This window comes from Vibrio sp. 03-59-1, from assembly GCF_013114135.1.
Taxonomy (GTDB): domain Bacteria; phylum Pseudomonadota; class Gammaproteobacteria; order Enterobacterales; family Vibrionaceae; genus Vibrio; species Vibrio cortegadensis.
In genome coordinates, this window is sequence record NZ_VTYA01000011.1 from 115,344 (window position 1) to 168,994 (window position 53,651).

At 43.3% G+C, this 53,651-nt stretch carries 48 protein-coding genes and 1 tRNA gene (1 of these 49 only partly in view); 8 read left to right on the plus strand and 41 right to left on the minus strand.

Annotation, left to right across the window (positions count from 1 at the left end; translation table 11 throughout):
• From F0249_RS12785 to guaB, 3 genes are all read right to left on the minus strand, one after another.
• Window positions 1-967, minus strand: partial view of a chitinase gene (locus F0249_RS12785; RefSeq protein ID WP_171756921.1) — the 5' portion only. 764 nt of this gene lie to the left of the window's left edge; 967 of the gene's 1,731 nt are visible here — the first part of the coding sequence; it begins with the start codon at window positions 965-967; its stop codon lies beyond the left edge, outside the window.
• Window positions 968-1,195: 228 nt separating this feature from the next.
• Entirely contained in the window at window positions 1,196-2,749 is a 1,554-nt protein-coding gene (gene guaA, locus F0249_RS12790) for a glutamine-hydrolyzing GMP synthase (protein ID WP_113796563.1), read from the minus strand.
• A gap of 83 nt (window positions 2,750-2,832) precedes the next feature.
• Window positions 2,833-4,296, minus strand: a complete 1,464-nt coding sequence (guaB, locus tag F0249_RS12795) for an IMP dehydrogenase (protein WP_017053780.1) — start codon at window positions 4,294-4,296, stop codon at window positions 2,833-2,835.
• Window positions 4,297-4,509: 213 nt separating this feature from the next.
• On the opposite strand from guaB, the gene xseA reads away from it, so the two are divergent.
• The gene (gene xseA, locus F0249_RS12800) at window positions 4,510-5,868 is read left to right on the plus strand and encodes an exodeoxyribonuclease VII large subunit (protein WP_171756922.1); all 1,359 of its coding nucleotides are present in this window, start codon (window positions 4,510-4,512) and stop codon (window positions 5,866-5,868) included.
• A gap of 97 nt (window positions 5,869-5,965) precedes the next feature.
• On the opposite strand, the gene F0249_RS12805 is transcribed toward xseA, so the two are convergent.
• The 21 genes from F0249_RS12805 to trmJ form a co-directional block, all read right to left on the minus strand.
• Window positions 5,966-6,193 (minus strand): zinc ribbon domain-containing protein, encoded by a 228-nt coding sequence (locus F0249_RS12805; protein ID WP_017053778.1) that lies wholly within the window; start codon window positions 6,191-6,193, stop codon window positions 5,966-5,968.
• Window positions 6,194-6,197: 4 nt separating this feature from the next.
• Entirely contained in the window at window positions 6,198-7,205 is a 1,008-nt protein-coding gene (locus F0249_RS12810) for a sensor domain-containing diguanylate cyclase (protein WP_113796567.1), read from the minus strand.
• Window positions 7,206-7,489: 284 nt separating this feature from the next.
• Entirely contained in the window at window positions 7,490-8,365 is an 876-nt protein-coding gene (locus tag F0249_RS12815) for an alanyl-tRNA editing protein (RefSeq protein ID WP_171756923.1), read from the minus strand.
• A 126-nt stretch (window positions 8,366-8,491) separates the two neighbouring features.
• The gene (der, locus tag F0249_RS12820) at window positions 8,492-9,976 is read right to left on the minus strand and encodes a ribosome biogenesis GTPase Der (RefSeq protein ID WP_017053775.1); all 1,485 of its coding nucleotides are present in this window, start codon (window positions 9,974-9,976) and stop codon (window positions 8,492-8,494) included.
• A gap of 175 nt (window positions 9,977-10,151) precedes the next feature.
• Complete coding sequence (gene bamB / locus F0249_RS12825) at window positions 10,152-11,309, minus strand: outer membrane protein assembly factor BamB (RefSeq protein WP_171756924.1); 1,158 nt, start codon at window positions 11,307-11,309, stop codon at window positions 10,152-10,154.
• A 12-nt stretch (window positions 11,310-11,321) separates the two neighbouring features.
• Window positions 11,322-11,936 carry a YfgM family protein gene (locus F0249_RS12830; RefSeq protein WP_171756925.1) on the minus strand — a complete coding sequence of 205 codons (615 nt, stop codon included), beginning with the start codon at window positions 11,934-11,936 and terminating at the stop codon, window positions 11,322-11,324.
• Between the two features lie 107 nt (window positions 11,937-12,043).
• Window positions 12,044-13,312: a histidine--tRNA ligase gene (gene hisS, locus F0249_RS12835; RefSeq protein WP_017053772.1), complete on the minus strand. Its 1,269-nt coding sequence runs from the start codon at window positions 13,310-13,312 to the stop codon at window positions 12,044-12,046.
• A gap of 31 nt (window positions 13,313-13,343) precedes the next feature.
• A complete protein-coding gene (ispG, locus tag F0249_RS12840) occupies window positions 13,344-14,465 on the minus strand; it encodes a flavodoxin-dependent (E)-4-hydroxy-3-methylbut-2-enyl-diphosphate synthase (RefSeq protein ID WP_017053771.1) in 1,122 nt (373 codons plus the stop codon).
• An 8-nt stretch (window positions 14,466-14,473) separates the two neighbouring features.
• Entirely contained in the window at window positions 14,474-15,469 is a 996-nt protein-coding gene (gene rodZ, locus F0249_RS12845) for a cytoskeleton protein RodZ (protein WP_171756939.1), read from the minus strand.
• Between the two features lie 474 nt (window positions 15,470-15,943).
• Window positions 15,944-17,062: a bifunctional tRNA (adenosine(37)-C2)-methyltransferase TrmG/ribosomal RNA large subunit methyltransferase RlmN gene (locus tag F0249_RS12850; protein WP_017053769.1), complete on the minus strand. Its 1,119-nt coding sequence runs from the start codon at window positions 17,060-17,062 to the stop codon at window positions 15,944-15,946.
• A 233-nt stretch (window positions 17,063-17,295) separates the two neighbouring features.
• The gene (gene ndk, locus F0249_RS12855; protein WP_017053768.1) at window positions 17,296-17,721 is read right to left on the minus strand and encodes a nucleoside-diphosphate kinase; all 426 of its coding nucleotides are present in this window, start codon (window positions 17,719-17,721) and stop codon (window positions 17,296-17,298) included.
• A 60-nt stretch (window positions 17,722-17,781) separates the two neighbouring features.
• A complete protein-coding gene (pepB, locus tag F0249_RS12860) occupies window positions 17,782-19,077 on the minus strand; it encodes an aminopeptidase PepB (RefSeq protein WP_017053767.1) in 1,296 nt (431 codons plus the stop codon).
• Window positions 19,078-19,256: 179 nt separating this feature from the next.
• Window positions 19,257-19,457, minus strand: coding sequence for a Fe-S cluster assembly protein IscX (gene iscX, locus F0249_RS12865; protein WP_017053766.1), 201 nt, complete (start codon window positions 19,455-19,457; stop codon window positions 19,257-19,259).
• A gap of 39 nt (window positions 19,458-19,496) precedes the next feature.
• Window positions 19,497-19,835, minus strand: coding sequence for an ISC system 2Fe-2S type ferredoxin (gene fdx, locus F0249_RS12870; protein WP_017053765.1), 339 nt, complete (start codon window positions 19,833-19,835; stop codon window positions 19,497-19,499).
• Between the two features lie 49 nt (window positions 19,836-19,884).
• Window positions 19,885-21,753 (minus strand): Fe-S protein assembly chaperone HscA, encoded by a 1,869-nt coding sequence (gene hscA / locus F0249_RS12875; RefSeq protein WP_171756926.1) that lies wholly within the window; start codon window positions 21,751-21,753, stop codon window positions 19,885-19,887.
• A gap of 22 nt (window positions 21,754-21,775) precedes the next feature.
• Complete coding sequence (hscB, locus tag F0249_RS12880; RefSeq protein ID WP_017053763.1) at window positions 21,776-22,291, minus strand: co-chaperone HscB; 516 nt, start codon at window positions 22,289-22,291, stop codon at window positions 21,776-21,778.
• Between the two features lie 62 nt (window positions 22,292-22,353).
• Window positions 22,354-22,677, minus strand: coding sequence for an iron-sulfur cluster assembly protein IscA (iscA, locus tag F0249_RS12885; RefSeq protein ID WP_017053762.1), 324 nt, complete (start codon window positions 22,675-22,677; stop codon window positions 22,354-22,356).
• Between the two features lie 74 nt (window positions 22,678-22,751).
• On the minus strand, window positions 22,752-23,132 hold the full coding sequence (gene iscU / locus F0249_RS12890; protein ID WP_017053761.1) for a Fe-S cluster assembly scaffold IscU: 381 nt from the start codon (window positions 23,130-23,132) through the stop codon (window positions 22,752-22,754).
• Window positions 23,133-23,165: 33 nt separating this feature from the next.
• Window positions 23,166-24,380 (minus strand): IscS subfamily cysteine desulfurase, encoded by a 1,215-nt coding sequence (locus tag F0249_RS12895; protein ID WP_017053760.1) that lies wholly within the window; start codon window positions 24,378-24,380, stop codon window positions 23,166-23,168.
• A 27-nt stretch (window positions 24,381-24,407) separates the two neighbouring features.
• A complete protein-coding gene (gene iscR, locus F0249_RS12900; RefSeq protein WP_017053759.1) occupies window positions 24,408-24,914 on the minus strand; it encodes a Fe-S cluster assembly transcriptional regulator IscR in 507 nt (168 codons plus the stop codon).
• 114 nt (window positions 24,915-25,028) lie between these two features.
• Complete coding sequence (trmJ, locus tag F0249_RS12905; protein WP_113796577.1) at window positions 25,029-25,760, minus strand: tRNA (cytosine(32)/uridine(32)-2'-O)-methyltransferase TrmJ; 732 nt, start codon at window positions 25,758-25,760, stop codon at window positions 25,029-25,031.
• Window positions 25,761-26,003: 243 nt separating this feature from the next.
• On the opposite strand from trmJ, the gene suhB reads away from it, so the two are divergent.
• On the plus strand, window positions 26,004-26,807 hold the full coding sequence (gene suhB, locus F0249_RS12910; protein ID WP_113796579.1) for an inositol-1-monophosphatase: 804 nt from the start codon (window positions 26,004-26,006) through the stop codon (window positions 26,805-26,807).
• A 236-nt stretch (window positions 26,808-27,043) separates the two neighbouring features.
• On the opposite strand, the gene secF is transcribed toward suhB, so the two are convergent.
• The 6 genes from secF to F0249_RS12940 form a co-directional block, all read right to left on the minus strand.
• Window positions 27,044-27,991, minus strand: a complete 948-nt coding sequence (gene secF, locus F0249_RS12915; RefSeq protein ID WP_017053756.1) for a protein translocase subunit SecF — start codon at window positions 27,989-27,991, stop codon at window positions 27,044-27,046.
• 15 nt (window positions 27,992-28,006) lie between these two features.
• Window positions 28,007-29,863: a protein translocase subunit SecD gene (gene secD / locus F0249_RS12920; RefSeq protein ID WP_113796581.1), complete on the minus strand. Its 1,857-nt coding sequence runs from the start codon at window positions 29,861-29,863 to the stop codon at window positions 28,007-28,009.
• Window positions 29,864-29,882: 19 nt separating this feature from the next.
• Window positions 29,883-30,212: a preprotein translocase subunit YajC gene (gene yajC / locus F0249_RS12925; RefSeq protein ID WP_113796583.1), complete on the minus strand. Its 330-nt coding sequence runs from the start codon at window positions 30,210-30,212 to the stop codon at window positions 29,883-29,885.
• Window positions 30,213-30,336: 124 nt separating this feature from the next.
• Window positions 30,337-31,467, minus strand: a complete 1,131-nt coding sequence (tgt, locus tag F0249_RS12930) for a tRNA guanosine(34) transglycosylase Tgt (RefSeq protein ID WP_113796585.1) — start codon at window positions 31,465-31,467, stop codon at window positions 30,337-30,339.
• 183 nt (window positions 31,468-31,650) lie between these two features.
• A complete protein-coding gene (gene queA / locus F0249_RS12935; RefSeq protein ID WP_136995422.1) occupies window positions 31,651-32,703 on the minus strand; it encodes a tRNA preQ1(34) S-adenosylmethionine ribosyltransferase-isomerase QueA in 1,053 nt (350 codons plus the stop codon).
• 166 nt (window positions 32,704-32,869) lie between these two features.
• Window positions 32,870-34,057 (minus strand): trypsin-like serine protease, encoded by a 1,188-nt coding sequence (locus tag F0249_RS12940; protein WP_171756927.1) that lies wholly within the window; start codon window positions 34,055-34,057, stop codon window positions 32,870-32,872.
• 249 nt (window positions 34,058-34,306) lie between these two features.
• Here F0249_RS12940 and F0249_RS12945 point away from each other — a divergent pair, with 249 nt between their 5' ends.
• Entirely contained in the window at window positions 34,307-34,756 is a 450-nt protein-coding gene (locus F0249_RS12945; protein WP_171756928.1) for a CBS domain-containing protein, read from the plus strand.
• A 95-nt stretch (window positions 34,757-34,851) separates the two neighbouring features.
• On the opposite strand, the gene aceA is transcribed toward F0249_RS12945, so the two are convergent.
• From aceA to F0249_RS12960, 3 genes are all read right to left on the minus strand, one after another.
• The gene (gene aceA / locus F0249_RS12950; RefSeq protein WP_113796593.1) at window positions 34,852-36,162 is read right to left on the minus strand and encodes an isocitrate lyase; all 1,311 of its coding nucleotides are present in this window, start codon (window positions 36,160-36,162) and stop codon (window positions 34,852-34,854) included.
• A gap of 180 nt (window positions 36,163-36,342) precedes the next feature.
• Window positions 36,343-37,980 (minus strand): malate synthase A, encoded by a 1,638-nt coding sequence (gene aceB / locus F0249_RS12955; protein WP_171756929.1) that lies wholly within the window; start codon window positions 37,978-37,980, stop codon window positions 36,343-36,345.
• 569 nt (window positions 37,981-38,549) lie between these two features.
• Window positions 38,550-39,455 carry a hydrogen peroxide-inducible genes activator gene (locus F0249_RS12960; RefSeq protein WP_171756930.1) on the minus strand — a complete coding sequence of 302 codons (906 nt, stop codon included), beginning with the start codon at window positions 39,453-39,455 and terminating at the stop codon, window positions 38,550-38,552.
• A 185-nt stretch (window positions 39,456-39,640) separates the two neighbouring features.
• Between F0249_RS12960 and F0249_RS12965 the strand changes: the two genes are divergently transcribed.
• On the plus strand, window positions 39,641-40,249 hold the full coding sequence (locus tag F0249_RS12965; protein ID WP_017053745.1) for a peroxiredoxin C: 609 nt from the start codon (window positions 39,641-39,643) through the stop codon (window positions 40,247-40,249).
• Between the two features lie 294 nt (window positions 40,250-40,543).
• Entirely contained in the window at window positions 40,544-41,284 is a 741-nt protein-coding gene (locus tag F0249_RS12970; RefSeq protein WP_171756931.1) for a copper homeostasis protein CutC, read from the plus strand.
• Window positions 41,285-41,315: 31 nt separating this feature from the next.
• On the opposite strand, the gene phoU is transcribed toward F0249_RS12970, so the two are convergent.
• From phoU to phoB, 7 genes are all read right to left on the minus strand, one after another.
• Window positions 41,316-42,014 (minus strand): phosphate signaling complex protein PhoU, encoded by a 699-nt coding sequence (phoU, locus tag F0249_RS12975; protein WP_017053743.1) that lies wholly within the window; start codon window positions 42,012-42,014, stop codon window positions 41,316-41,318.
• Between the two features lie 43 nt (window positions 42,015-42,057).
• Window positions 42,058-42,876, minus strand: a complete 819-nt coding sequence (gene pstB, locus F0249_RS12980; RefSeq protein WP_017053742.1) for a phosphate ABC transporter ATP-binding protein PstB — start codon at window positions 42,874-42,876, stop codon at window positions 42,058-42,060.
• 2 nt (window positions 42,877-42,878) lie between these two features.
• On the minus strand, window positions 42,879-44,555 hold the full coding sequence (gene pstA, locus F0249_RS12985) for a phosphate ABC transporter permease PstA (RefSeq protein WP_171756932.1): 1,677 nt from the start codon (window positions 44,553-44,555) through the stop codon (window positions 42,879-42,881).
• 38 nt (window positions 44,556-44,593) lie between these two features.
• Window positions 44,594-46,813 (minus strand): ABC transporter permease subunit, encoded by a 2,220-nt coding sequence (locus F0249_RS12990; RefSeq protein WP_171756933.1) that lies wholly within the window; start codon window positions 46,811-46,813, stop codon window positions 44,594-44,596.
• Between the two features lie 128 nt (window positions 46,814-46,941).
• On the minus strand, window positions 46,942-47,937 hold the full coding sequence (locus tag F0249_RS12995) for a PstS family phosphate ABC transporter substrate-binding protein (protein ID WP_136995415.1): 996 nt from the start codon (window positions 47,935-47,937) through the stop codon (window positions 46,942-46,944).
• Entirely contained in the window at window positions 47,934-49,232 is a 1,299-nt protein-coding gene (phoR, locus tag F0249_RS13000; RefSeq protein ID WP_113796608.1) for a phosphate regulon sensor histidine kinase PhoR, read from the minus strand. Before phoR ends, F0249_RS12995 begins: the two co-directional genes overlap by 4 nt.
• A gap of 42 nt (window positions 49,233-49,274) precedes the next feature.
• Entirely contained in the window at window positions 49,275-49,964 is a 690-nt protein-coding gene (gene phoB, locus F0249_RS13005; protein WP_017053737.1) for a phosphate regulon transcriptional regulator PhoB, read from the minus strand.
• A gap of 191 nt (window positions 49,965-50,155) precedes the next feature.
• Here phoB and rdgC point away from each other — a divergent pair, with 191 nt between their 5' ends.
• The 3 genes from rdgC (at window position 50,156) to F0249_RS13020 (ending at window position 52,885) form a co-directional block, all read left to right on the plus strand.
• Entirely contained in the window at window positions 50,156-51,070 is a 915-nt protein-coding gene (rdgC, locus tag F0249_RS13010) for a recombination-associated protein RdgC (protein WP_113796614.1), read from the plus strand.
• 154 nt (window positions 51,071-51,224) lie between these two features.
• Window positions 51,225-52,628, plus strand: coding sequence for a tRNA 5-hydroxyuridine modification protein YegQ (gene yegQ / locus F0249_RS13015; RefSeq protein WP_171756934.1), 1,404 nt, complete (start codon window positions 51,225-51,227; stop codon window positions 52,626-52,628).
• 2 nt (window positions 52,629-52,630) lie between these two features.
• A complete protein-coding gene (locus tag F0249_RS13020) occupies window positions 52,631-52,885 on the plus strand; it encodes a YfhL family 4Fe-4S dicluster ferredoxin (RefSeq protein ID WP_084654890.1) in 255 nt (84 codons plus the stop codon).
• A 688-nt stretch (window positions 52,886-53,573) separates the two neighbouring features.
• Here the strand turns inward: F0249_RS13020 and F0249_RS13025 are convergent.
• Window positions 53,574-53,650: transfer RNA gene (locus F0249_RS13025), tRNA-Trp, on the minus strand.
• Between the last annotated feature and the right edge of the window lies 1 nt (window position 53,651).

Genomic DNA, 53,651 nt, shown 5'->3' on the forward strand with positions numbered 1-53,651 from the left:
AACGAATGCGGTTGACAGGCTGCCCTTTATCTTGATTTTGAGCACCACACTCAATACCACCATTGATCACGTTGATTGTGGTACCAAAACCGTAACCAATACCCGCTTCTGTTTCTCGGACTGAAGGTGACCACGTTCTATCGATAACGTGTAACATCGCGGGTTTTGGTGCTTGTGGCGTTAAGAAAAACCAAATGGCAGAAGCAAGATTCAACCACGAATCCGCAACGAGACCGGGATTATTCAATAGCACGGTTGCATCGCCATCAAACATCACTTCAGAAAATGCACCGTAGTTAAAATGATAAGAGAGTTGCTTAGCACCACGACCAAAATACCCTTGACCTGCCGCGCAAGGCCAACGAGCATTTTGCCAATCGTTCTGCCCACAACCCGTGGTATACCCTGCTTGCCCTTCCGACCAACCCATTTCACGAACATGCACTAATGCTTGTTGCCACTCTTCTAAACCTTGCGGATTGTCCCAAGTGTTCTCTTTAGCAATATGCCCTCCGGTCTCCTGCGCAAAGTGTGCAAAAGCCGTCACTATCGATTTTTTACAAATGGCGTCAGAGTCTCGCCCATCGGTATACTCACCACAAAATGCGGGAAACTTACCGATAGCGCGTAAAAAGCGTTGGTATGTGTATTCTGGCGCCGCCATCTGGGTGAGAAAATCCCATTCAGGTTGAGGGAAAACATGCTCAACGCGCTTTACGTTTTCAGGATTTGAGTTCAAACCGGGCTCGATCGCTTCAACCACCGTATTGGTGCGAGTTTGTAACGCTTTCGACCAGATAGCATACATTGGGTCTGCTGTTTTCTGCTGCTCTATGGCTTGTAACTCAGCACGTGAAACAACGTAGCCCGTTGGATTTTGTGGATCTGGCTGTATATTCATAGAAGCAAGTGCAGGCTGGCTAACCGCGACCCCAACCATGACGGCAAGATAGTTAAATTTGTTCATTTACCAATCCCTTAAGGTAATAAAATCCCACTAAGCTAAACAGCAAATAGCTTATACCTGTAGCTCTGATTTAGCCGTCATTAAGGAACTGCGAGTCGGTTAGTATTAATTACGTAAGCCTAACATCTGAGTCAGGTTGGATTGATAGGTAGGTTCAAAAAAAAAGTATAAAAAAACCAGCCCGAAAGCTGGTTAATATGATTGAATCTTATCGCTTACAATTGAGGATTATTCCCACTCAATTGTTGCTGGTGGCTTACCAGAAATATCGTAAACAACACGGGAAATGCCGTTAACTTCGTTGATAATACGGTTAGATACCTTACCTAGGAAGTCGTATGGTAGGTGTGCCCAGTGAGCAGTCATGAAGTCGATCGTTTCTACAGCACGTAGAGATACAACCCAATCGTACTTACGGCCATCGCCCATTACGCCAACTGAGCGTACAGGTAGGAATACCGTGAATGCTTGAGATACTTTGTGGTAAAGGTCAGCAGCGTGAAGCTCTTCAATGAAGATAGCATCAGCACGACGCAGTAAATCACAGTACTCTTTCTTAACTTCGCCAAGTACACGAACACCTAGACCTGGACCCGGGAATGGGTGGCGGTAAAGCATGTTGTATGGAAGACCAAGCTCTAGACCAATCTTACGTACTTCATCTTTAAATAGCTCACGTAGAGGCTCAACAAGGCCCATTTCCATATCATCAGGAAGGCCACCAACGTTGTGGTGAGATTTGATTACGTGTGCTTTGCCAGTCTTAGATGCAGCAGACTCGATTACATCTGGGTAGATGGTACCCTGAGCAAGCCATTTAGCATTCTTCAGTTTCTTAGACTCTTCATCGAAGATATCGACGAATACGTGACCGATGATCTTACGTTTAGCTTCAGGATCCGCTTCCCCTTCCAGAGCGTCAAGGAAACGGTCTTCAGCATCCACTTTGATGATATTTAGCCCGAATTGGTCACCAAACATCTCCATAACCTGCTCACCTTCGTTTAAACGAAGAAGGCCGTTATCTACAAATACACATGTTAGTTTGTCACCGATAGCACGGTGGGCAAGCATTGCAACAACAGATGAGTCAACACCACCAGAAAGACCAAGGATAACTTCATCGTCACCGACTTGCTCTTTAATACGTGCAACGGCATCTTCAATGATTGACGCTGAAGTCCACAGACCTTCACAACCACAAACGTTAAGAACGAAGTTCTCAAGCATTTTTAGGCCGTTCTTGGTGTGCGTTACTTCTGGGTGGAATTGAACACCGTAGTATTTTTTCTCTTCATTCGCCATTGCAGCGTATGGACAAGTTTCTGTTTCTGCAATTTTCACGAAATCAGAAGGAATCTCTGTCACTTTATCACCGTGACTCATCCAAACATCTTGAGTCGCTTCAAGATCTTTAAATAACGCAGATTCACCCGTCACTTGAACTGCAGCGTAACCAAACTCACGCTCAGTAGACGTTGATACTTTACCGCCAAGTTGCTCAGCCATAGTCTGCATGCCGTAACATACGCCAAAGACAGGAACACCTGAATCAAATACATATTGTGGAGCACGTGGCGAGTTTTCTTCCGTTACACTTTCAGGGCCGCCTGAAAGAATAATGCCATCTGGATTAAATTCGCGAATATCTGCTTCTTCTACGTCCCAGCTCCATAGCTCACAGTAAACACCAATTTCACGGATGCGACGAGCAACAAGTTGAGTGTACTGAGAACCGAAATCTAAAATAAGAATACGTTGATCATGGATGTTAGTTGTCATTTGGGGGAAATCTCAAAAATTAATTTATTGGATGGGGACAAGATTAATCATCCCCATAAGCTTCAAAATAATGTGGTTAGCTATTAACCCAAACGATAGTTTGGCGCTTCCTTGGTAATTTGAACATCGTGTACGTGAGACTCTTTCATGCCCGCACCAGAGATACGAACAAACTCAGCTTTAGTACGCATGTCTTCAACCGTTGCTGAACCTGTCAGGCCCATGCTTGAGCGTAGACCGCCCATCTGTTGGTGAACGATCTCTTTTAGACGGCCTTTGTATGCGATACGACCTTCAATACCTTCTGGAACAAGCTTGTCTGCAGCGTTATCAGATTGGAAGTAACGGTCAGAAGAACCTTGAGACATAGCGCCAAGAGAACCCATACCACGGTATGACTTGTAAGAACGACCGTTATAAAGGATAACTTCACCCGGAGCTTCTTCAGTACCAGCGAACATTGAACCAACCATCACACAAGATGCGCCAGCAACGATAGCTTTACAGATATCGCCAGAGAAGCGGATGCCGCCATCTGCGATGACTGGAATACCGTATTCGTTTGCCACTTCAGCTGCGTCTGCGATTGCTGTTACTTGAGGAACACCAACACCAGTAACGATACGAGTCGTACAGATTGAACCTGGGCCGATACCCACTTTAACTGCACTTACACCTGCATCGATAAGAGCACGAGCGCCAGCGCCAGTTGCGACGTTACCACCGATGATTTGTAGATCAGGGTATGCGGCGCGAGTTTCGCGGATACGGTTAAGTACACCTTCAGAGTGACCATGTGAAGAGTCAATAAGTAGAACGTCTACGCCAGCTTCAACAAGAGCAGCAACACGCTCTTCATTACCCGCACCAGCACCAACAGCTGCGCCTACACGTAGGCTGCCGCGCTCATCTTTACAAGCGTTTGGTTTACGTTCTGCTTTATGGAAATCTTTTGCAGTGATCATTCCAGTTAGTTGGAAGTCATCATTAACAACAAGAACTTTTTCAACGCGCGCTTCGTGCATTTTCTCTTGAACTTCTTCACGAGTTGCACCTTCTTTAACAGAAGCAAGGCGAGCTTTAGGCGTCATTACTACGTCAACTTTCTTAGAAAGGTCAGTAACAAAGCGAACATCACGGCCAGTAATAATACCGACAAGTTCGTTATTTTCAGAAACGACAGGGAAACCAGCGAATCCATGTTTTTCTGTTAACTCTTTTACATCAAGGATAGTCGCATCAGGACGAACAGTAACCGGAGCAGAGACAACACCTGCTTCAAAGATTTTTACCAAGCGTACTTGCTCAGCTTGCTGTTCAATAGACATGTTTTTGTGGATAAAACCGATTCCACCTTCTTGCGCGAGTGCAATCGCAAGGCGCGCTTCTGTCACTGTATCCATAGATGCTGAGATCATAGGAATATTTAGTGAAATATTCTTCGTTAGCTGAGTGCGAAGATCAGCGGTATTTGGAAGAACAGTGGAGTGTGCAGGGACAAGTAAAACGTCGTCAAACGTTAAAGCTTCTTTGGCAATTCGTAGCATTTGCAATATCTCACAACATAGTTGATGTTAAAGGGAGTAAATCCCACTCTATCGTTTCGCATAATAAAGTGATTTGGATTTGATATTGCAGACGGATTATACGCACAGCGCAATCGCTTGACCACACATTTTTTTATTTTAAATTTGCATTCCCCCCCTTGCTATGTATTATCTTGCGGCTAATTTCCATATTTACGTCCCCTGAGATTAGCCGTGTCTTCCCTGAGCAATAACAATATTTTTACCGTTTCACGCCTCAACGCAGAAGTTCGCCTATTACTCGAAAATGAGATGGGGATTGTTTGGCTTGTTGGCGAAATTTCCAATTTTTCTGCGCCTGTATCTGGCCACTGGTACCTCACTCTTAAAGACTCTCGCGCTCAAGTAAAATGCGCCATGTTCCGTGGCAATAACCGCCGTGTCACATTCAAACCAGCCAATGGCAATCAAGTTCTGGTTAAAGCTCGCTTATCCCTGTACGAACCAAGGGGGGATTACCAGTTAATCATCGACAGTATGCAACCAGAAGGTGATGGTCGGTTACAACAAGAGTTCGAACAACTAAAGATGAACCTTGCGGCTGAAGGGTTATTTGCTCAAAGTAATAAACAGCCTCTTCCAGATCACCCTAAATGCGTTGGTGTTATCACCTCTAAAACAGGGGCAGCTCTGTTTGACATCCTAGATGTACTCAAACGACGAGATCCTAGCTTGCCAGTCATTGTTTACCCAACCATGGTGCAAGGCGATAGTGCCTCCATTCAAATAGCCCAGGCGATTGGACGAGCAAATGAACGTGATGAATGTGATGTATTGATCGTTGGTCGTGGCGGTGGCTCTCTAGAAGATCTATGGTGCTTTAATAACGAGATCGTTGCCCGCACAATTGCTGCGAGCAGAATCCCAATCATTAGTGCCGTAGGGCATGAAGTCGACGTTACTATTGCTGATTTTGTTGCCGATATGCGTGCTCCTACTCCTTCCGCTGCTGCAGAATTAGTCAGTAGAGATCAAGGCAACAAAACTCAGTCTATTGATAGTAGAAGACAAAAGCTTACTTCCGCGATACAGATCTACTTATCAGATCAACGCCATCAAATTCAGCACTTATCGCATACGCTAGAGAAACACCACCCTAGCTATCAATTGGAACGTCAGAGCCAGCAACTAGATGATCTGGAAAACAGATTAAACCTTTCTATTCAAAGATTTATTTCTGGGCATCAACAAGGTGTTGAACGAAAACAGCATCGTTTACAGCTTAACTCTCCAATTAGGCGATTGGCCGAGCAAAAACTAAAAATGCAGAAGGCTGAGCAGAGCTTGCTGGACGCGATGGATCGAAAGCTATTGATGACAAGGCACCAACTTGCAATGGCTGCAGAGAAGCTTGAAACAGTCAGTCCCTTAGCGACACTCAAGCGTGGGTATTCAATTACGCACTCTGGAAATAACGATAATCGTGTTATCGCATCGGTGAAAGATGTATCGGTGGGAGAAGCACTTACCACACAAGTAGAAGATGGTATTATCCACTCAAGTGTCGTCTCAATCACTCCGGCTTCAAGCTAGAAAGCGAATCATTTCCAACTTAAATGAAAAAGCCTAAATATCTCTGAAAACAAGAGAAGATATTTAGGCTTTTATCTCAATACAGTGGCAGACTACACTACTCAACGGCTGTAAATACGAACTTCACGCGTGATTTAGATTTTAATTCGTTACATGCTGCATTACAGAAGTAACTTGCAGCACCACAAGCTTGAAGCTTTTCTAACTCCGCATCACACTCAGGGCAAAACGCAGATTTTGTCCAGTGTTGATTGCAAGGTTTACATACGTAACGGCCATCCCAATCTAATTCTTGTTCGCACTTCGGGCAAATATTTCCACTCATAAGATCACCACTTCACTTTATTCTGTTTAATTTTGTACATATTTTTGTCGGCTTGAGCAATGAGAAAAGGCAGATCAACCTCTTCATTTTGCTTACTACATGCCATGCCAACACTCACTGAAAATTGATGATTATTCACGTTTAATACAGCTGCTAACTGTTCATTCAGATAAAGAAGAAACTGTTGAGCCTCTTGCTCCGAAGTAAAACAGCTAAATGCGACAAACTCATCACCACCATAGCGCCCAATTTTGGCACAGTGCACCATTGAATCCGTTAATGTATCAGCCACTTTTATTAAGATTTCATCGCCTAATTGGTGACCAAAAGTGTCATTAATATACTTAAATTTATCTATATCAATGAACAAACAGGCCATTATCTTCTGACCAAAGCAGCGCTCTTTAAGAAGCAGTGACGCTTTCTTCAATAAAGCTCGGCGATTATAACAATGAGTCAGCGAATCTCTGTCTGCATGAAATTTTAGCTGTACTTCCAGTTCATACTTCTCTAAGGCAACAGAGTACAACGAGGCTAATAAATCTAAAATCTCTAACTCAAATTCATTCGGTATGGATGGATACTCACTATAAATAGCAAATGTTCCTAATACTGAGCCTTTAGAGGTCATGATAGGAACTGACCAACATGCATGCAGATTTGCCTGTTGAGTCAACTCGGTGAATGGGGACCAGTTGGGATGTGTATTAATATCATCGACAATAATCGGTTTTTTTAAGAAAGCAGCAGCACCACACGAACCAACATTCTCACCGATAGCGACACCTTCAATGGCTTGACTATAAAAGCTAGGCAAATTGGGAGCGTATTCAAGATGCAAGGTTCCAGATTCTGAATTGAGCATTAATATCGACGCTTTACGTTTTCCAAACAGATGTTCAGTTAACTGTATGATTTCTCGATTCAGTACCGTTCGTTCCATACCAAGGGCTAATTTATGCAGTAATACGTTCACCGAACGGTGCGCGTCTAATAAAAAAAGGTATTCCATACTTAAACTGCTTTCTACTATTTATTATTTCGATGAACTCATCATGATCTATTGCGACGCGATGATAGCATAAGTATCGTACAGCGATACAGAGTGAAAGATCGTTATATGATCTTTTGCTTTATCTAGATTGATCAGCGATCTACCCCTAAAAGAATATTTATATCACCACACACCGAAAGCATAAGTTACATATGCTGCATTTCAATTCTTAGCAGACAAAAACTCTAAATAACAATGTTAGTTAAAGTATTTTCAGCATATCAAAAAGGTCGGAGTATGGCTTATATCGTTTTTACATGGGTGTGCATTTCAATATTTTGTGCATCTTTCTGGATAAGAGAAACACAGATTGAACCCAACTCGGACGTCGATGAAATATGACTTCCACCGCAAGGTATAACCGCTAAATCATGCCCTGGGAGTTGCCATTGCCAATATCTAGAGTCCGTTAAGCTTTCACCTTCTAGTCTCATGCTGACCATACTCTCTGTTGATAACCATTCACCAATTTGTTGATTAACTTTTACTTCAATATCCGCCAATTCAGTAAAAACTTCTGCAGTATTAAGCCCACGCTTTTTTAATGTTTTTCCAAGTCGATACACATCATCGCATCGGTCAGGTGTCACAAAACTGGTTTCTTGTGCGTAGCTATTAAAGTCAAAATGCCCTAAAGGATCTTTTCGATCTGCATCTTTTCGCCAGTAGCTCTGCGCAAGTACCTTGTTCAGTGCTAAAAAAGCAATGTGGCCTGCACTATGCCCACGGCTTAAGCTCTGTTGGTATTCTTTATCAACATTAAGGCAAACGACATTTCCTACATTTAAATCAGCTTCTGAGCCAGACAAGCAGTGAACGACAACAAAGCTCCAACCGTCGGTGTCGCGTTTTACAGGGATCGCTTTCCCTACATACAATGTCCCACTTTCATGTTCAACCGCCCCAACCTGACAATCTGCCACACAATATTCATGTTCGCCAAAACTGATCGTGCCTTTATCTGCCGGATGATCTGGCCAAATATGACTGACAGGGTGAAACGGCGTCTCGCTTACAACAATGTAAGTCTGATCATCTTGTCTGCTTACTAGTTGAATTTCAGACTCTAGCTGCCAAATATCGTGGCAAAACATGGTTTTTGTTGGTCTTATTTGCATGGCATAACCTTCTTAAATTAGTGTTCGTCGCTACTGAGGAGAATTATCGCCTTCAGATAGACAAAAAGCGCCCGTTATCTACATAACGAAGGCGCTTTTTTTATTCATTTCACATTTGACCGGTAACTACTTCTTACGGCCTTTCATCATTCCCATCACGCGTTTACGTTGACGTTCTTGAGATAATGTCATTTTATTTGTTTTACCTTCAAACGGGTTGTCACTGTTTTGGAACTGAATACGAATTGGTGTACCCATGATTTCCAAAGAACGACGGTAGTAGTTCATTAAGTAACGTTTGTACGAATCAGGAAGCGACTTAACTTGGTTTCCGTGAACAACAACGATTGGAGGGTTGTAACCACCCGCATGCGCGTATTTCAGTTTAACACGACGTCCACGAACCAATGGTGGTTGGTGATCATCCGTTGCCATTTTCATTATACGAGTTAGAACAGAAGTACCAACACGTGTCGTCGCTGATTTGTAAGCTTCTTGCACAGATTCGAACAAGTGACCAACACCGGTACCGTGTAGAGCTGAGATAAAGTGAATACGAGCAAAATCAACAAAGCCTAAACGGCGATCGAGCTCTTTCTTCACGCTCTCTTTTGTATCGGTATCCAAACCGTCCCATTTATTAATGGCAAGAACAATAGAACGACCAGAGTTCAGAGCAAAGCCCAGTAAGCTGAGATCTTGATCTGAAATGTTTTCACGAGCATCAATGATCAGCAACACAACGTTTGCATCTTCAACGGCTTTCAGTGTTTTCACTACTGAGAATTTTTCTACTGTTTCATTGATATTCTTACGACGACGAACACCCGCCGTATCGATCAATACATATTCACGCTCATCACGTTGCATTGGGATATAGATAGAGTCACGAGTCGTACCTGGCATATCGTATACCACAACGCGTTCTTCACCCAGAATACGGTTAGTCAGTGTTGATTTACCTACGTTTGGGCGACCAATAATTGCGAGTTTAATTGGTTGCTCTTGTAGACGTTTGTACTCTTCTTCAGCCTCAGCTTCAGTGTATTCAAGTTGCTCTTCTTCAGCATCTTCAATATCCGTCAGATCAACAATTTCACCACTTTCATTCTGAAGTTTTTCAGCAAATGGTGTCAGCGCAAGATCAATCATCGCCGTCACACCACGGCCATGAGCCGCGGCAATTTGATACATATCTGATACGCCAAGTTTCCAGAACTCAACACAAGCAGCATCCGCATCAATACCATCCACTTTATTCACGACAAGCATGAATGGCTTTTCAATTTTACGTAAATGCGTTGCAATGGCTTCATCAGAAGGTGTCAGACCCGCACGGCCATCTACCATAAATAGCACAACATCAGCTTCATCAATCGCCGCTAGCGACTGCTCAGCCATTTTAGTTTCAACACCATCTTCCGTTCCATCAATACCGCCAGTATCGATTACGATGAAATCATGTTCACCCAAATGAGCATGGCCATACTTACGGTCTCGTGTTAAACCAGGGAAATCCGCAACCAACGCATCACGAGTACGCGTCAAACGGTTAAATAACGTAGATTTACCTACATTAGGACGCCCAACAAGAGCAACAACAGGAACCATAACAACCTCTAAAATTTTCTAGTCTGATGTAGTTATAGGTAAATTCTAATACCATTCTTGGTGTATTTACCTATAACCACACAATATTTTATTTTACTGATATCCATATTTCAGTAATAAAACAGCTCCTAGCTGTTACCAACTAGGAGCCGAATGTGAATTATATCACGTTATCTTATTTGATCTGCAGTTTCTTTACATCACCATCACGTGTGACGATTAAATAACCATTTTCCAGTTCTATAGGACCAATGGCAAAACCACTGCTATCGACAAATTGCTGTGCGACAAACTCACCAGAGTTACGATCGATCCAGTGTAGATAGCCTTCGCTGTCACCCACAACGACATAGCCATTAATAAGGCTAGGTGCCGTTAGCAGTCTGTTTTCTAACTGATCATTGCTCCAAAGCTCTGTACCACTTCGAGCATCTACCGCTGCGATATGATCTTTATCAGTCACAACAAACAAGCTTCGCCCGTCACTTCCCATATCGATAGCAGAAGAGTAGTTACGCTTCCAAACTGGCTTTCCAGAACGAAGATCAATCGACATTAACTGACCATTAATACCAACGGTATACAGCTTTCCACCTAACACAATCGGAGAAGCATCGACATCAACCAACCGATCAATTTCAGTCGCGCCTTTTGGTGTTCCAACGGGTTGTTGCCAAATTAACTGACCACGTTCAACAATGGCTGCGGCTAAACGTCCGTTTGCCGTTCCCCAGAACACGCCGCCTGAAACCGCAACAGGAGAGCTATCACCACGCAATGTTAAGTTAGGAACGTCGGTGCTGATCGTCCACTTCTGCTCACCATTCTCTTTATCTAGCGCAATTAACATTCCGCGACTGGTATGAACAATGATTAAGTTATTTTCGGCCACAGGTGCCGCTAATACTTCCCCATTCACTTCAGCACGCCACGCTTCTTCACCCGTTTCTTGGTTCAAAGCAATGACTTCACCATTCTCACTACCGATGTAAACTTGACCGTAAGCGGCAACTAAACCACCGGATAAACGAGCAATCACATCTTGTTCAAGATCCGATTCCCAAATCGCTTTGCCCGTTTCAGGATCTAATGCTTTGACAACACCATCGCGACTTGCGACAAAGATTTTGTTGTAAGCTAATTCTGGCGTTAACTTCGAGAAATAGTGCCCGACACCATCACCAATCGATGCAGACCAGTCGATGCTAGGCGTAAACTCGCTCGATACCACTGGCACAGGAGCCATGATGACCGTATCTTCTTCACTTGCGCAACCTGCCATTGTACCAATGACGACAGCGCAGAGGAGAGCTTTGTTGAACATCTTTTTCATCAATGATTGCCCTTATTTAGCAAGATCATCAAGCTTAAATTTGAGGCCTTGGCTTGCATCAGCGGCTTGTTGAGCCTCAGAGTAAGCACGGTAAGCTGCGTCTTTATCACCTTGACGAAGTGCTAGATCACCACGAAGTTCCGCAACACGACCTGTCCAGCTATCATCAGTGATAGTATTGAGTTCAGCCATCGCTGCATCTAAGTTACCTTGCTCAGCTTGAATACGAGCAACGCGGTAGCTAACTAGTGGTGTTAAAGCGGCATCTTTAGTTGACGCTTTCGCCCACTCTAGTTGCTTAAGCGCGTTGTCATACTCGCCTGCATCTACTTGAACTTTTGCGAGTTGAAGTGCCGCTAATACCGAATATTCGATATCTTGGTTTTCATCAATAAAACCTTGCACTTGAGCTTGCGCGTCTGCACCTTGCTCAGTCAGTGTGGTGATGGTTTTGATGTAGCTTTCAGAAGCAAGATCGCGAGCCTCAAGAGCTGCATCTTGGTAGTAGCGCCAGCCAAAAAGACCGCCTAAGCCAAGAACTGCACCAAAAATTACCGCTTTACCGTTCTCTTTCCACCAATCTTTAATCGCTTCAACTTGTTGTTCTTCGCTATCGTAGAGTTCCACTTCCTGTCCTCTTTTATTCTGTTTCTAAAGTGGATTCAATTTGATCACTTCAGACTAATTCTAACCATTGAAGGACGAGCTTATTCTCACCCCTCAATAAATATTTTCTATAGTAAGCTGCTTAGCTTCGTTGCCGCTTCAGTTTGTGCAACAATCTCTTGCTCTCCACGAACCAAATCTTTAACGACGACGGTATTGTCTGCGACTTCACTCTCACCAAGCATCATAACCACAACGGCACCGACTTTATCTGCACGTTTAAACTGCTTCTTAAAGTTACCACCGCCAAAGTGATTCATTACTCGAACACCTGGAATGGATTCTCGTAGTTGCTCTGCGAGCTTCATTCCTGCCATCATGGTGCCTTCACCAGACGTCACGATATAAGCATCGACACTACGGCGAACATCCGTCAGCTCTAGGGTTTCCATCATCAGAACGAGACGCTCTAAGCCCATAGCAAAACCAACTGCAGGTGTTGCTTTACCACCAAGCTGTTCAACTAGGCCATCATAACGTCCACCACCACAAACAGTGCCTTGAGCACCTAAGCTTTCAGTGATCCACTCAAACACCGTGCGGTTGTAGTAATCTAAACCACGAACTAAACGCTGATTAACTTGGTATTCGATACCCGCAGCGTCAAGAAGTTCACACAAACCTGCAAAATGTTGTTTTGACTCTTCGCCTAAATATTCTGCTAGTTTTGGAGCATCCCCTAAAATCGCTTGAACCGCTGGGTTTTTAGTATCTAAAACACGCAATGGATTAGTGTGCATACGACGTTTGCAATCTTCGTCGAGTACATCCATATGCTGCTCTAAGAATGCAATCAAAGCAGTACGGTAGTTCGCGCGATCTTCTTGTGAACCAATCGAGTTAAGCTCTAAACGTACATGTTTCTCGATACCAAGTTCGCGCCATAAGCGAGCCGTCATCATGATAAGCTCAGCATCAACATCAGGCCCGTTTAGACCAAACACTTCTACACCACACTGGTGGAACTGACGGTAGCGACCTTTTTGTGGACGCTCATGACGGAACATTGGACCCATATACCAAAGGCGTTGCTCTTGGTTATACAGCAGACCATTTTCGATACCAGAGCGAACACAGCCCGCAGTACCTTCTGGACGTAAAGTTAAGCTATCGCCATTACGGTCTTCAAATGTGTACATCTCTTTTTCAACCACATCGGTGACTTCACCAATTGCACGGCTAAATAGATGCGTCATCTCAACGATTGGCATACGAACTTCGTTGTATCCATATGCGCTGATAACATTTTTAACTGCGCCTTCAACTTTTTGCCAAAGTGGAGACTGAGTTGGGAGGCAATCGTTCATGCCTCGAATTGCTTGAATAGTTTTTGCCACAATACTTACCGTAATATCTCGTTGAGAGTAATTATTCTTCTACGCTTTTCACATCAATGCGATTATTTTCATCAAGCATTGACGCTTTAGCACGAATTCTGGTTTCTAGCTGATTTACAAGATCATCATTATCGAAACGGACTTTTTGGCGTTGACCATCTTCATAGAACGCACTCTTCTTATTACCACCAGCGATTCCCATGTGAGAAACTTCCGCTTCACCTGGGCCATTGACGACGCAGCCAATGATAGAGACATCCATAGGGGTAATAATATCTTCTAAACGCTCTTCTAATGCGTTCACTGTGTTGATCACATCAAACTCTTGACGAGCACAGCTAGGACAAGCGATAAAATTAATACCGCGAGAGCGAATTCGTAGGGATTTTAATATATCAAAACCTACTTTAATCTCTTCGACAGGATCCGCAGCTAAAGAGATACGTAGCGTATCGCCAATCCCTTCCGCTAACAGCATACCAAGGCCAACAGAAGATTTAACCGCGCCAGCACGAGCACCACCCGCTTCGGTAATACCAAGATGAAGCGGTTGGATAATCTCTTTTGCTAGCAAGCGATAGGATTCAACCGCTAAAAAGACATCTGATGCTTTCACACTGACCTTAAATTGATCGAAGTTCAGACGATCTAAGATATCAACATGACGCATAGCTGATTCGACTAAAGCCGCTGGCGTTGGTTCCCCGTATTTCACTTGAATTTCTTTTTCTAGTGAGCCACCGTTAACCCCGATACGAATCGGAATGTTTTTATCACGAGCGCAGTCAACAACACTACGAATACGCTCTTCGCTCCCAATATTACCAGGGTTGATGCGCAAACAATCCACACCGTACTCCGCCACTTTTAAGGCAATACGGTAATCAAAGTGGATATCCGCAACCAGAGGAATCGATACTTGTTGCTTGATTAACTTAAATGCTTCTGCCGCATCCATTGTTGGGACAGAAACCCGAACAATATCGGCACCAACATTTTGCAGTGCTTTAATCTGAGCAACCGTTGCTTCAACATCAGTTGTTCTTGTGTTGGTCATGGATTGCACCGCAATTGGCGCACCATCACCGATCGGCACATCACCAACGTAAATACGTGATGATGGACGGCGAATAATTGGGGATTCGTATTGCATATTGGCTTCTAAGGTAAGGTGAATCTTGCTACTTTCCCTGAAGTATACCCAGAAAGGTCGACAGGTTCACTCGCAAATGTCATTGATACGCCTTCTGGCGCACCTAGAATCACTTTTACAGGTCCAATCGCGGACAATTGAATAGTCTGTCCTGCTTTTTTAACACCCGTAGAAAGTGTTTTTCCATTAGAATCTTTCAATAAGATCCAACAGTCCGATGTAAAAGTCATACTGATCGCTTTCTCATTTGAGTCAGCGGAAGTGTTCGATTCGGTGATTGGTGTGCTGATCGTAGCCGTCGCAGTTGGCTGTACCATCTTATCTTGAACTACCGGTTCTTGAATCTGCTCAGACGCGGCGATATTAGAAGATAAATCTGCTGAATCTGAGTCAACTTCAACACTGTTTGCCACAGGTACTTCAGACGTCAAATCATTTGCATCTTGAGATAGCGTATCCTCAACAGCGGGCGCGACTAACTCTTCTGATTCAGTGCTGATCGTATCAACGGCAGCTGGTTCAGCTAAATCTTTAACTTCAGCCTTGGCCTCAGTCGTTTCATTCAATGATATGGTCAGCGTATCTTGTTGCTGGTTTTGCCACCACCATAGCGAGGAAATACCCGCAATAATGGCGAAAATGCCCCAAGTCAGCTTCATAATTCTGTTGTTATGCTTCTCTACTTTGGTTTTGCGCGAGAAACTTTGCATCTCTTGCTCTTTATGTTGAGCATCGCCAGTATGATCAAGAGCGGAAAGCACCTCTTTTTCATCAAGAGAAACAGCTTTAGCGTATGATCTTAGGTAGCCACGAGTAAACGTCGCCACTTGAACGGATTCAAATTCATTATTTTCTATTTTTTGGATGGTCGAAATACGTAATCTTAAACGATCGGCTATCTGCTTTTGGCTTAACCCAAGCAGCTCACGTTTTTGTTTCAGTAGCGTTCCAGCTTCTATTTGTACTGGTGCTTGATCTGTACAGCTTTCTTGTTCCGTCGTCATCTGTAATGTACTTCTTAATCTGATATCGTCAGCTGAACTAAACACTACGCCTACCTTTTTAATTCTATTTATTGGTATATGCGTATTGACGCTCACGATATGTAAATGAATGATCTCGTGTATTACAGCTGAAAAAAGTTTTATTGTTAGTAAGTGAAATCGATAAATAGTGGTCTATTAAGCGGAAAACTAACGATTCTAAAACTCTCTACATGCTGCCGATAATCCCTATCAAACTTATTTTTTACTTCCAAGTAAAAAAGTCATGATAAGCGAATCTCATAACAAGGTAAAAACTCTGCATTAGAATTTACAGCGAACTCAAACTTTTGTCCAAAAATTAACGGAAATGTCCGAATAAACAGCGTGTTTAATTAACAAAAAGCTCGATGATCCCCCAAAACCGCGACCTAAAATACAAAAAAGCCAAAAGAGTGCATCTTTTGGCTTTTCAGATTGTAGCGGCTTATTGCTCTACACAGCTTTCACAGGAATCGTTTCACCCGCTTGTCTCTGCTTTGTGCGCTTAGTTCTATCGATCACATCACCCACTAGCTGACCACATGCAGCATCGATGTCGTCACCACGTGTTTTTCTTACCGTAACGGTATAGTCATATTGCATCAACGTTTTCATGAAACGGTCAATACGAGAGTTACTTGGCTTCTTGTATGGAGAGCCTGGGTAAGGGTTAAACGGAATTAAGTTGATTTTCGCAGGCGTATCTTTCAATAGTTCTGCCAATTCATGCGCGTGATCCATGTCGTCGTTGACGTGGTCAAGCAGTACATACTCAACCGTTACACGCCCGCGGTTTGCATTTGAAGAGGCAATATAACGGCGTACCGACGCAAGGAAAGCTTCAATATCCCAACGATCATTAATCGGCATGATTTCGCTACGCAATTTATCGTTTGGCGCATGCAAAGAAATAGCGAGAGCAACATCGATGTTATCAGTCATTTGATCAAGACCAGAAACGACACCTGAAGTTGATACGGTTACACGACGCTTTGATAACGCGAAACCAAGATCGTCGAGCATGATTTCTAACGATGGAATCAGGTTTTTCATGTTAAGAAGAGGCTCACCCATACCCATCATAACGACATTGGTAATTGGACGACGACCTGTCTCTTTTTCTAAACCGATTTCACGAGCGGCACGCCAGATTTGACCGACAATTTCCGATACTTTTAAGTTACGGTTAAAACCTTGCTGGCCGGTTGAGCAGAATTTACATTCAAGTGCACAACCCACTTGAGAAGAAACACATAACGTCGCTCGATCGCCGTCTGGGATATAAACCGTTTCTACATCTTGATCACCAACGCGCATTGCCCATTTGATGGTGCCGTCTTCAGAATATTGAGCATCTGCAACAGTAGGTGCTTTGATTTCTGTACGATGCTTCAATTTTTCACGTAACTTTTTATTAATATTGTTCATTGCATCGAAATCATCGACACCAAAGTGATACATCCACTTCATTAATTGATCGGCACGGAACGCTTTCTCGCCAAGCTCTTCAGCAAAAAATTTACGCAGACCTTTGCGATCAAAATCGAGTAGATTTACTTTTTCAGTGGACATGTTGCCTCTCAATGATGGAACGATATTTAAGGGCGCGAATTGTACAGCCTTTATTCGGGGACAACAAGAGTTGTAAATCCATGACTTTGTTAAGGCATTAATTTTATGTTGGTTATTTTTTAATCACACCCAATATTTAATAGCGGAGACAAAAAAAGGAAACCGAAGCTTCCTTTTTATTAGTCATAAATTTGTCACTGGGTATATTAATGACTCATTACCCACTGAATACTCTAGCGAGGGCAAATTTCAGATTCAGGGAAAAAGAACTCAATTTCACGAGCAGCCGATACAGGGCTATCTGAACCATGAACTGAGTTGTAACGCATGCTGAGTGCGTAATCGGCGCGAATCGTTCCGCATGCTGCTTCTTCTGGGTTTGTTTTACCCATCAGCTCACGGTAACGAGCAATCGCATTTTCGCCTTCAAGTACTTGAACCATGATAGGCCCAGAGGTCATGAACTCTTTTAATGCTGGGAAGAACTCTTTGCCTTCATGTTCAGCATAAAAGCCACTCGCTTGCTCTTCTGTCAAATGCACCATTTTAGCGGCAATGATTCTTAGACCTGACTTTTCAATTCGGTGATAAATTTCACCAATTAAGTTACGTTCTACTGCATCGGGCTTAACGATAGAAAACGTTTTTTCTAGAGCCATAAGGTATCCCTTCTACTTCCATTTGTTGTTATGGGGACTCGAACAGAGAGTCCCTGAATATTATTTTGCTTGTTCGATAAGTATGTTCGCTAAGGTGCGAACGCCCATACCAGTTGCGCCTGCCGCCCATTTATCATTCGCTGATTTACGGTAAGTGCCAGCACAGTCAAAGTGCAACCAACCTTTTTTGTAATCATCCACAAAGTAAGACAAGAATGCCGCGGCTGTACTTGCTCCAGGGCTGTAATCGCCACTGCTGATATTGGAGAGATCAGCAAAGTTGGATGGCAACATGCTACGGTGAAAATCGGCAAGAGGTAGAGGCCATAGCCCTTCTTTCTCTTGAGCTGCACTGGTTAGCGCTTGGTGTGATAGTTCATCATCAAAGCTCAGTAGTGCATGGTAGTCATTACCCAGCGCGTTTTTCGCGGCACCGGTGAGTGTTGCGCAGTCAATGATTAACGCAGGGCTTTGCGCACTGGCGTACAGCAAACCATCCGCTAGCACTAAGCGACCTTCCGCATCGGTATTCATTACTTCAACGGTTTTGCCATTTTTATAAGTGATCACATCACCAAGTTTCAATGCTCGGCCTGAAATCATATTCTCTGCGCAGCATAAGATAAGCTTCACACGCTTATTGAGGCCACGGCTAATCGCAAGGGCAAAACCCCCCGTGATCGTGCCAGCACCGCCCATATCAGATTTCATTGCGGTCATGAATCCAGATGGTTTCAAGCTGTAACCGCCTGAATCAAAAGTGATACCTTTACCCACAAGACAAGCGAAAACAGGGGCATTTTCATCGCCTGTTGGGTTGTAATCTAATTGCAGCATAGCTGAGGTGCGTGAAGAGCCGCGACCAACGGCATAAATGCCTTCCCAGCCTTCTGTAAGAAGATCTTTGTCTTTCACGATTTTAGCGGTAATTGTGCCTTCTGGAGCGACTGACTTGATAAACTCAGCGGCCATTGTGGCAAGTTGACGGGGAGCCACTTCTTCTGCGCTTTTATTGATGATATCGCGAGTCCAATCGGTCGCTTTGATTCGAGCTTCGAGCTCCGCTTGTTCACCCTCGGCAAGTGAATCCCACTCAAGATAGTTTTTTTTCTTTGGTCCACGGTAGCCTTGATGGAAGGCCCAGACACTTTCTAAGCTCCAGCCCTCGCCTTGTAGTGCAATAGACTGAATGCCCTGTCCGTCTAACTTACGTGCAGCGCGTTGAACGGCGCCAAAATCATGCGACTCATTTAAGTGAATCGTTGCGCCATTTTCAGAAAATGACAAAATTGCGTTCTCTCCCCACTGAGGCTGGGCAGTTTCTTTACTTAAAAATACAGACATCTGTGTAGACATGGTTTCTCCTTGTCCGAGATAGCGTTTCTACGCCATGTGTGATTACTTTGTGATATTGGCTAGATGTTAGCATTTTGTAGAGATAAAAGGTCGCTATGATAAAAAAACGGACCATAAGGTCCGCTATTTTTAGTAAGAAATGTTAACTGCGCTACGTTTTCAAAACACGAATCATTCAATTAATCCGCTTCATCCATCCAACATAGAATTACCGCTTCTAATATTTTCTCATTAGAGTTATTGGGTTCATCCTCAAATCCGTCTAATTCCGTGATCCATCGATGTAAATCAGTGAAGCGAACGGTTTTAGGATCGGTGTCTGGATATAAGTCGCAAAGCTCAATCGCAATATCTCGCGAATCAGTCCATCTTAAGCTCATAATCAACTCCTTTAATTATCGTTAACGTTGAAGCGCGTCTTAATGATCTTCAGATGCGTGGTTCAATGTGTATTTAGGGATCTCAACGACAAGGTCTTCATCGGTTACTACGGCTTGGCAACCTAAGCGAGATTCAGGCTCCAGTCCCCATGCTTTATCTAGCATGTCATCTTCCAGCTCTTCACTCTCTTCTAGCGAGTCAAACCCTTCACGGATGATCACGTGGCAAGTGGTACAAGCGCATGATTTTTCACATGCATGCTCAATTCCGATACCATTTTTTAGTGCTACATCAAGAACAGTTTCGCCCTTTTGAGCTTCAAATACTGCGCCTTCAGGGCAAAGATCTTCATGAGGTAAAACAATTATTTTAGGCATTCTTAATCTCGGTCTTCATATAACTAATTAATATTGGTCAAATTAACGATTAAATATCGTTGACTGACTGCCCTGATAAAGCAGCTCGAATCGATTTGTCCATACGACGAGAAGCAAAGTCTTGGCTTGCTTTATCTGTCTCTTTTATTCCTAATTCAATCGCTTCGGCACTGTGGCCATTTCGCAATTCAATCAATGATTCGATGGAGGCTAGCAAAGCTTGCTTTTCTGTCTCTGAGAGCAGTTCATCGCCATCCGCATTCATCGCAACAATCAAGCCTTCTATGACTCGATCCGCTTCCACTTTTTGCTCTGCCAGAGTACGTGCATCCATATCTTCTTGAGCGTATGTCATCGAATCTTTCAGCATGCTTGCGACTTCATTCTCACTTAAACCATAGGAAGGCTTAACTTGTATCTCCGCTTGAACGCCAGTGCTTTTCTCCATCGCAGTAACAGACAGTAGGCCATCAGCGTCTACTTGATATGTCACGCGGATATGCGCTGCACCTGCCGCCATTGGTGGAATACCTTTAAGCGCAAAACGAGCCAGTGAGCGACAATCGTCTACCATTTCTCGTTCACCTTGGACAGTATGCACGGTCATTGCCGTTTGCCCATCTTTAAAGGTGGTAAATTCTTGAGCTTTAGCGACTGGGATAGTGGTATTACGTGGAATAATTTTTTCAACCAAGCCACCCATGGTTTCAATACCGAGTGACAATGGGATAACGTCTAGCAGTAACATTTCAGAATCAGGTTTGTTGCCTACTAAAATATCCGCTTGAATCGCTGCGCCTATCGCGACAACTTCATCAGGGTTAATGCTGGTTAGAGGTGTTTTACCAAAGAAGTCACCCACCATGTCACGCACTAATGGCGTTCTTGTTGAACCGCCCACCATCACGACGTTCTGTACATCATCAGCATCTACATCTGAATCTTTCAGCGCACGTCGGCAAGACAATAAGGTTTTTTTAACAAGTGGTCGTAAAATATCATTCAGTTCGTCACGGCTTAATGAGCCATTCCAGCCGAGTACACTGACTTGGGCAATATCACTATCTGAAAGGGCAATTTTAGCGTCCGTCGCAGCATCCAATAACTGGCGTTGCTGCTCTGCAGTGATTGGAGCATCAAGATTGATTTGGCTTTGGAAATGTTCAGCGATCAAGTGGTCAAAATCATCTCCACCTAGTGCTGAGTCACCGCCTGTTGCCAACACTTCAAAGATACCTTTCGACAGGCGAAGAATGGAGATATCAAAAGTACCACCACCGAGATCGTAAACAGCAATAACGCCTTCTTGACCTGAATCGAGACCGTATGCAATGGCTGCTGCTGTTGGTTCGTTTAGTAGGCGTAGAACATGTAAGCCAGCAAGGTTTGCCGCATCTTTTGTTCCCGCACGTTGGGCATCATCAAAATAAGCAGGGACAGTAATAACCACACCAGACAGTTCACCACCGAGCGTTTGCTCTGCGCGATGAGATAGTGCTTTTAAAATATCCGCCGATACTTGAATCGGGTTTTTAGCCCCTTGTGCGGTTTCTAAAACTGGAAGTCCGTTATCACTAGCAACAAATTGGTAAGGCAGCGAAGGATAGCGAGATTGAATATCGGCTAATGAACGACCAATCAGACGTTTTACTGAAATGATCGTATTTTTTGGATCTGTCTGCGCCAATGCACGTGCGTCATGACCGACTGAGTGCGTCACGGCATCGCTTTGTGCTGCCGGGTAATGAACAACCGATGGCAAAATACTGCGCTGTTGCTCATCCAATAGGGTCGTCGCGTTTCCACTACGAACACTTGCCACTAATGAGTTAGTCGTACCGAGGTCGATACCGACGGCAAGTTTATGTTCATGAGGTGCAGAGCTTTGGCCGGGTTCTGCAATTTGGAGTAGTGCCATGGGTTGGTCCTTATTATCTAAACTAACCGAGTAAACGATCTTCGACGAGTTCTATTTCATGCTTTAATTTCGCAACAAACTTTAGCTTTCTTACTCTATCCGCAGCTTGAATCCATAGGTTTTGATCTAATTCTTCTTCTATGGCTTTTAAATGCTGCTTATACATTTTGCTTACTTTGCTATCAAAATCATAAACAGCATCTTCAACATCAGCACTTGCAGCGATATCTTCTAGCTCTTCACGTAGTTCCATCTGTTCCATTAGAAACTCAGGATCTTGCATCGTTTGCTGCTCTGCTCGAATATCAATACTTTGCAATAAAAGCATGTACTCTGCACGAGAAATGGGATTTTTTAATATTTGATATGCATCGTTAATTTGCGCCGCTTTTTGAACTGAAAGCAGGCGATCACGCTCAGATGCCGTCGCAAAGTTATCTGGGTGAAAACGACGTTGCAGTTCTCTAAACTGCGAAGAAAGAAGGCTACCATCCAGTGAAAACTGAATTGGTAGCCCAAATAATTCAAAATGATTCATGTAAAAATCAGGTCCTAAGTTCTAGGCCCTAGCTAAGAGCCTAGCTAATATGGAATGGCTATTTATACGTTAAAGCTTTCACCACAACCACACTCGCTTTTCGCGTTCGGGTTGTTGAATTCAAAGCCTTCGTTAAGCCCTTCTTTCACATAATCAAGCTCAGTGCCATCTAGGTAAACCAAGCTTTTCGGATCGATAATAACGGTGACACCTGAATGTTCAAACGTTTTGTCTTCTTCATTCAAGTCATCCACAAATTCTAAAACATAAGCCATGCCGGAACAGCCCGTCGTTTTTACACCTAGTCTCAAACCGATGCCTTTGCCTCGATTATCTAGAAATGCTCTAACTCGGCTTGCTGCTGCTTCTGTCATTGTGATGGCCATACTACAACCTTGTTCTATTTTTTATGGAATTCATTTAGGAGGCTTTCACCTCCCATTGTTATTAATCGAGGTTATTAATCGTGTTTCTTTTTGTAATCAGCAACAGCCGCTTTAATTGCATCTTCGGCAAGAATTGAACAGTGTACTTTCACTGGAGGCAATTCTAGCTCTTCTGCAATTTCTGCATTTTTGATTGCTGCCGCTTCGTCAATGCTTTTACCTTTAACCCACTCAGTAACCAGTGAGCTAGAAGCAATCGCAGAACCGCAACCGTACGTTTTAAACTTCGCATCTTCGATAATACCTTCTGGTGTTACCTTGATTTGTAGTTTCATTACATCGCCACATGCTGGAGCACCGACCATGCCGCTACCTACACTTGGGTCTTCTTTATCAAAAGCACCAACGTTGCGTGGATTTTCGTAGTGATCAATTACTTTTTCGCTATAAGCCATGATAGTTTCCTCTCTTCCTCTACTGACTAGGGATTAGTGATGCGCCCACTCAACAGTGTCCAGATCAATCCCTTCTTTATACATATCCCATAGAGGAGACATGTCGCGTAATTTGTTTACGGCTACACGAATTTGTTCAATTGCGTAGTCCACTTCTTCTTCCGTAGTAAAACGGCCGAATGAAAATCTTACTGAGCTATGTGCTAATTCATCATTTAGACCAAGTGCACGTAGAACATATGACGGTTCCAAACTTGCTGATGTACAAGCTGAACCTGAAGACACTGCAAGATCTTTAAGAGACATAAGCAGCGACTCACCTTCTACGAAGGCAAAGCTAACGTTAAGGTTGTGCGGAACACGTTGGTCCAAATCACCGTTAACGGTTACGGCTTCAAGATCTTTCACGCCGTTGAGTAAACGCTCACGTAACGCTTTAGCATGATCAAAATCGAACTGCATATCTTGTTTAGCAATGGCAAAAGCCTCACCCATGCCCACAATTTGGTGCGTCGCTAAAGTACCTGAACGGAAACCACGCTCATGACCACCACCATGCATTTGCGCTTCTAGGCGAATACGTGGTTTACGGCTAACATAAAGCGCACCAATGCCTTTAGGTCCATACACTTTATGAGCTGATAGTGAAATCAGATCCACTTTCATCTCTTGTACGTCTAGTGGAATTTTACCCGCTGATTGTGCGGCATCGACGTGGAAAATGATTTTGCGTTCACGACACATTTCACCAATTGATGAGATATCTTGAATCACACCAATTTCGTTATTCACGTGCATGATAGAGACAAGAACGGTGTCTTCACGCATTGCTTCTTGAAGCTTATTCAGATCGATGATGCCATTCGCTTCTGGTGCAAGGTAAGTAACTTCATAACCTTCACGCTCAAGTTGGCGACATGGATCTAATACGGCTTTGTGTTCTGTTTTGCAGGTAATGACATGCTTACCTTTCTTACCATAAAAGTGCGCGGCACCTTTTATCGCAAGGTTATCTGATTCTGTTGCACCAGATGTAAATACGATTTCACGTGGGTCTGCATTCAATAAACCTGCAATCTGCTCACGAGCGTTATCAACTGCTTCTTCAGCCTGCCAGCCATAGCGATGCGAACGAGATGCCGGATTACCAAAGTTTCCGTCCATCGTCATGCATTGAACCATCTTTTCAGCCACTCGAGGATCTACTGGACATGTTGCTGAATAGTCAAAATAAATAGGCAGTTTCATTCTCTACTCCAATGTAAAAATGGTCGCTTATGAGCGAACATTGACACCGATGGGAGCGGTGCTTGTATTTTTTTGTGCAAACCCATGATTTACCGCAAGATCAATGTCTTGTCGGCCTGAAATTTCTAACACTTCATTATCTTCCATCAACTCTCCAAGAGTGATGTTATTTAAGAAGTCGCTAATGCGCGAACTTAAATCGCGCCAAAGTGTATGAGTAAGACAGCGAGTGCCACCCTGGCAACCCTCTCGCCCATGGCACTTAGTTGCATCTACTGATTCATCGACGGCGGCAATCACGGTTCCAATCGCGATATCATTAGCATCTGCGCCTAAACGATATCCACCACCAGGGCCACGTACACTTGCCACTAAACCCGCTTTACGTAACTTGGAAAATAACTGCTCTAAATATGAGAGTGAAATACCTTGTCGCTCTGAAATATCAGCCAGAGGCACGGGGTTATTTGTCGAATGCAATGCAACATCCAGCATGGCTGTCACCGCATATCTTCCTTTAGATGTAAGTTTCATACCATCACCGTATCCACATTGATTATGTGGATACGATTTTTCCATACCCGACTATTTTAGTCAAGTATTTATTTGACTGTTTTAGTCAAGTATTTAACCCTAATATAAAAGCGGCTATTTTGAGCTATTTATGCTTCTTTCTACAGAGGTCAAAACACCTCTTAAGGTATTGATCTCTTGTAACTCTGGTCTAGCTCGGCTAAATAATCGACGTAATTTATTCATCACTTGCCCAGGCTGTTCCTTAGAGATGAATTGGGTATCCAACATCACTTTTTCAAGGTGTTCATAGAACATTTCTAGCTCTTTGTGACGTGGGTACTCTTCTTGTTCTTGAGGTGCATATTGGCTCTTCTCTCTTTCAAGATGTGCAACCCTAATTTCATAACTTAAGGTTTGTACTGCCATTGCTAAGTTCAGGGAGCTGTATTCAGGGTTAGCCGGAATACAAACGTGGAAGTGACATTTTTGCAGCTCTTCATTAGTAAGACCTGTACGCTCACGACCAAAAATAAGTGCCACTGGGTGCTTTTCACCCTCTACGGAAAACTTTTCACCGCACTCTCTTGGTTCTAGCATTGGCCACTCTAAAGTACGTGAACGAGCACTTGATCCTACAACTAAACCACAATCTGCGATTGCTTCATCTAACGTCTCAACGATTTGAGCGTTCATTGCAATATCCCCAGCCCCGGCAGCCAATGCCATCGTTTGTGAATCAACTTCACACTGGGGAGCCACCAATACCATTTGGTTAAGCCCCATAACTTTCATTGCACGAGCTGCTGAACCAATGTTACCGGGATGAGAGGTTCCTACTAAAACGACTTTTACATTGTCTAACATAACTTGACGACACCACTAAAATTAAAACCGCGAGATAATAACAAAAAACAAAACAAGCTTATATAGCCACCGCGATACTCCTGTCATTCAAGACATTTAAAAACACACTAAACTCGTTAGATCACAGTTTTCATCTGTTATCCGATTCAAAAGCTCATTAAATAACCACTTCCCTTTTAATAAAAGTTTGGTATACTTCCCGCCGCTTTAAATCGTTCTTTAACATCCGTTGGGAAAATCCTTATGCATCCTATGCTAAATATTGCTATACGCGCTGCGCGTAAAGCAGGCAATCATATTGCTAAATCGTTAGAAACTGTTGATAAAATTGAGATCACTCAAAAAGGTAATAACTCATTTATTACTAATATCAATGAAGAAGCTGAATACCTTATTCTTGAAACTATCAAAGCTTCTTACCCAGATCACAGCACGATTGCGGAAGAAAGCGGCCTTATCGAAGGCTCTGATTCAAGTGTACAATGGATTATCAACCCACTGGATGGCACGAATAACTTCGTAAAAGGCTTCCCACACTTCTCAGTATCTATCGCTGTTCGTATCAACGGTAAAACTGAAGTCGCTTGTGTTTATGACCCAATGCTAAATGAGCTATTCACAGCTCAACGTGGTGCTGGCGCTCAACTAAACAATGCTCGTCTACGTGTATCTCAACTTAAAGACCTCCAAGGTACTGTTTTAGCGACAGGCTTCCCTTACAATCAAAAGCAGCACTCTGAAAGCTACCTAAAAGTACTTTCGGCTCTATTTGCTGATTGTTCTGATTTCCGTCGTACAGGTTCTGTTGCGCTAGACTTATGCTACCTAGCAGCTGGCCGCGTTGATGGTTACTTTGAGCTTGGCTTGAAACCTTGGGATCTTGCAGCTGCTGAGCTTATTGCTCGTGAATCTGGTGCTATCCTGACTGACTTTGCTGGCGGTACTGAGTACATGAAGTCTGGCAATATCGTTGCATCAAGTGCACGTGGTGTTAAGTGTATGCTTAAGACTATCCGTGAACACGGTAACGAAGCTATCTGTAAGTAATTTAACTTACTCAAAATTGTAAACGCCCGCATAGCAATATGCGGGCGTTTTTTTATGCCTATTACTGAGTCCTTTCTGATTTAAACTTGAATCTTATAGTGCCATCTTTGAAATGAAGCTTTTATGCATGGTTCTGATGAAATAGCGACAAGCAAACAAAAAGTGACAAGCAAATAAAAAGCCGCTGATTTCTCAGCGGCTTTTTGTGACAACTTGTCTAGATGAGTTAACTCTCGTTAAGGCATCTCGTCAAATTCAGCGCCTTCTTTGTCAATCTGTGGTGGCATTAGGTGTTCACGAGTGATACCTAGTTTAAGAGCCAGTGCAGATGCAACATAGATAGAAGAGTAAGTACCAACAGTGATACCTAACAGCAATGCCGTTGCAAAGCCGTGGATCATTGCCCCACCTTGTGCGAACAATGCAATAACAACAAACAAAGTAGTACCGGAAGTAATCAAAGTACGACTTAATGTTTGTGTGATTGAATTATTCATCACTTCAGCAGACTCACCTTTACGCATTTTGCGGAAGTTTTCACGGATACGGTCAAATACTACGATGGTATCGTTGAGGGAGTACCCCACTACCGTCAATAGTGCTGCCACAATCGTTAAGTCCACTTCAATCTGCATGATGGAGAATACACCCAGCGTGATAATAACATCGTGCGTTAATGCGAGTACCGCACCAGCAGCCAGACGCCACTCAAAACGCATTGATACGTATATCAAAATACAGATTAATGAAACGATAATGGCTAAACCACCCGCTTCAGTTAGTTCATCGCCAACGTTAGGACCAACAAACTCGATACGGCGCATCTCTACGCTTTCGCCAGTTCCATCTTCAATCGCTGATAGAATTTGGTTACCAAGAGTTTCACCTTGAAGGTCATCTCTTGGACGCAAGCGAACCATTACTTCACGAGCAGAACCAAAGTTTTGTACCGTTGCATCGCCAAAACCTTTTGCCTGTAAAGCACCACGAATATCTTCTAGGTTTGCTGGTTGCTCAAAACCAACTTCAATCAGAGTACCGCCCGTAAAATCTAAACCCCAATTCAACCATTTTGTTGAAAGAGTAAAGATTGCAGCACCAATCATGATTATAGAAAAAGCAAAGGCAAATTTAGACCAACGCATAAAGTCGATCGTTTTGTCTGCTTTCAAAATCTGAAACATCACATTTCCCTTAGCTTAGATCGACAGTTTATCGATACGTTTGCCACCATATAGCAGGTTCACGACACAACGCGTTCCAACAATAGCGGTAAACATAGAAGTCAGAATACCGATAGACAGAGTCACGGCGAAACCTTTGATTGCACCTGTACCTACAGCAAACAAAATAATTGCTGTAATTAAGGTCGTAATGTTCGCATCGGCAATAGTACTGAATGCATTGGCGTAACCTTGGTGAATCGCTTGTTGTGGATTACGTCCATCACGTAGCTCTTCACGAATACGCTCAAATATCAGCACGTTCGCATCCACCGCCATACCAACGGTCAAAACGATACCAGCGATACCAGGAAGCGTCATGGTTGCCCCAGGGATCATCGACATGACACCGATAATCAAAACTAGGTTTGCCATTAGTGCCATGTTCGCAATTAAGCCAAACTTACGGTAGTACAGTAGAGTAAACAGCATAACTGCCGCCATACCCCAAACACACGCCATCACACCCATATCGATGTTCTGTTGACCCATAGATGGACCGATTGTGCGCTCTTCAACGATTGAGATTGGAGCAATAAGAGCACCAGCACGAAGTAGCAGAGCTAAGTTATGAGCTTCTGAAGCTGAATCAATACCTGTAATTCGGAAACTACGGCCAAGCGTTGATTGAATCGTTGCTTGGTTGATCACTTCTTCATGCTTAGTCAGGATTACGCTGCCTTCTGGGTTTTTACGCCCACTGTCTTTGTACTCAGCAAATACGGTTGCCATAAGCTTACCGATGTTTTTACGTGAGAACGCTGACATTTTGCTGCCACCTTCACTATCAAGTGAGATATTCACTTGTGGACGACCATACTCATCAACGCTTGAACTTGCGTCTGTAATACTTGAACCACCAAGAATGACACGTTTCTTCAGTACGACAGGGCGACCATTACGATCTTGTTTGATTTCACTGCCAGCAGGCGCTCGGCCACTTGCCGCTGCTGCTAAGTCAGCTTTATCATCCACTTCTCGGAATTCAAGTGTCGCTGTTGCACCTAAAATTTCTTTAGCGCGAGCAGTATCTTGAACACCTGGCAGTTCCACAACGATTCGGCTTGCACCTTGACGTTGAACAAGAGGTTCAGCAACACCAAGTTCGTTTACACGATTGCGCAAAATAGTAATATTCTGCTCAACTGCGTAGTTACGAATCTCTTGAAGGCGAGCTTCAGTAAACTTAGCCACCAGCGCAAAACGACCATTTGATGCAGACTCAGTAAAAGTCATATCTTGGTGCTTTGATGCAAGGCTCTGTTTAGCTTGGGAGAGTTGCTCTTCATTGCGAAGTAATACTTCTACCGCGTCTTTACCCGATGGGCGAATAGAGCGGTAGCGAATTTTTTCTTCACGCAGTTCACTTCTGAAGGCTTCTTCTTGCTGTCCAACAAGCTTACCCATCGCAGCGTCCATATCCACTTCCATTAAGAAGTGAACACCACCACGTAAATCAAGGCCAAGTTTCATTGGTGCAGCACCAATAGATTCAAGCCAATCAGGAGTAGAAGCCGCTAAGTTAAGAGCAACAATGACATCTTTGCCTAATGCTTCGCTAACAATATCGCGAGCACTGATTTGAGTGTCAGTATCGGTAAAACGAACAAGAATAGAACCGTTCTCTAGAGCAACGGATTTATGAGATAAGCTCTTTTCATCAAGAGCTTCGGTGACAGCATCCAGCGTCGACATATCTACAGAGGCGCCACGCACCCCTGTGACTTGAATCGCCGGATCTTCACCGTATATATTTGGAAGAGCGTATAGCGCTGCAATGGCGATGGAAAACACCACCATTAAATACTTCCATAACGGGTAACGGTTTAGCACAGCGAGGATCCTCTAGCTGTTATAGAGACTTAAGCGTACCTTTAGGTAGCACTGCAGTAACGAAATCTTTTTTGATTACAACTTCGTTATTATCGTTAAGTGCAATTGACACATAGTCATTGTCTTCAGCGATTTTAGTAATTTTGCCTACAAGGCCGCCACTAGTCAGTACTTCGTCGCCTTTACCCATCGCGCTCATTAAGCTTTTGTGCTCTTTTACACGTTTCGCTTGTGGACGGTAAATCATGAAGTAGAAGATTACTGCGAACATGCCTAGCATGATTAGCATTTCGAAACCGCCACCTGGTGCAGCGCCTTCAGCAGCTGCGTGAGCTTGAGAAATAAACATTTAAAAACATCCTCTATTTAATTTTTATTGATAATCCAACTAATTGGGCTGCATCGCCCTATTTTCAAGGCTTCAAAGTCTAGTTTAGAGATTGAGGTCGCAAAAATAGGGCGATAGAGACAAATTATTTATTCATTGGTGGAACTTCACGATCACGGCGAGCGTAAAATTCTTCTACAAAAGCATCAAAACGGTCTTCATCGATCGCGTTACGGATACTTTGCATCAAACGTTGGTAGTAACGTAGGTTATGAATAGTATTCAGTCTTGCACCTAAGATCTCATTACAACGATCTAGGTGGTGTAGATATGATTTTGAATAGTTGCTGCAAGTGTAACAGTCACACTGTGGATCTAGTGGTGTTGTATCCGTTTTATGTTTCGCATTACGGATCTTGATCACACCGCCAGTCACAAATAGGTGTCCATTACGAGCATTTCGAGTCGGCATTACGCAGTCGAACATATCGATACCACGACGAACGCCTTCAACGAGATCTTCAGGTTTGCCTACGCCCATGAGGTAACGAGGCTTATCTTCAGGTAGTTGTGGGCAAGTATGCTCAAGAATACGGTGCATGTCTTCTTTAGGTTCGCCTACCGCTAAACCACCGACAGCGTAACCATCGAAGCCAATTTTAGTTAGCGCTTCAACAGACACATCACGTAGATCTTCGTAAACACCACCTTGTACAATACCAAATAGTGAATTGGTGTTGTCTTGGCGATCAAATTCATTACGGCTACGGTCCGCCCAACGAATAGAACGCTCCATTGAAATACGAGCTTCATCGTGGGTTGCCGGGAATGGCGTACATTCGTCGAAGATCATCACGATATCAGAACCAAGATCGTATTGGATTTGCATTGATTTCTCAGCATCCATAAAGATCTTATCGCCGTTCACAGGGCTACGGAAATGAACACCTTCTTCGGTAATTTTACGAGTCTTACCTAAGCTGAATACTTGGAAACCGCCTGAATCGGTTAGGATTGGGCCTTTCCAGTTCATGAAGTCATGGAGATCACCATGTAATTTCATGATCTCTTGACCAGGGCGTAACCAAAGGTGGAAAGTGTTACCAAGCAGAATTTCTGCACCAGTGTCTTTCACTTCTTCCGGTGTCATACCTTTCACAGTACCGTAGGTACCTACAGGCATGAATGCTGGTGTTTCTACTGTACCGCGTTCAAACTGAAGTTGACCACGACGTGCGTTACCATTTGTTTTTTTAAGTTCGTACTTTAATCTCACGAGACCTCCAATATGCCAGAGAAACAATCTGACGATTTTACTGGGTTATTCACCCTACCGAGAGCGGTCGCTTATCCTTGCGAGAAGTAAAGTTACCTTCCCTTCCTAGCTCAATGCTAGCACTCGACTATTAAACTTTTTTTCTCGAAAATGCCACGAAATCCGGGAATTTACGAGTGATGATTATTTCGTTTTCTTATTGATGAACATCGCATCGCCATAACTGAAGAAGCGGTATTCATTTTTAACGGCATGATCGTAAGCGGCCATCACTTTGTCGTAGTCTGCAAAAGCGCTAACAAGCATAATTAATGTTGACTCAGGCAAGTGAAAGTTGGTGATCAAACAATCAACCAATTGATACTCGTAGCCTGGGAAAATAAAGATTTCTGTGTCGCCAAAAAATGGAACGAGCTCAGTACCTTTTTTCAGTGCATCTTGAGCGGCACTTTCTAATGAACGAACAGATGTCGTCCCAACCGCGATGACACGTCCACCACGAGCTTTTGTCGCAGCAATCGCATCCACAACCTCTTGTGGCACTTCTACATACTCTGCATGCATGTGGTGATCATGGATATTATCCACTTTTACTGGTTGGAATGTACCCGCTCCAACATGCAAAGTAACGTAAGCAAACTCGACACCTTTATCTTTGATCTGCTCTAGTAGCTGCTCATCAAAGTGTAAACCTGCTGTTGGTGCTGCAACGGCACCCGGCTTTTTGTTATATACCGTCTGATAACGCTCTTTATCTGCGTCTTCATCAGGACGATCAATATAAGGCGGTAATGGCATATGACCAACCGCATTTAAAATCTCTAATACACTTTGATCAGAGGTAAAGCGGATCTCAAACAGAGCATCATGGCGTGCGACCATTTCAGCTTGGTACTCATCATGTTCACCAAGGAATAGAGTAGTACCTGGCTTAGGTGATTTAGAGCAACGTACGTGAGCAAGAATGCTTTTCTCATCAATCATACGTTCGACTAAGACTTCTAGCTTACCGCCAGACTCTTTACGACCAAACAGCCGAGCTGGAATCACTCGTGTATTATTAAAAACAACTAAATCACCCGGTTGAACAAGATCTAATACGTCTTTAAATGAACCATCACTCAAGGTTCCAGTATTTCCATCTAATTGTAGAAGGCGACTCGCGGTACGTTCCGCTTGAGGGTAACGAGCTATCAGCTCATCAGGTAATTCAAAATGAAAATCAGAAACTTGCATGCGACTTATCTTGTTTGGTTGATAAATAAAGGGTTGCGAGTAAAAATTTCGCAGTGGAGTAGTATAGGCAGACAAAACGCAATAGCAAGGGTTGTTCTAAGGGATAAGTGTAAATAGTAGTAAAAATCAGGCTGCTCGTTTAACAGCCTGAATGGATCATCAATCATTAGCTCTTACATCGAAAGAACCCAACACCAATAAGGAATAGCGAATAGAACCAATAGAGATTCGCACCATCTGGCTGAACAAAATTACAGTTACTTGTTGAGATACTATCATTACACTCTTCAGATGGCGGTAAAGTTTCTTCTGGAGGCAATGTTCCTGGTGCTTGATAATCAGCGATAAATTCGGGCTCTACTATCGCATTTTCAGGAATCGTTGATTGGTTAATATAACTTTGAATCCAATCATAATAAGTGCTTACTTTAGTGTAGAAACTAGGGATGGTCACAGAGCCACAAACAGGCATGATCATCGGCCCACCACTTACAATTCCAATTTGAACCGCTTGACCTAAATCTAATTCCTCACTTGCCATCAATGCTCCGCCACTATCGCCTTTACAAGCACTATTCCCATAATAAGTACTACTGTCTGGATCTAGAATTTCCACTTGATTCGGCATGGAGCAGATCTTGGTAAGGTTAACTGGGGAATCAATTATTCCTGGCAACTGCTCAGTGCCACCTTCTAAACGTTCATAACAATTTTCGATAGGCAAAAAAGTAGTGCGCGTTGAGAGTAATTGTGGTGAAGCCTCTTCAGCTAGTGGCGTTGTCGTCCCCCACCCTGAAACGTGTAGATTGGGTTGGCGATCATTGCTATCAGCATTATCGATCCAATCGCCCATCAATCGACGTTCAATAGTTTGCATTACCGTTGGGCTTGCTAGATTCACTCTTGCAGGGAAGTCAAATACACGATCAACTCTTAATAGTGCAATATCATTTTCTAAACTCGTATTGATTAGCTCTTCGTCGCCATTCTCATATACTTTAAAACGGCTAAAACGTTCATATTTAGGGTGAACTACAACATGCGTCACGTTATATAAATGGTGTAAATCGACATTATGTAAATGTTGAGTATTAGCGGTGATCGCTAAGTCCCCCGGAGACGTAACATAATATGTGCTGTCATCGGTTCCTTGCCCCATAACAACACAGTGAGCCGCAGTTAACACCCATCGGTCAGCAATGACTGAACCACCGCATATTGGGAACTCAGCCATATTACTGGCCCGTAGTGTCACTTGATAGGTAGGCTCGCTTTCTACATTACCCAACACAATTGCACTAGCGCTACTTGATACAATCAATAGCGTTGCCACTAATCCTATTTTCCTAAACATCTTGATGATCTTCCTACCGAGAAAAACCCAATAGTCCACGACCTACCATTCAATCAACATTACTCATTACCAAGTCTGCGATACATTTCATTGTAAAACCGACATGAGCAACAATATCACTCATCAGTATTCAAACTTGATCGCAATCTAATTCGTTGCATAAAGCTCAATAAAAATGAGTTAGCTCCCAGATATTAAGACAATAAAAACCTATAGTTAAACTACACCGACCCATAAAAGGAGATCGTGATGATCAAAGTCGAAGACATGATGACTCGTAACCCTCACACTCTATTACGATCACATTCGTTAGCCGAAGCTAAGAGTACAATGGAAGCCTTAGATATCCGCCACATTCCTGTTGTGGATGCAGAAAGAAGACTGCTCGGCGTAGTGACTCAGCGTGATATTCTTGCCGCTCAAGAGTCTAGCCTGCAAAATATTCCAAGCACACAATCTTATACTCTAGCGACCCCTCTCAATGAGGTAATGCACCGTAATATCATGACTGTAGAACCAAGAGCAGGGTTAAAAGAGAGCGCCACTTATATGCAAAAACACAAAGTTGGCTGCTTACCTGTGGTGGAAGATGGAGAGTTAGTCGGAATTATTACTGACAGTGATTTTGTCACTATTGCCATCAATTTGCTTGAGCTGCAAGAAGATACCGAACCAGAAGAAGTCGATACTGATGTTTGATGCTGCCATATCTCGCTCAAATAAAGTCGATATGTCAGCATAAAAAAGAGCGGCTATATCGCCGCTCAAATGGATTTTAAAGAGTAAAGCTATCGCTAGAATTGCTCTTCTTCTGTTGATCCTGTCAGTGCCGTTACCGAAGAGTTTCCACCTTGAATCGTATTGGTCATACGGTCAAAGTATCCTGTACCCACTTCTTGTTGGTGCGCCACAAATGTGTAACCTTTATCTGCTGCTTCAAATTCTGGACGCTGTACTTTCTCAACATAGTGACGCATACCTTCGCCTTGCGCATAGGCATGAGCTAATTCAAACATGTTGAACCACATGTTGTGGATGCCCGCCAGTGTAATGAACTGGTATTTGTAGCCCATATCCGCAAGCTCTTGCTGGAATTTTGCAATCGTTTCTGAATCTAGGTTTTTCTCCCAGTTAAACGATGGTGAACAGTTATATGCCAATAGCTGATCTGGGTATTCTGCATGTACTGCTTCAGCAAATTTACGCGCTTCTTCTAAACACGGTTTTGCCGTTTCACACCAGATTAAATCCGCATATGGTGCGTAAGCTAGGCCACGAGAAATAGCTTGGTCGATGCCCGCTTTCACTCGATAGAAACCTTCAGCGGTTCGCTCTCCTTGAATAAAGTCACGATCGTACGGGTCACAATCGGAAGTCAGAAGATCCGCTGCGTTGGCGTCTGTACGCGCAATCACAAGTGTTGTTGTGCCGGAAACATCAGCAGCTAAACGTGCCGCGACAAGTTTTTGTACCGCTTCTTGGGTAGGAACCAGTACTTTACCGCCCATGTGACCACATTTTTTCACTGATGCTAATTGGTCTTCAAAGTGAACTCCAGCAGCGCCAGATTCGATCATATTCTTCATCAACTCGTAAGCATTGAGAACGCCACCAAACCCTGCTTCTGCATCCGCAACGATAGGTAAGAAGTAATCAATACCACCTTCATCTTCTGGGCTCTTACCACCAGCCCACTGAATTTGGTCTGCACGTCGGAATGAATTGTTAATGCGTTTAACCACTGAAGGTACTGAATCTACAGGGTATAAAGATTGATCAGGGTACATGGTTGATGCCGTATTGTTATCTGCAGCAACTTGCCAACCTGATAGGTAAATCGCTTCGATACCCGCTTTGGCTTGCTGAACCGCTTGACCACCAGTCAGTGCACCCAAACAGTTTACATAACCTTTTTTAGATGACCCGTTGACCAAAGACCATAATTTATCAGCACCACGTTGGGCGATAGTATTGGCAGGCGTCACTGAACCACGAAGTTCAACGACTTCTTCTGCTGTGTAAGTACGCTTTACGTTATTCCAGCGTGGATTAGTTGCCCAGTCTTTCTCTAGAGCTTCGATTTGTTGGCGGCGAGTTAATGTCATGGTCTATCCCTCTGTAGTAATACGATGCTTCATGCATCTGTCATCCTTTTCTCCGTCAGTACAACTCTCTCTGACCTCGAACTCTTTTGTTTCACGTTGTTAGTAATAAATCGTGTTCATTTTTTATAATGTGCGCTTAGCGTTAGCTATACATATGTGCTAGCTAAGCATTTCAATGAGTTATGGCAAATAATCGTAGCCTGGAACCGTTAAGAAATTCGTCAGTTCATCGCTGGTGGTGAGTTCTGACATCAATGCTGACGCTTCTTCAAATCGACCATTAATGAATCGTTGTTCTCCAACTTCTTGACGAACAACTTGGATCTCTTCAGTCAGGTAAGATTCGAACAGCGACTTGGTGACGACTTGTCCGTTATCCAATTCTTGCTCGTGCTGAATCCATTGCCAAATTGAAGCTCGTGATATTTCAGCCGTCGCCGCATCTTCCATTAATCCATAAATAGGAACGCAACCGTTACCTGAGATCCACGCTTCTATATATTGCAGAGCAACACGAATGTTATGACGCATGCCTTGTTCAGTGATGGCACCATCACAAGGCGCAAGTAACACCTGTGCAGTTATAGGGCTATCGTCTTTCCGTAGCACATTCAATTGATTGGTTCGTTCACCCAATTTTTGGTCAAACACTGACATTGCCGTATCGGCAAGCCCTGGATGCGCGACCCACGTTCCATCATGTCCGTTGTTCGCTTCTAAAGATTTATCTCCCAGAACCTTATCGAGTACTTGTTGGTTCACTTGTGGATCTTTGGCTGGAATAAAGGCGGCCATTCCTCCCATTGCAAACGCTCCGCGGCGATGACACGTTTTTACTAGCAGTTGCGAGTAAGCCTTTAAGAAGGGTTTATCCATTGTCACAACTTGTCTATCTGGCAGAATACGATCAGGGTGGTTACGCAAGGTTTTAATGTAGCTAAAGATATAGTCCCAACGCCCGCAATTAAGACCAACGATATGCTCTTTTAAGTTGAACAGGATCTCGTCCATTTCAAATACAGCAGGTAGAGTTTCAATCAATACCGTCGCTTTGATGGTTCCAGTATCCAGACCAAAGAAGTCTTCAGTGAAATGGAAAACATCACTCCACCACTTCGCTTCTTGGTGAGATTGCAGCTTAGGAATATAAAAATATGGGCCGCTGCCTTTTTTCAGCAGGGTTTTGTAGTTGTTATAGAAATACAGTGCGAAATCGAATAGCGCTCCCGGAATAATCTGACCGTTAAATTCTACATGCTTCTCTTTTAAGTGCAGACCTCGAACGCGACAGATAAGCACCGCAGGATCATCACTTAATTGGTACTGTTTTCCGTTACTCTCATTGGTATAGCTGATATCGCCGTTAACAGCATCACGTAAATTCACCTGTCCATCGAGCACTTTGCCCCATGCTGGTGACATAGAATCTTCAAAGTCCGCCATAAATACTTTCACGTTGGCGTTTAATGCATTGATCACCATTTTGCGGTCGGTTGGACCTGTGATCTCTACTCGACGATCTTGTAAATCTTGTGGGATACCGAGTATTTTCCAACTGCCTTCTCGGATATCTTGAGTCTCACTTAAAAAGTCCGGTAGCTCCCCAGCATCAATACGTAACTGCTTCTGTTCTCGCTCTTCGAGTAATGAATCCACTCGCTCACTAAATTGAGCGCATAAAAAAGATAAAAAGGTTTGGACTTCTAAAGGGAAAATTTCTTGATGCTCAGGAGCAAGCTCACTATTAATCACCAACATACTTTGAGGCGATGTTCTTTTTATATTATTTGGATTTGTTGGTGTTGTTTCAGCAAGCATAATTCTTTCCTTAAATTACATTTGTAACTCAAAAACCACAAAGACAAGCGACATCCTAAAGCTCAATATTCATGATTCGTTTCGGTTTGTGTCTATTACCTTCACCTATCCAAACCTGTATTTCAACAGCCCCCGATGTAGACATAGGTCTTACAAGACACTATTAAACTTACCTCAACAACCACTAGAGTAAAAGTACTAAAGTTAACAAAAGGTTAAATTCAAAGTTTTGTATTGTTTGGATTTAGGGCTCTGTAAATTGACTATTTGTGTAATTTATTACGTAATTAAATTACACGCATTTTTAATGCTAATTTTGTTTTAAACAGGTGTTCGGATTTTATATTTTCGTTCAAAACCTTTGACAGAAGGGGTTAGCGAATAGACACGAATGACCATTCAAACAACAAAATAAAAGAAAGATGTGAAATTAGGTGTGTAAAGAAAGGATTTTTTATGAAAGGCACGTCAAAAAAGGTTTGTAAAATTTTACAAGTCAAACAACACTAACAGAATAAAAAACTAAAAAGCACACCAAAAACAGTGTGCTTTTTAGGTTAGACCAACCGCTAGAGCAGTTCTGATACCACTTCAGCTAATTGCTCAAAGGTCTCAGAACGAGAAGTACTTGGCCGCCAAACCAGCCCTATCTCTCGATAAGCTTGCTGACCAGGGGGATCAATCACCACTAGATTTTGATTATCAAGCAGGCCATGCTCAATCGCCATCTGAGGTATAAATGTAGTACCGAGCCCATTCGCAACCATCTGTACCAAGGTATGTAAGCTCGTTGCTGAAAACGGATTTATCTTCTCTTTGTCTGTGAGCTTACATGCTGAAACGGCATGTTCCGTTAAGCAGTGTTCATTTTCTAATAGGAAAACCGATTCATCGGGTAAATCATCGTATCGGATTGGCACTCTAATCCCATCAGCTTGGTTACGACTAATGACCATCCGAAACGGGTCTTGTCCGACGACTTTGCTATGCATATGCCCTATATCAACGGGGAGTGCCAGTATCAATACATCTAGCTCACCTTGATTCAAGGCAGCTAATAAGTTAGTGGTGGTATCTTCACGTAGTAATAGATGAAGTTGAGGAAAGCGAGCGTTAACCTCTTGTACGACATCGCATAATAGAAATGGAGCAATAGTAGGAATACAGCCCAGCTTTAACTGCCCCTGCATACTTTCCCCCTGACATAAACTGCCAAGCTCAACCAGATCTTGTCCTTTCGCCAGTAACTCTCGGCCACGAGTGACGACTAATTCACCTGCTTGAGTAAAGACTAAAGGGCTTTTTTTATCTTTTTTTTCGTATAAAGGACAACCAATCAACTCTTCAAGGTTTTGGATCCCTTTACTGAGTGTCGACTGGCTCACAAAACAGCGTTCTGCGGCATCACTAAAATGACGGGTTTCGTGCAAAGTTACTAAATAATGCAACTGCTTTAAGCTGGGCCATTTATTCATGCTAATTACTTTGTCATATTAATAAGATAGAAGATTTGATGAGAAAGCATCCTCATCGCTTTTTTCGATTAAGTTAATCTATTTAATTCGCTTTTTTCTATAGTAACGTTTGTACTATAGTTTGTCCCGTAGAAACGAAAGCCCAAACAAAGATGTTTGGTCATCATATTTTAGGAGATTTCAAAATGGTACTAGTAGGTCGTCAAGCCCCTGACTTTACTGCAGCAGCTGTTCTAGGTAACGGCGAAATCGTTGATAACTTCAACTTCGCAGAGTTCACTAAAGGTAAAAAAGCTGTTGTATTTTTCTACCCACTAGACTTCACATTCGTTTGTCCTTCAGAGCTAATCGCTTTTGACAATCGTCTAGAAGATTTCCAAGCTAAAGGTGTTGAAGTAATTGGTGTTTCTATCGATTCACAATTCTCACACAACGCATGGCGTAACACTGCTATCGAAGATGGCGGTATCGGTCAAGTTAAGTACCCTCTAGTTGCTGACGTTAAGCACGAAATCTGCAAAGCATACGATGTTGAGCACCCAGAAGCAGGCGTTGCTTTCCGTGGTTCTTTCCTAATCGATGCTGACGGTCTTGTTCGTCACCAAGTTGTTAACGACCTTCCACTAGGCCGTAACATCGACGAAATGCTACGCATGGTAGACGCACTAAACTTCCACGAGAAGAATGGTGAAGTTTGTCCTGCACAATGGGAAGAAGGCAAATCAGGTATGGACGCATCTCCAAAAGGTGTTGCAGCATTCCTATCTGAGCACGCTGACGACCTAAGCAAATAATAACTCCTTCACCCGCGCTCAAACGGGTTGATGGTTGGACAATATAAGCGAAAAACGCACTGCCAATCGGAAGAAGTCATTAGTTAGCCAAATAAAAAAGCCCGAAGTTTACGCTTCGGGCTTTTCTCGTTTTAGTCCCACGAGATGATATCTGTGTATCGCACTCTTACTGTCTTTAAAATGAGGAATCGTTTCTTGTAAAACATTACCTCTATTTTCCCTATGCTCATTGCATAAACCAACCGTAAATCTTGTTAAGCTCTGTATTATTAAATTGCACCAACTAGGATTTATATGTCTTATCAAATTGAAGTCTGTATCGATAACTTAGAGTCTCTTCATAATGCGATTGCGGGAGGCGCGACTCGAATTGAGCTCTGTTCATCTTTAGCGTTAGGTGGTTTAACGCCAAGTTTCGGTTTGATGAAATTAGCCGCTCAGCTATCGTCAGTTCCAATCTATGCCATGGTCAGGCCTCGACAAGGTGATTTCCTTTACAGCGCTGATGATATTGATTCTATGATTGAAGATATACACGCAGCAGCCACCGCAGGCGTTGATGGGATTGTATTTGGTGTACTGAAAGCTGATGGTTCTATCGATATGCGCTTAGCTCAACGTATCATGACAGTGGCGACTGAATGCCAATTAGGTGCTACATTTCATCGAGCCATAGACCAATGTGCAGATTACTCTCAAGCTATTGAAGATATTGTGAATTTAGGTTGTGAGCGAATACTCACTTCAGGGCTAGCACCCGCCGCCGTTGATGGGCTTGATGTGCTTAAAAAGATGGTAATTCAAGCCAGTGGCCGTGTAGACATTATGGCTGGAGCTGGCGTCACTGCGGATAATGCTCTACACATTACTCAGCAGACTGGCATTAAATCGTTGCACCTTTCAGGAAAATCGACCCGTGAAAGCCAAATGACGTTAGTATCGAACCAAGCCAAGATGGGTGATAGTGATGACTTTGCTATTCCAATAACAGACAGTAAAAAAATCGCAGCGGTTTTGGACAGATTATGTTCTTAGCTAACTAGTGGCTTCCAACAGCCACTTCTAGCTATTTCAGCAGGTCATCAATACTCTGCTCACCTAAGTGACGTACATCTTTACCTTTGACGAAGTAAATAATGTATTCACAGATATTCTGGCAGCGATCGCCAACTCTTTCGATCGCTCTCGCCGACCACATCACTTGAATAATATTGGGGATGCTTTTAGGGTCTTCCATCATATAGGTCATCAATTGACGAATAACCGCTTCGTATTCCGCATCCAATTTATCATCTAGCTTATACACGCTCGCGGCGGCGTCGACATCCATTCGAGCAAACGCATCCAGCACTTGGTGTAGCATTGCAATGGCCTGTCGCCCCAGAGGCTCAAGAGATATTTGAAACGTTTGATCTTTCAGTGGTGGGCTCTCAATCGCGACGGTTGCAATTTTACTTGCCACATCGCCAATGCGCTCAAGATCGGTAATCGTCTTGATGATCGCCATAATTAATCGCAGATCTTTTGCCGTTGGCTGTCGCTTAGCAATAATACGAGTGCATGCTTCATCAATAGAAACCTCCATCGAATTCACTTTATGATCATCCCGAACCACTTTTTTCGCCAGATCAATGTCATCTTTATGCAGCGCTTGCATGGCAAATGAAAGCTGTTGCTCGACTAAACCTCCCATCGTCAACACATGGGTTCGAATAGACTCAAGCTCTACATTAAATTGACCTGAAATGTGTCGACCAAACTGCATGAAAATTCCTTATAAAGAGTGCTCAATCATCATAATGACTATTTTATCCATATCTACCTGTAATGTAGTCTTCTGTGTGTTTTTTCAATGGTGAGGTGAAAATTGAATCGGTATCTGAGTACTCGATCAATTTTCCCATATGAATAAATGCCGTGTGATCGCTCACCCTCGCAGCCTGCTGCATGTTATGAGTAACGATGACCACTGTATATTGTGTTTTCAATTCACTGATCAACTCTTCAATCGTCAGTGTAGAAATAGGATCCAGTGCAGATGTCGGCTCATCAAGCAGTAACACTTCTGGCTCAATAGCAATGGCCCGCGCAATAACCAAACGTTGCTGTTGCCCTCCTGAGAGTCCAAAGGCATTTTCGTGCAAACGATCTTTTACTTCATCCCACAAGGCCGCCGCGCGTAATGAACGTTCAACAGCATCATTTAAGGTTCGGCTATTTTTGACACCTTGCAACCGAAGTCCATACACCACATTCTCATAAATCGATTTAGGAAATGGGTTTGGACGCTGGAATACCATCCCGACTCGGCGGCGTAATGTCGCCACATCGACTTTAGGGTGATACACATTATTTCCGTATAACTTAACTTCACCTTCAACACGGCAGCCTTCCACTAAATCGTTCATACGATTAATACAGCGTAGCAGGGTCGACTTACCACAACCTGAAGGCCCGATAAATGCGGTGACTCTGCCTTTAGGTATTCGCATTGAAATATCGTTAAGCGCTTGAGTCTGCTGGTAATAAAGATTAAGACCTTCAATTGAGATCGCGGTTTGCTCATCCGTTAGTTTATGTACATCCAACGGCGCTTGATAACCTAGAGTGTCACTTAATGAGAACATAATCAGTCTTGTCCTAGGGTTCGGTACTTTTCGCGTAAATTGTTACGAATACTGATCGCAGTTAAATTCAGCCCTACAATAACCGTCACCAGTAAAAATGAAGTGGCATAAACCAGTGGTCTCGCAGCTTCAATATTTGATGTTTGGAAACCGATATCATAAATATGAAAGCCCAGATGCATGAATTTGCGTTCTAAATGAACGTATGGAAATTGAGCATCCACAGGTAAGCTCGACGCGAGTTTAACCACACCAACTAACATTAATGGGGCAACCTCACCTGCCGCTCGCGCAACCGCAAGAATCAGCCCAGTGATGATCGCAGGGCTAACCATCGGCAAGACAATCCGCCATAGGGTTTCAAACTGTGTCGCACCTAACGCTAACGAACCATGCCGAACTGAGCTTGGGATCCGCGTTAACCCTTCTTCCGTCGTCACAATCACCACTGGCAATGTTAACACTGCTAACGTTAATGCTGACCACAATAACCCCGGAGTGCCAAATGTTGGAGCCGGAAGTTTCTCGGTATAAAACAGCGTATCAATTGATCCACCGATGGTATAAACAAAAAAGCCTAAGCCGAAGACACCATAGACAATGGATGGCACACCCGCGAGGTTAATCACAGCTATCCGAATAATTCTCGTAAAGGCGTTACTTTTGGCGTACTCATGTAAGTATATTGCCGCCACAACCCCAAGAGGCATGACAATGATAGACATCACTATCACCAAAAATACCGTACCAAAAATAGCAGGAAAAACACCGCCTTCAGAGTTGGACTCTCGTGGGTTTTGGGACAAAAACTTCCAGACCTGTTTTCCCCAATGCGCCACTTTTTCGGTGTGGCTCATCTGGTTGGGGTACCAAATATCTAAAATCTGACTAAGTGGTATTCGTGTTTTTTGACCACTCATGTCTTCAAGCAATAACGACTCTATTTGTAGTTGTGAGTTAAGCAAATCCAGATTTTTTTCTGATTCTGACAGCTTTTCATTTAACGCTTGCGTTTCTTGTTGATAAGAGACGATGAACTCTTCATTCAGTTCTTCATTCAACTCATATTTTCGTTTTTTAAGACGCAATTGTTCAAGCTGCCAGCTGATTAAACGAATTTCCTGATTACTGATACGATCAATTTCCGATCGTAATGAGTCCGCAAAGTCGAGCCCTCGAATCAGCTCTTGGTTAATATTCTTAGTTCGAATGCCGTCTAAACTGGAAAAGCCTATCGGTTTGCCAAAGAAGTCACCGCCTCGAGTTCTCTCTATTACGGCCCACTCTACTGGCTGAGTCGACACCGTTAATTCAGGCTCAAGAACCGAGACAAAATCTGCGGGATAAAGCTCTCGATTAGCGACTTTGATACTCAATCGCCCGACAACACCCTCCTCTAAAACGGCTGCCGGCAACTTATTCTCTGCATCCACAATATGATCAATCGGGATATAGTCTCGCTGATAAAGTTGACCGATAAGTCGATGGTTCGCCTCCACACTTTGGGGCAAGATATTGTTATTCACTACTTCCCATTGATACAGAGGAGCAGGCCAGAAGTAAGTGAGTCCTTTCCAACCAATCAATAAAAGTAAGCCTAATACGGATAATAGGCTAATGCTCACGGCTCCACCAGTGAGCCAAATCCAAGGTGAGCCAGATCGAAGCCACTTAAACATAAGTAAACTCTGTGCTGTTTAATGGACAATATTGAAAGCTACAATGCACGGTATTTATCTCTAAGCCTTTGTCGAACCACTTCCGCAAGAGCATTCACAGCGAAAGTAAATATGAACAGTAATAATGCGGCCAAAAACAGCAATCGATAATGAGAACTGCCCACTTCTGATTCAGGAAGTTCAACGGCGATCGTGGCAGAAAGTGTGCGCATCCCTTCGAATATATTCCAATCCATGATCGGTGTATTCCCTGTCGCCATCAACACAATCATGGTCTCTCCAACCGCTCTGCCTAACCCCATCATCACCGCCGAAAAAATCCCTGGGCTAGCCGTTAACAGCACCACATACAATAAGGTCTGCCACGGTGTTGCCCCTAAAGCTAACGAGCCATCAGACAAATGTTTAGGCACAGAAAAAATAGCATCTTCCGCGATAGTGAAAATCGTCGGGATCACCGCAAACCCCATAGCAAACCCCACCACTAAGGCGTTACGTTGATCAAAGTCGATTCCATAGCTAGACAGAAACAGCTTCACATCGCCAGCGAACAGTACCGATTCAATATCAGTGCCAAACAAGAATACGGTTACGATGGAAATCAACAACGCAGGGATCAAGATCACCGCATGCCAACCATTAGGCAAACGACGAGTGACAGCTTGAGGGACACAGTGCCATAAGCCTCCAGCCACAAGTGTTGTCAAAGGCAATATGATGAGCAATGCCATTACTGCTGTTAAATGAGTTTCAACAATCGGCGCAAACCATAACCCCGCTAAGAAACCAATAATCACCGTGGGTAATGCTTCCATGAGTTCAATGGTCGGTTTAACCACTCGGCGCATGCTTGGAGACATAAAATAGGCCGTATAGATCGCACCTAACACCGCAATCGGCACCGCAAAAATCATCGCAAATACCGCCGCCTTTAATGTACCAAACGCAATCGGCACTAAACTGAATTTCTCTTCAAATTCATCACTAGCCGATGTCGACTGCCACACGTATTCGGGTTCCGGGTAACTCTCATACCAGACTTTATTCCACAGCGATGAAAACGATATCTCTGGAAAGTCATTATTCACTTTCGCAACATTGAGTTGCTGACCGGATAGGACTAATAAATGCTTTTCGTTTTTAGACATCGCAGCAAGATCAGGGGATTTTGAATACGGACGTTCAAACAAAACCAGCTTTTCACTGGTCGTATAATGACTTTGTAACGTGCCATTTTGATAGAAACTATAAAAGCCTTTGCGATAAATATCGGGAAGTAAAAAGTCCACTTCAGGCGCTAATTGAAAATTTCGAATGTGGGTCAATGATCGAACTTCATTTTGAAGAACATCAAACCATTGAGAAACAAGACCGTTTGAATAAGTGACGAGCAGAGAATACGCACCTGACAATAGGTCAATATTCTTCACCTGTTGTTGTGGGTCCCCTTGAGTCAAATCAACAATTTCTCGAATGCGGAATTGCTCGCCATGCTTCATCGCAATCATTAATTCAGAACCCGAACGTAGGAACAGTTGCTGACCATTAGGCGTAACCAAAATTTGATCCAATGTAGGGAATACGGTTGGGAAGGAAAACCGTTGAGGCAACCAAGTGCCCTTCTCTTGATTCAACCCTTGTCCTTTTTTTAAGGTCAGGACGGACACCGTTCGATCACTCGCTTGGCCAACTAAAGTCATGCTGCTCGGTTGTGCTGACAATCCAAGTAAGCTCAGTGGGTTTGAATCATCGAAAAGCGACAAGTCGGCACCGTTATTGAAAAACTCAACATCAGGATCAAAATAGCGACCCGCTTTATTAATACTGGTTGAAAACACTGGCTTGAAGAGAGTTATGTTGCTCTCTGCATCGACTGAAGCTAACCAACCGGAGGAAGCATCACTACGAGCAAATAACATGGACGGGGCAATTTTCTGGGTAAATTCAGGTTGCGGTTTTTTATCAGTCAAAGACCAAAAGCTTAATGATCCTGATTTATCAAATGTATAAGCATGATCACCGTACTCATTCACCCCAATCGCGACTGGCGAATGAACAGAGATTTGAGTATCGATATCTGCCGGCTCAATATTCGCATCCGAGAAAATTGGTGCAACCACGATCGCCAAATAGACAAAGATAAGCACTAAAGCGCCCAGTACACTCACGCCGCCACATGTCACTACAAGACGAATCAGGCGATCTTGAATAAAACGCTTACGATCCTGTTCTTTGAGTGAAAACTCGGCTTGAGCCATGTACTGTTCTACCTTCTTTTGAGCAAACCTTAAGTTTATGTCATTTTAATGACAGATATATTACAACTCAAGTGACGAGTTCTGTCAGTAATATTTCCGACTAATTTATTTTTATAACAATGAATTAGTCAATTCTGGTCAGATAACGTTAATTCAACTTTCGCGAGTTCCTGTTTCGCGAGACTTTGACTAATCGGCACATACCCATCTTTTCGAACAAGCTCTTGTCCTTGCCTCGAAAAAATAAATCGAATGAACTCAGATTGAACCTTACTTAATGGTTTAGTTGGATGCTTATTCACATAAACATATAAAAAACGAGAGAGAGGATAACGCCCATTTAAGATGTTTTTACGTGTCGGATAAATATAGTCATCGCCAGATCTCGCGATTGGAATTAATTTGATCCCTGCGACTTGATAACCAACACCAGAGTAGCCAATCCCACTGATGGATGAGGCAACGGACTGAACAACAGATGCCGACCCTGGTTGCTCATTAACACCTTTTTTAAAGTCACCATCACATAGGGCATTTTGTTTAAAGTAACCATAAGTACCAGAGACTGAATTACGACCAAACAGCTGGAATTTCCGCTTCGACCAATCACTATCTAAACCGAGTTCGTGCCAGTTGTTTAGTGACTTGGTCGCCCCGCACCTCAAGGTGACGGAAAAAATGCTATCTATCTGCTGAAAATTAAGGCCTTGAATTGGGTTATCTCGGTGAACAAATATGCCAATAGCATCAATTGCCACCTTCAATACTGTCGGTTTATAACCATGCTCTCGCTCAAATGCCTCAATTTCGCGTAATCTCATCGGTCGACTCATCGGCCCAAAATGCGCCGTACCTTCAGTTAATGCTGGTGGCGCGGTAGATGAACCCGAAGCTTGAACTTGAGCATTAACGTTAGGGTATATCGATTCAAACTCTTCAACCCATAGCGTTGTCATTCCAGCAAGCGTGTCTGAGCCGACAGAAAGTAAGCTTCCTGAAACACCAAACACCCGTTGATAATCTGGTAACTGAGCCATGACTCGAAAGCTCAGCACAGAAGCCATGGTGATAGTCAGCCAAGTCATCACTTTTACAAAAGGTAAGGACTTCATTTTCTTCATCATTTAACAATCAATCGACTAGGTAAAATGAATGAGAATTTACTCCCAATCCCGACTGTACTTTGGATTTCAAGGTGTGAATCATGATGAGTAAGCGCATGTTTTACAATCGCAAGACCAAGTCCACTGCCTCCCGTATCTCTTGAGCGAGCTTTATCTACTCGGTAAAAACGCTCAGTTAACCGGTGTAAATGCTGTGGCTCGATTCCCTCTCCGCTATCAGACACTTCCAAACACGCTCCCTGAATCGATTGATACCAGCGAACTTTTACTTCCGCCCCTTCAGGTGTGTATTTAACCGCATTATAAACAAGGTTGGAGATCGCACTGCGTAGTTGATCCTCATCGGCAAGTACTTTCAGTTTTGGATCGATTTGAAAGTCGAGTCGATGTCCTCTATCACCGCTCAAGCTTTGAGCCTCTTTTTCAAGGTTCTCTAGCATTAATGGAACGTTGACGACTTCATCTAACTCATGCATTGGTGCGGCTTCAATTTTAGATAATGTGAGTAGTTGGCTCACTAAACTATTCATTCGGTTAAGCTGTTCTGTCATCACACCGTGAGCCTTTGGCCACATCGGCCCAACCACCATATCGGGATCTTCTGTCATCTCTAGGTAGCCTTTGAGCACCGTCATAGGAGTCCTAAGTTCATGAGAAACATTGGCAAAGAAGTTACGACGCATGCCTTCTAGCTGCTTGAGTTGGGTAACGTCACGCACAACCATCAAGTGCTCGCCTTCTGTATATGGCACGATACGCAATTCAAGCATCCGCTCTACGTTTAATGGAGAGCACATCTCAAGAGGCTCAGAGAAGTCCTGCTTGTTGAGATACTTAATAAAATCAGGGGTTCGAATCAAGTTGGAAATTGGCTGACCATTATCATCAGGCCAGTGAAAACCTAAAAGGTGCTGGGCGAGTTTGTTGCACCACACAATATTGCCTTCACTGCGAAAGACAACAACCGCATCGGGTAAAGATTCAGCACCGTTACGAAATCGACGGATTAAGTTCGTTAACTCTTTGCGCTTTTTTCGCTGTCGCTGCTGCAACCGATAAATGCCATTAAATAGCGACTCCCAATTACCGGTTCCAGAAGGTGGTGTTAAACGCTTTTCATCCCATAACCATGTTGATAATTTCATTTGGTTATGCAGATGCCAAGCTAATTGTAGAGCGGTGGCAATGAAGAGTAGCCACGGCATGTAACCGAAGATCCACCCCACAATAATCCAAGGGGTGTAAAAAAAAGCCAGCTCCCATGCCAGCCTTTTTAAGGTCAGTCGTTCAACCATTCAAATCTCCGATATGTCACTCTAGTTAATCTTAGTCCTTCATTACGCTTTTACAGAAAAACGGTAGCCAGCACCACGAACGGTTTGAACTAACTTATCATGTCCTCCCTGCTCTAACGCTTTTCTCAAACGTCTAATGTGGACATCCACAGTGCGGTCTTCAACGTATACGTTAGTACCCCAAACATTATTCAACAGCTGTTCGCGGCTATAAACACGTTCTTGATGAGTCATGAAGAAATGCAGCATCTTAAATTCGGTTGGTCCCATATCTAACGGCTCATCATTCGCTGTCACACGATGGGAAACAGGATCTAACTTCAGCCCTTGGACATTAATAACATCTTCAAGTGCAGTCGGTGTTACACGTCGAATTACGGCTTTAAGGCGAGCAACTAGCTCTTTTGGAGAGAATGGCTTGGTGATGTAATCATCGGCACCAACTTCTAAACCTCGAACCTTATCTTCTTCTTCTCCACGAGCCGTTAGCATCACGACAGGAATATTTCGAGTCAGCTCTTCACGCTTCATATGTTTAATGAAGTTAATTCCAGAACCACCAGGCAACATCCAATCTAACAGAACAAGATCGGGGAAAGGTTCACAGAGTTTATTCACCGCGGTATCGTAATCTTCCGCTTCTATCGCTTGATAGCCTTTCTGCTCAAGAACAAAACACAGCATTTCACGAATGGGTGCTTCATCTTCAACAACCAGAATCCTTCTAGACATTATTGATTAACCTTTATAATTCATCGACGCAAAGCATTATCAAGGTTAATTATGACACTTTTGTGACCTTTGAAAACAATTATTAATATAAGTTTATTAGCATATTCATTGTGATATTTTGAATTTGGAGTAGGACAAAAGATTTGAAATCTCCTATCATGGGCTCCTTCTTACAAGCTCAGAGAAATAATATGTGGTTTAAAAACTGTATGGTGTATCGCTTTAATCGCGGTATCGACTTCAATGCAGATCAACTAGAAAAACAATTGGAAGAGTTTCGCTTCACTCCTTGTGGCAGCCAAGACAGACAAAAATTTGGCTGGGTAAATGCAATGGGCAGACATGGCGACATGATGACTCACACTTCTGAAGATCGCATTCTAATCTGTGCTAAAAAAGAAGAAAAAATGTTACCTGCATCTGTTATCAAAGATTCGTTAAACGCGAAAGTGGATATGATGGAAGCGCAAGAAGGTCGCCCTCTAAAGAAAAAAGAGAAAGACAACCTAAAAGAAGACATCATTATCGATCTTCTGCCACGAGCTTTCAGCCGCAGCAGTCTTACGTTTGCTCTTATTCTTCCTAAGCAAGGCATGATCCTCGTTGACTCTGGTAGCTACAAAAAAGCAGAAGATGTTTTAGCACTTTTACGTAAAACAATGGGCAGCTTGCCTGTTGTCCCTGCGATCCCAGAGCAAGCTATTGAAACAACCTTAACCGAGTGGGTTAAGAGTGGCGATACCCCTCAAGGCATGACAATGCTTGATGAAGCTGAATTGAAATCCGTTCTTGAAGATGGCGGCGTGATTCGTTGTAAAAAACAAGAGCTTTCAGCGGATGAAATTCTAAGCCATATTCACGCAGATAAGCTTGTGACTAAATTGGCTCTAAACTGGCAAGATCGCATTGAGTTTATTCTTGCTGAAGATGGCAGTATCAAGCGACTCAAATTCTGCGATGAGTTGAAAGATGAGAATGACGATATTCCAAGAGAAGATCAGGCTGCGCGTTTTGATGCAGATTTCTCTCTAATGTGTGCAGAGCTAGGCGCTTTCTTGCCTAACTTATATGAAACATTAGGCGGCCTTCCTCACCCAGAAGCGTAACAACCCAAGCATCAACCGTTATATAATGCCGAGAGATTTTCTTTCGGCATTCTCTTTTCTGTACTATCACTTGTAATTGACGTAAAATTTGCGCCCCTTCGATATCACTCGGTGACATCGACCTGACTTGTGATCAGAACTAGAGAATTAAGCAATGTTTAAACCAGAACTCCTTTCCCCTGCGGGTAGCCTTAAAAATATGCGTTACGCTTTTGCCTACGGTGCAGATGCTGTATATGCAGGTCAACCACGTTACAGCCTTCGCGTTCGTAACAACGAATTCAACCATGAAAACCTACAGATCGGCATTAATGAAGCGCATGCTCAAGGTAAAAAGCTGTATGTGGTATGTAATATCCAACCACATAATTCAAAGTTAAAAACCTTCATTCGTGATTTAAAACCAATCGTTGATATGGGCCCAGACGCTCTAATTATGTCGGATCCAGGCTTGATCATGATGGTTCGTGAAGCTTTCCCTGAAGTGGCTATTCACCTTTCGGTACAAGCAAATGCCGTTAACTGGGCAACTGTGAAATTCTGGTCAACTCAAGGCGTAGAGCGAGTAATCTTATCTCGTGAACTATCGCTAGAAGAAATTGAAGAGATTCGCGAACACTGTCCTGAAACTGAATTAGAAATTTTCGTACACGGTGCTCTATGCATGGCGTACTCAGGTCGCTGCCTACTGTCTGGTTACATGAACAAGCGCGACCCAAACCAAGGTACATGCACGAACGCGTGTCGCTGGGAATATAAAGCTGAAGCAGCTAAAGAAGACGAGAACGGCCAAATTGTTGCCGCAAACCCTACTGGTGTTGCTATACAAGAAGTTGAAACTCAAGAGATTGAAGTTCAAGAAGAGCGTCCAGACAATACTCTCGGTTTAGGCAAACCAACTGATGAAGTTGTTCTACTTTCAGAATCTCATCGTCCAGAAGAGAAGATGGCTGCTTTTGAAGATGAGCATGGTACTTACATCATGAACTCTAAAGACCTTCGCGCAATCCAACACGTAGAGCGCCTAACTAAGATGGGTGTTCACTCTTTGAAAATCGAAGGGCGTACTAAGTCTTTCTACTACTGTGCTCGTACCGCTCAAGTGTACCGCAAAGCAATTGATGATGCAGTTGAAGGCAAACCATTTGACGAAAGCCTAATGGGTACTTTAGAAAGTTTAGCGCACCGTGGCTACACTGAAGGCTTCCTTCGTCGCCATACTCACGACAGCTACCAAAATTATGAATACGGTTACTCTATTTCAGACTCTCAACAATTTGTTGGTGAGTTCACTGGCGTTCGCAAAGGTGAGTTAGCTGAAGTTGAAGTTAAAAACAAATTCATCAAGGGCGATAGCCTAGAATTAATGACTCCAAATGGAAACGTTGTCTTCACTTTAGAAAAAATGGAAAACCGCAAGTCTCAAGAAATTGATGATGCTAAAGGCAATGGCCACTTTGTCTTCATTCCAGTGCCTGAAGATATGGATTTAGAATTCGGTTTATTAATGCGTAACCTTAGTGAAGGGCAAGACACCCGAAATCCAACAGGTAAGTAGTAATGGCATTACTGATTCAAGATAGCTGCATCAACTGTGATATGTGTGATCCTGAGTGTCCAAATGGTGCGATTACAATGGGTGACAGCATCTATGAGATCGATCCTAATTTATGTACTGAATGTAAGGGACACTATGACAAGCCAACTTGTCAATCAGTTTGCCCTATTACGAAATGCATAATCACAGATCCAAAGCATGTTGAAAGTGAAGAGCAGCTCCTTGAGAAGTTTGTAATTATCCAAGGTTTTGCTTAATACCCCAATCATATAAAAGCCCCAGCAACTCAGTTGTTGGGGCTTTTTTTTGCTTTGTAGATCCACGAAGTTAACCGGACTCCCAGCCCTTTCTAAATGCTCTCGAATAAAGCTCAGCATTTCTGCTGAGGCTTGATATATGGCAGGGGTGGAGAGATTCGAACGCCCAACACGCGCTATTTTGTGAATGAGCTGAATCCGCTGCTTTTTCTAGACTATTGAAACTCTCAGATTCAAATGTAAAAAAGCCTCAGCATTTCTGCTGAGGTTTGATATATGACAGGGGTGGAAAGATTCGAACTCCCAACACGCGCTATTTTGTGAATGAGCTGAATCCGTTGCTTTTTCTAGAACATTGAAACTCTCATATCCAAATGCAAAAAAGCCCCAGCATTTCTGCTGAGGCTTGATATATGGTAGGGGTAGAGAGATTCGAACTCCCAACACGCACTATTTTGTGAATGAGCTGAATCCGCTGCTTTTTCTAGACTATTGAAACTCTCAGATTCAAATGCAAAAAAGCCCCAGCATTTCTGCTGAGGCTTGATATATGGCAGGGGTGGAGAGATTCGAACTCCCAATACGCACTATTTTGTGAATGAGCTGAATCCGCTGCTTTTTCTAGAGTATTGAAACTCTCAGATTCAAATATAAAAAAGCCTCAGCATTTCTGCTGAGGCTTGATATATGGCAGGGGTGGAGAGATTCGAACTCCCAACACGCGGATTTGGAATCCGCTGCTCTGCCAATTGGAGCTACACCCCTA

Bases quoted from the DNA above. Each gene is read 5' to 3' on its own strand.
- guaA (WP_113796563.1), bottom strand. From the start codon at position 2,749: ATGACAACTAACATCCATGATCAACGTATTCTTATTTTAGATTTCGGT.
- guaB (WP_017053780.1), bottom strand. From the start codon at position 4,296: ATGCTACGAATTGCCAAAGAAGCTTTAACGTTTGACGACGTTTTACTT.
- F0249_RS12805 (WP_017053778.1), bottom strand. From the start codon at position 6,193: ATGAGTGGAAATATTTGCCCGAAGTGCGAACAAGAATTAGATTGGGAT.
- F0249_RS12810 (WP_113796567.1), bottom strand. From the start codon at position 7,205: ATGGAATACCTTTTTTTATTAGACGCGCACCGTTCGGTGAACGTATTA.
- F0249_RS12815 (WP_171756923.1), bottom strand. From the start codon at position 8,365: ATGCAAATAAGACCAACAAAAACCATGTTTTGCCACGATATTTGGCAG.
- der (WP_017053775.1), bottom strand. From the start codon at position 9,976: ATGGTTCCTGTTGTTGCTCTTGTTGGGCGTCCTAATGTAGGTAAATCT.
- bamB (WP_171756924.1), bottom strand. From the start codon at position 11,309: ATGAAAAAGATGTTCAACAAAGCTCTCCTCTGCGCTGTCGTCATTGGT.
- ispG (WP_017053771.1), bottom strand. From the start codon at position 14,465: ATGCAATACGAATCCCCAATTATTCGCCGTCCATCATCACGTATTTAC.
- rodZ (WP_171756939.1), bottom strand. From the start codon at position 15,469: ATGACGACGGAACAAGAAAGCTGTACAGATCAAGCACCAGTACAAATA.
- F0249_RS12850 (WP_017053769.1), bottom strand. From the start codon at position 17,062: ATGTCCACTGAAAAAGTAAATCTACTCGATTTTGATCGCAAAGGTCTG.
- ndk (WP_017053768.1), bottom strand. From the start codon at position 17,721: ATGGCTCTAGAAAAAACGTTTTCTATCGTTAAGCCCGATGCAGTAGAA.
- pepB (WP_017053767.1), bottom strand. From the start codon at position 19,077: ATGTCTACACAGATGTCTGTATTTTTAAGTAAAGAAACTGCCCAGCCT.
- iscX (WP_017053766.1), bottom strand. From the start codon at position 19,457: ATGAGCTTAAGATGGACTGATTCGCGAGATATTGCGATTGAGCTTTGC.
- fdx (WP_017053765.1), bottom strand. From the start codon at position 19,835: ATGCCTAAAATAATTGTTTTACCTCATGAAGATCTTTGCCCTGAAGGC.
- hscA (WP_171756926.1), bottom strand. From the start codon at position 21,753: ATGGCACTACTCCAAATTGCAGAACCCGGCCAAAGCTCTGCACCTCAT.
- hscB (WP_017053763.1), bottom strand. From the start codon at position 22,291: ATGAATCATTTTGAATTATTTGGGCTACCAATTCAGTTTTCACTGGAT.
- iscA (WP_017053762.1), bottom strand. From the start codon at position 22,677: ATGGCCATCACAATGACAGAAGCAGCAGCAAGCCGAGTTAGAGCATTT.
- iscU (WP_017053761.1), bottom strand. From the start codon at position 23,132: ATGGCTTATAGCGAAAAAGTAATTGATCACTACGAAAATCCACGCAAC.
- F0249_RS12895 (WP_017053760.1), bottom strand. From the start codon at position 24,380: ATGAAACTGCCTATTTATTTTGACTATTCAGCAACATGTCCAGTAGAT.
- iscR (WP_017053759.1), bottom strand. From the start codon at position 24,914: ATGAAACTTACATCTAAAGGAAGATATGCGGTGACAGCCATGCTGGAT.
- trmJ (WP_113796577.1), bottom strand. From the start codon at position 25,760: ATGTTAGACAATGTAAAAGTCGTTTTAGTAGGAACCTCTCATCCCGGT.
- suhB (WP_113796579.1), top strand. From the start codon at position 26,004: ATGCATCCTATGCTAAATATTGCTATACGCGCTGCGCGTAAAGCAGGC.
- secF (WP_017053756.1), bottom strand. From the start codon at position 27,991: ATGTTTCAGATTTTGAAAGCAGACAAAACGATCGACTTTATGCGTTGG.
- yajC (WP_113796583.1), bottom strand. From the start codon at position 30,212: ATGTTTATTTCTCAAGCTCACGCAGCTGCTGAAGGCGCTGCACCAGGT.
- queA (WP_136995422.1), bottom strand. From the start codon at position 32,703: ATGCAAGTTTCTGATTTTCATTTTGAATTACCTGATGAGCTGATAGCT.
- F0249_RS12940 (WP_171756927.1), bottom strand. From the start codon at position 34,057: ATGTTTAGGAAAATAGGATTAGTGGCAACGCTATTGATTGTATCAAGT.
- F0249_RS12945 (WP_171756928.1), top strand. From the start codon at position 34,307: ATGATCAAAGTCGAAGACATGATGACTCGTAACCCTCACACTCTATTA.
- aceA (WP_113796593.1), bottom strand. From the start codon at position 36,162: ATGACATTAACTCGCCGCCAACAAATCGAAGCTCTAGAGAAAGACTGG.
- aceB (WP_171756929.1), bottom strand. From the start codon at position 37,980: ATGCTTGCTGAAACAACACCAACAAATCCAAATAATATAAAAAGAACA.
- F0249_RS12960 (WP_171756930.1), bottom strand. From the start codon at position 39,455: ATGAATAAATGGCCCAGCTTAAAGCAGTTGCATTATTTAGTAACTTTG.
- F0249_RS12965 (WP_017053745.1), top strand. From the start codon at position 39,641: ATGGTACTAGTAGGTCGTCAAGCCCCTGACTTTACTGCAGCAGCTGTT.
- F0249_RS12970 (WP_171756931.1), top strand. From the start codon at position 40,544: ATGTCTTATCAAATTGAAGTCTGTATCGATAACTTAGAGTCTCTTCAT.
- phoU (WP_017053743.1), bottom strand. From the start codon at position 42,014: ATGCAGTTTGGTCGACACATTTCAGGTCAATTTAATGTAGAGCTTGAG.
- pstB (WP_017053742.1), bottom strand. From the start codon at position 42,876: ATGTTCTCATTAAGTGACACTCTAGGTTATCAAGCGCCGTTGGATGTA.
- pstA (WP_171756932.1), bottom strand. From the start codon at position 44,555: ATGTTTAAGTGGCTTCGATCTGGCTCACCTTGGATTTGGCTCACTGGT.
- F0249_RS12990 (WP_171756933.1), bottom strand. From the start codon at position 46,813: ATGGCTCAAGCCGAGTTTTCACTCAAAGAACAGGATCGTAAGCGTTTT.
- F0249_RS12995 (WP_136995415.1), bottom strand. From the start codon at position 47,937: ATGATGAAGAAAATGAAGTCCTTACCTTTTGTAAAAGTGATGACTTGG.
- phoR (WP_113796608.1), bottom strand. From the start codon at position 49,232: ATGGTTGAACGACTGACCTTAAAAAGGCTGGCATGGGAGCTGGCTTTT.
- phoB (WP_017053737.1), bottom strand. From the start codon at position 49,964: ATGTCTAGAAGGATTCTGGTTGTTGAAGATGAAGCACCCATTCGTGAA.
- rdgC (WP_113796614.1), top strand. From the start codon at position 50,156: ATGTGGTTTAAAAACTGTATGGTGTATCGCTTTAATCGCGGTATCGAC.
- yegQ (WP_171756934.1), top strand. From the start codon at position 51,225: ATGTTTAAACCAGAACTCCTTTCCCCTGCGGGTAGCCTTAAAAATATG.
- F0249_RS13020 (WP_084654890.1), top strand. From the start codon at position 52,631: ATGGCATTACTGATTCAAGATAGCTGCATCAACTGTGATATGTGTGAT.